The 57,671-nt window shown below is 45.9% G+C and carries 38 protein-coding genes and 1 rRNA gene (1 of these 39 running past the window's edge); 32 read left to right on the top strand and 7 right to left on the bottom strand.

Features of this window, described 5'->3' with window-relative positions; translation table 11 throughout:
- The 3 genes in view from ssuD to J2736_RS32220 are tightly spaced (at most 15 nt apart) and all read left to right on the top strand, a layout consistent with a single transcriptional unit that may run on beyond the window.
- Nucleotides 1-136: the 3' portion of an FMNH2-dependent alkanesulfonate monooxygenase gene (ssuD, locus tag J2736_RS32230; protein WP_310502649.1), read on the top strand. Its footprint begins 1,049 nt before the window's first position; 136 of the gene's 1,185 nt are visible here — the last part of the coding sequence; its start codon lies off the left edge, out of view; its stop codon occupies nucleotides 134-136.
- Nucleotides 105-887 (top strand): aliphatic sulfonate ABC transporter permease SsuC, encoded by a 783-nt coding sequence (gene ssuC / locus J2736_RS32225; protein WP_310502648.1) that lies wholly within the window; start codon nucleotides 105-107, stop codon nucleotides 885-887. Before ssuD ends, ssuC begins: the two co-directional genes overlap by 32 nt.
- 15 nt (nucleotides 888-902) lie before the next feature.
- Nucleotides 903-1,682, top strand: a complete 780-nt coding sequence (locus J2736_RS32220; RefSeq protein WP_310502647.1) for an ATP-binding cassette domain-containing protein — start codon at nucleotides 903-905, stop codon at nucleotides 1,680-1,682.
- Between the two features lie 60 nt (nucleotides 1,683-1,742).
- Here the strand turns inward: J2736_RS32220 and J2736_RS32215 are convergent, their stop codons facing one another.
- From J2736_RS32215 to J2736_RS32205, 3 genes are all read right to left on the bottom strand, one after another.
- Complete coding sequence (locus J2736_RS32215; RefSeq protein WP_310502646.1) at nucleotides 1,743-3,221, bottom strand: oligosaccharide flippase family protein; 1,479 nt, start codon at nucleotides 3,219-3,221, stop codon at nucleotides 1,743-1,745.
- Between the two features lie 230 nt (nucleotides 3,222-3,451).
- Nucleotides 3,452-9,004, bottom strand: a complete 5,553-nt coding sequence (locus J2736_RS32210) for a family 10 glycosylhydrolase (RefSeq protein WP_310502645.1) — start codon at nucleotides 9,002-9,004, stop codon at nucleotides 3,452-3,454.
- Between the two features lie 195 nt (nucleotides 9,005-9,199).
- Complete coding sequence (locus J2736_RS32205) at nucleotides 9,200-11,551, bottom strand: immune inhibitor A domain-containing protein (RefSeq protein WP_310502652.1); 2,352 nt, start codon at nucleotides 11,549-11,551, stop codon at nucleotides 9,200-9,202.
- A 327-nt stretch (nucleotides 11,552-11,878) separates the two neighbouring features.
- Between J2736_RS32205 and J2736_RS32200 the strand changes: the two genes are divergently transcribed.
- The 3 genes from J2736_RS32200 (at nucleotide 11,879) to J2736_RS32190 (ending at nucleotide 15,895) form a co-directional block, all read left to right on the top strand.
- The gene (locus J2736_RS32200; protein ID WP_310502644.1) at nucleotides 11,879-12,364 is read left to right on the top strand and encodes a GNAT family N-acetyltransferase; all 486 of its coding nucleotides are present in this window, start codon (nucleotides 11,879-11,881) and stop codon (nucleotides 12,362-12,364) included.
- A gap of 12 nt (nucleotides 12,365-12,376) precedes the next feature.
- Nucleotides 12,377-12,865, top strand: coding sequence for a dihydrofolate reductase (locus tag J2736_RS32195; RefSeq protein ID WP_310502643.1), 489 nt, complete (start codon nucleotides 12,377-12,379; stop codon nucleotides 12,863-12,865).
- 153 nt (nucleotides 12,866-13,018) lie between these two features.
- Entirely contained in the window at nucleotides 13,019-15,895 is a 2,877-nt protein-coding gene (locus J2736_RS32190; protein WP_310502642.1) for a golvesin C-terminal-like domain-containing protein, read from the top strand.
- Between the two features lie 51 nt (nucleotides 15,896-15,946).
- On the opposite strand, the gene J2736_RS32185 is transcribed toward J2736_RS32190, so the two are convergent.
- Both J2736_RS32185 and J2736_RS32180 read right to left on the bottom strand, forming a co-directional pair.
- Nucleotides 15,947-16,252: a hypothetical protein gene (locus J2736_RS32185; protein ID WP_310502641.1), complete on the bottom strand. Its 306-nt coding sequence runs from the start codon at nucleotides 16,250-16,252 to the stop codon at nucleotides 15,947-15,949.
- 165 nt (nucleotides 16,253-16,417) lie between these two features.
- On the bottom strand, nucleotides 16,418-17,392 hold the full coding sequence (locus J2736_RS32180) for an aldo/keto reductase family protein (RefSeq protein ID WP_310502640.1): 975 nt from the start codon (nucleotides 17,390-17,392) through the stop codon (nucleotides 16,418-16,420).
- Between the two features lie 197 nt (nucleotides 17,393-17,589).
- On the opposite strand from J2736_RS32180, the gene J2736_RS32175 reads away from it, so the two are divergent.
- Entirely contained in the window at nucleotides 17,590-18,468 is an 879-nt protein-coding gene (locus J2736_RS32175) for a TolB family protein (protein ID WP_310502639.1), read from the top strand.
- Between the two features lie 312 nt (nucleotides 18,469-18,780).
- A complete protein-coding gene (locus J2736_RS32170; protein WP_310502638.1) occupies nucleotides 18,781-19,464 on the top strand; it encodes a DUF559 domain-containing protein in 684 nt (227 codons plus the stop codon).
- Nucleotides 19,465-19,799: 335 nt separating this feature from the next.
- Here J2736_RS32170 and J2736_RS32165 read toward each other — a convergent pair whose 3' ends face one another.
- On the bottom strand, nucleotides 19,800-20,411 hold the full coding sequence (locus tag J2736_RS32165; protein WP_310502637.1) for an SGNH/GDSL hydrolase family protein: 612 nt from the start codon (nucleotides 20,409-20,411) through the stop codon (nucleotides 19,800-19,802).
- A gap of 21 nt (nucleotides 20,412-20,432) precedes the next feature.
- Nucleotides 20,433-21,845, bottom strand: coding sequence for an FAD-dependent oxidoreductase (locus J2736_RS32160; RefSeq protein WP_310502636.1), 1,413 nt, complete (start codon nucleotides 21,843-21,845; stop codon nucleotides 20,433-20,435).
- A gap of 169 nt (nucleotides 21,846-22,014) precedes the next feature.
- Between J2736_RS32160 and J2736_RS32155 the strand changes: the two genes are divergently transcribed.
- From J2736_RS32155 to J2736_RS32040, 24 genes are all read left to right on the top strand, one after another.
- Complete coding sequence (locus J2736_RS32155) at nucleotides 22,015-23,085, top strand: LacI family DNA-binding transcriptional regulator (protein WP_310502635.1); 1,071 nt, start codon at nucleotides 22,015-22,017, stop codon at nucleotides 23,083-23,085.
- A 71-nt stretch (nucleotides 23,086-23,156) separates the two neighbouring features.
- Entirely contained in the window at nucleotides 23,157-24,773 is a 1,617-nt protein-coding gene (locus J2736_RS32150; RefSeq protein ID WP_310502634.1) for a response regulator, read from the top strand.
- Nucleotides 24,774-24,790: 17 nt separating this feature from the next.
- Complete coding sequence (locus tag J2736_RS32145; RefSeq protein WP_310502633.1) at nucleotides 24,791-26,674, top strand: cache domain-containing sensor histidine kinase; 1,884 nt, start codon at nucleotides 24,791-24,793, stop codon at nucleotides 26,672-26,674.
- A 215-nt stretch (nucleotides 26,675-26,889) separates the two neighbouring features.
- Nucleotides 26,890-28,380 (top strand): alginate lyase family protein, encoded by a 1,491-nt coding sequence (locus J2736_RS32140; protein ID WP_310502632.1) that lies wholly within the window; start codon nucleotides 26,890-26,892, stop codon nucleotides 28,378-28,380.
- Between the two features lie 97 nt (nucleotides 28,381-28,477).
- Nucleotides 28,478-29,344, top strand: coding sequence for an AraC family transcriptional regulator (locus J2736_RS32135; RefSeq protein WP_310502631.1), 867 nt, complete (start codon nucleotides 28,478-28,480; stop codon nucleotides 29,342-29,344).
- A 111-nt stretch (nucleotides 29,345-29,455) separates the two neighbouring features.
- On the top strand, nucleotides 29,456-30,715 hold the full coding sequence (locus J2736_RS32130) for a hypothetical protein (RefSeq protein WP_310502630.1): 1,260 nt from the start codon (nucleotides 29,456-29,458) through the stop codon (nucleotides 30,713-30,715).
- Between the two features lie 57 nt (nucleotides 30,716-30,772).
- Nucleotides 30,773-32,053 carry an FAD-dependent oxidoreductase gene (locus J2736_RS32125; protein WP_310502629.1) on the top strand — a complete coding sequence of 427 codons (1,281 nt, stop codon included), beginning with the start codon at nucleotides 30,773-30,775 and terminating at the stop codon, nucleotides 32,051-32,053.
- 158 nt (nucleotides 32,054-32,211) lie between these two features.
- Entirely contained in the window at nucleotides 32,212-33,177 is a 966-nt protein-coding gene (locus tag J2736_RS32120; protein ID WP_310502628.1) for an ABC transporter permease, read from the top strand.
- 10 nt (nucleotides 33,178-33,187) lie between these two features.
- Nucleotides 33,188-34,063: a carbohydrate ABC transporter permease gene (locus J2736_RS32115; RefSeq protein ID WP_310502627.1), complete on the top strand. Its 876-nt coding sequence runs from the start codon at nucleotides 33,188-33,190 to the stop codon at nucleotides 34,061-34,063.
- Nucleotides 34,064-34,141: 78 nt separating this feature from the next.
- Nucleotides 34,142-35,698, top strand: a complete 1,557-nt coding sequence (locus tag J2736_RS32110; RefSeq protein ID WP_310502626.1) for an extracellular solute-binding protein — start codon at nucleotides 34,142-34,144, stop codon at nucleotides 35,696-35,698.
- A 135-nt stretch (nucleotides 35,699-35,833) separates the two neighbouring features.
- Nucleotides 35,834-37,618, top strand: a complete 1,785-nt coding sequence (locus tag J2736_RS32105) for a cache domain-containing sensor histidine kinase (RefSeq protein WP_310502625.1) — start codon at nucleotides 35,834-35,836, stop codon at nucleotides 37,616-37,618.
- Nucleotides 37,615-39,111 (top strand): response regulator transcription factor, encoded by a 1,497-nt coding sequence (locus J2736_RS32100; RefSeq protein ID WP_310502624.1) that lies wholly within the window; start codon nucleotides 37,615-37,617, stop codon nucleotides 39,109-39,111. The genes J2736_RS32105 and J2736_RS32100 overlap by 4 nt, the downstream gene beginning before the upstream one ends.
- 154 nt (nucleotides 39,112-39,265) lie before the next feature.
- On the top strand, nucleotides 39,266-40,225 hold the full coding sequence (locus J2736_RS32095; protein ID WP_397342109.1) for an ABC transporter permease: 960 nt from the start codon (nucleotides 39,266-39,268) through the stop codon (nucleotides 40,223-40,225).
- Nucleotides 40,226-40,246: 21 nt separating this feature from the next.
- On the top strand, nucleotides 40,247-41,116 hold the full coding sequence (locus J2736_RS32090; protein WP_310502623.1) for a carbohydrate ABC transporter permease: 870 nt from the start codon (nucleotides 40,247-40,249) through the stop codon (nucleotides 41,114-41,116).
- A gap of 64 nt (nucleotides 41,117-41,180) precedes the next feature.
- Entirely contained in the window at nucleotides 41,181-42,899 is a 1,719-nt protein-coding gene (locus J2736_RS32085; RefSeq protein ID WP_310502622.1) for an extracellular solute-binding protein, read from the top strand.
- Between the two features lie 53 nt (nucleotides 42,900-42,952).
- The gene (locus J2736_RS32080) at nucleotides 42,953-45,217 is read left to right on the top strand and encodes a glycoside hydrolase family 30 protein (RefSeq protein WP_310502621.1); all 2,265 of its coding nucleotides are present in this window, start codon (nucleotides 42,953-42,955) and stop codon (nucleotides 45,215-45,217) included.
- A 1,000-nt stretch (nucleotides 45,218-46,217) separates the two neighbouring features.
- A complete protein-coding gene (locus J2736_RS32075; RefSeq protein ID WP_310502620.1) occupies nucleotides 46,218-48,503 on the top strand; it encodes a helix-turn-helix domain-containing protein in 2,286 nt (761 codons plus the stop codon).
- A 267-nt stretch (nucleotides 48,504-48,770) separates the two neighbouring features.
- The gene (locus J2736_RS32070; protein ID WP_310502619.1) at nucleotides 48,771-49,739 is read left to right on the top strand and encodes an ABC transporter permease; all 969 of its coding nucleotides are present in this window, start codon (nucleotides 48,771-48,773) and stop codon (nucleotides 49,737-49,739) included.
- A gap of 13 nt (nucleotides 49,740-49,752) precedes the next feature.
- Nucleotides 49,753-50,640: a carbohydrate ABC transporter permease gene (locus J2736_RS32065; protein ID WP_310502618.1), complete on the top strand. Its 888-nt coding sequence runs from the start codon at nucleotides 49,753-49,755 to the stop codon at nucleotides 50,638-50,640.
- Nucleotides 50,641-50,697: 57 nt separating this feature from the next.
- Entirely contained in the window at nucleotides 50,698-52,335 is a 1,638-nt protein-coding gene (locus J2736_RS32060) for a type 2 periplasmic-binding domain-containing protein (protein WP_310502617.1), read from the top strand.
- A 105-nt stretch (nucleotides 52,336-52,440) separates the two neighbouring features.
- Complete coding sequence (locus J2736_RS32055) at nucleotides 52,441-54,330, top strand: heparinase II/III domain-containing protein (protein ID WP_310502616.1); 1,890 nt, start codon at nucleotides 52,441-52,443, stop codon at nucleotides 54,328-54,330.
- A gap of 31 nt (nucleotides 54,331-54,361) precedes the next feature.
- On the top strand, nucleotides 54,362-55,033 hold the full coding sequence (locus J2736_RS32050; protein ID WP_310502615.1) for a hypothetical protein: 672 nt from the start codon (nucleotides 54,362-54,364) through the stop codon (nucleotides 55,031-55,033).
- 15 nt (nucleotides 55,034-55,048) lie between these two features.
- Nucleotides 55,049-57,100, top strand: a complete 2,052-nt coding sequence (locus J2736_RS32045) for a CBM96 family carbohydrate-binding protein (protein ID WP_310502614.1) — start codon at nucleotides 55,049-55,051, stop codon at nucleotides 57,098-57,100.
- Between the two features lie 391 nt (nucleotides 57,101-57,491).
- Nucleotides 57,492-57,671 (top strand): 16S ribosomal RNA (locus J2736_RS32040); the annotation flags it as partial.

The raw sequence follows: 57,671 nt of genomic DNA, 5'->3' as shown, positions 1-57,671 counted from the left end.
GACGAATGGAAAAAAGGCGAGCACATCTGCGAATTACGTAAGTCCGTTCGGAGAGCTCATCGCTAATACGGAATTGCCGAAGCCAGCAAAGGGGGTTCGGTCCGATGACAACCAACCTGTCAAAGTCTCTGGTTAAAGGGCTGCTCCCTTGGGCACTTCCGATTCTACTTATTGCATTATGGCAGTTATTAGGGCAGCTAGGGGTCATTTCCACCAGAATCTTATCTACACCGTCAGCTGTCTTCGCAGCTGGCGTTCATTTGGCAGAGAAAGGGACCTTGTTCACGTATATTGGGTCCAGCTCCAAACGCGCCTTCATCGGCTTTGCCATTGGTGGTGGCATCGGATTTGCTTTGGGTTTAATTAATGGACTCTTTCCTATCCTTGAAAAACTAACTGACACATCTGTACAAATGCTGCGGAATATTCCTCATCTGGCGATGATTCCGTTAGTTATCCTTTGGTTTGGTATCGGTGAAGAAGGAAAGGTTTTCCTAGTTGCCCTAGGCGTATTTTTTCCGATTTATTTAAATACCTTCCATGGCATTCGATCTGTGGATCCAGGATTAATTGAAATGGGTCGTGTGTACGGTCTACGCCATTTTCATTTATTTCGTAAAATCATAATTCCTGGAGCATTACCTTCGATTTTGGTCGGAGTTCGTTTTTCACTAGGTATTATGTGGATAACTTTGATCGTAGCCGAAACGATTTCATCCAGCTCAGGCATCGGTTATATGGCGATGAATGCTCGAGAATTTCTGCAGATGGATGTCGTGATTTTAAGCATTATTGTGTATGCTTTGCTCGGAAAAATATCTGACTACATCGCGAAGGTGTTGGAACGGGCCTGGTTGCAGTGGCATCCTAATTTCTTGAAAACCTAAAGGAGAGTGGGCACGATGGCGGGAAATAAGGGGATTCATCTGCAAGTGAAGCAGGCTGCGAAGGTTTTTGGTCAAAAGCAAGTGCTGCAAGGGGTAGATCTGAATGCAGCCCCTGGTGAGTTCATTGCGATTGTCGGGCGCAGCGGCTGTGGCAAAAGTACCCTGCTGCGCTTAATTGCCGGGCTGGATAAGCCCTCGAGCGGGCATATCGAAGTCGACGGCCAGCAGCTGAAGGGCATCCACTCCGATACGCGTGTATTGTTTCAGGATGCTCGCTTACTTCCATGGAACCGCGTGCTCGCGAATGTTCAGGTTGGCGTGAAGGATGGCTCGCGTGTGAGAGCAGAGCAGGTTCTGGCACAGGTGGGACTATCCGACAGAACGAATGATTGGCCGGGGGTGCTGTCAGGAGGGCAACGCCAACGCGTTGCTTTGGCCCGCGCATTGGCTGGGCAGCCTCGATTGCTGCTGCTGGATGAGCCGCTTGGCGCGCTGGATGCACTGACACGCATCGAGATGCAGCAGCTGATTGAGCGGCTGTGGTATCTCCAGAAGTTTACGGCGTTGCTCGTTACGCATGATGTCTCGGAAGCCGTTCAATTGGCTGATCGCGTCATTTTGATCGAGGAAGGGCAGATTGCCCTTGATGTGAAAATCACATTGCCACGCCCTCGCGTGCGGGACAGCGGGTTTGCGTATTTCGAGCAATTGATACTGGATCGTATTTTGGTCAAAGAGCAGAATTCAGCTTTAGCGGAAATTGCAGCAACAGATAAATATGCGTATACGATATAAGTAGAAAAAGCACTTCAAGGCAGCGGGTTGCCTTCGAAGTGCTTTAGTTTTGTATGTCGTTTACAATTGGCGAGCATCCAGCTTATGCATATCTGTTGCGGCACGCTTTTCGATCACGATCGATAGTGCTAGTAGACAAAGTAGACCGCCAACGATGAAAAGGGGATACCATCCTGGTGCCAACGCCCCAATTTGCATAATGGCTATCATGCCTAGTGTCGGTAAGAGTGGCTCTCCATAAGCTTTCCACCAATTTAGAGGAAATTTTTCATAATAGAAAAATCCAATCATCGCGATCGCGGAGACAGCCCATCCTCCGGTGTAAATCCATACGGCTAAGACAGGGCTTTCAGCGGCAATAAAGGGAACGATCGCAACGACGAACACGCCGGCCACGATCATGACCCAGAAATTCGCTTTTGTTTTTCCAATACCAGCTAGAATGCTTCCGCCAAGCCGACCCACGGAGGAGAATAAGACGCCTAACGCCATTAATCGAATATATATAGCTGAGTCTCCCGTGTTGAAGCTCTCACCAAATAGAAAACCGTTAATTTGATCTGGATATAAGCAGATGACCGCTGTCATTGGATATAGAAAAATGTTGTTATACCGCACACAGCTTGTCCCACGGTGTTGGCTTTCCTTCTGATCTTGCGCGCTCTCCGCTACGAACGGAAAAGTGACGATCATGAACGCCCACGTAATAATGCCGATAAATCCTGTTATTCGAAACCCGTTGGATAAATAACCGACAGCGACAACCGAACTGGAACCGACCATCATGACCAAAAAAGGTTGTTGAAACGCTTTGGCAATGTTTCCGGCCCAGGAAGGAATGCCGTATGCCATCATAATCCGCACCTCTTGCAGGGGGATGTTCCCGAGCCATTTTGGATTATGCACACGTTCAACTTTCCATCCAATAAAAAGAGCAGTCAGGATCGCTCCCACGCTCATCCATATCGATATATTTTCAAGAAGGTTCAATTGGCCAAGGGGCCATATGACGCCAAGTACCATACCCGAGGTAGAGAGGGTCGTGGTGATGACCATGAAGAAGGCTTGAACGGCGAAATCACGATTCCCGGAGAAGGATGCGACGCCGATATTAATCATGGAGTTGAACATGAACATGATTGCACTTAGGGTCAGGGCACCTTTTAGCTCGGGCAGTTGATAATAATTGGCTAAGAATGGGGCTAGCAACGCTAGGATTAGTCCGAAAATAATCCCGAAAAGCGAGCTTCCAAAGAAGGCAACGCGAAAATTGGTCTGTACGGCTTGCAAGGGCTTTCTTGAAAAAGTGTAAATCAAGGAAGAGTTGAAGCCCACATTGAGAAATAAGGAAGCCATTCCGAAAATTTGCAGCAACAGATTCACTTGACCGAATTTGGTGGGATCGTCCAGCACACGAGCTAGAACAATGCTTCCCACGGTTTGCAGCATTTGGTTAATGAAGAGACCGAGCACGATGATGGAGACATTTCGAAGCAAAAAGCGCTGCGTTTCCGTGAGTGTGACACTCCGATTCAGCATGGGGTAGCCTTCTTCCATGTAGTTGTTATCCACAGAGTAGCAGACGACTCCGTTATTGACAACCAAGGAAATGGAAGATAGAGGGAGATAATGCGAGGTATTTAAAGGTTATATATTGCCCCTAAGGAGTCAAAGAGAAATACAGGGATTGCACAATTGTAAAAAACCACCCTTATGCACGTCGCTGGATTTCATATCCCATGACTGCGATAACGGTGGTTTTTATTTTGTTATTTTAGATGAAGTAAGTTAAATATAGCTTGTGCACTTTCGGCACGATTTAAGATGGCCGCAGGCGCAAATACGTTCTCTTCACGTCCCGTAACCAAACCTAGTCCAGCAGCTTGATTGACGAATATCTTAGCCCACTCTTGTACGCTCGAGATATCCGTGAATGTTGCCTCGCCCGTTTGTACGTTTGCATTGGGGTGCTGAAGGAGATAAGCTCTCACAAGCATCGCCGCCATCTGTTCACGACTCACCGTACCATTAGGATTAAACGTCGTATTTGTCATTCCTGTAACGATCCCTGCTTGAAGAGCAGCAGCAACTTCTTTAGCAAACCAATCGGAAGCTTGCACATCTTGAAAAGAAGTGGTTGAGGCTTCTTTTAAGCCTAGTGCTCTTACTAAAAGGGCAGCGAATTCAGCACGCGTGACACTGCGTTCTGGACCGAAGGAATGATCGTCCACTCCTTTTACAATCAGCTTGCGGCTCAACTCACCCACAGCTTTGTATGCCCAATGCGTATTGGCAACATCCTCATACGATTTGTTAAATTCGAAAACGCCATACGTACTAAAGTGGGAAATATCTGCTGTAAGCGTGCTTTTGTCGCTCGACAAGCGGCTATCTACATAGGTCAGTTCTCCATTGTCAGCTATATAGTAGACCTGTGCTTTGGCAGCATCGATTCCCTCTGGAATCGTAAAGGTGAAGCTCATTGGCTTGGCAAATTGTTTAATTTCCGTACGTGTGCCATCTGCATTTTGAACCGTTAATGTTAAGCGATAAACAGCTGCCCCTTTTAAATTCGCGCCATAAGCATCACCGCTCGTCCCCTCTAGGGCGGTCAATTGCTCTCCTGTAACAGGGACTACGGAGAAGATCAACTTAGCCTTGCTGTCATTGCTCGAAATGAGGCTTTCAGCTGATGCTAATACCGCGCTAGGTATGGTAATTGATAAGTTATTCAACTGAAGAACGAGATCTTTATTGCCGCCGATCAGGCTAGCAGTGTTAGCCGGTAATTGAATGGTTTCCACATTTGGTTTAACCGTGACAGTTACCTGTGTTTCGCTCGTATTTTGCATATCAGACAGTTGAATGTCTTGAACGTTACCCGTAGCTGTACCTGCGCCTGTGCCTGCTCCTGGACTCGGACTTGGTTGTTGATCTGCTTCCGGCTGAATATACGTAATGGTTTTACTCTCACTAGCTGGGCTTTCATTATGAAGTCGATCCACAGCCGTTACGATATACGTGTAGGTCACGGAAGCTGCTGCGGTTGTATCGACGAATGACTGAGCATCGCCTGACTGCTTTCTAACTTGCTTAAAGATGTATGCAGGATCATTGGTATCTGGTGCATTTTCGCCTTCTGCTCGATAGATGACATAGTATGCGGTGTCGGTTTGCGCATCGTTCCAGCTTACTTGTACGCCATTGCTTACCGATTGCGTGGCAACCGTCTGCAGCGCATTAGGAGCAACCGAATCTAGCCAGCTCAGTTGCGGCAATAAGGCAGGATATTGAAATAACGAATTTTGTAACGTGTCTTTTACGCCTAGCGGATTGCTGAGTAAGCTGGTTGCGCCAAAGAGCATCGTACCTTTTACATCAGCATAATTACGATTGTACTTAATCTGATTAGGAATCTGTTCAGGATCTAGCCAATTCGAATCGGCATCTACGCCGACTTTATAAATGCCATTCCCTGTGTACAGGTTAACATGTCTACCTTTTACTTGTTCTTGCCACCATTCAACCAACTTATCGTAGGCAGCACTGTTGCCAATACTCCAGTATAATTGCGGGGTAATATAGTCAATCCAGCCTTGCTGAACCCATTTAAGCGTATCCGCGTAAATGGCGTTGTAGCTTTCGGTTGCAGATGCAGATGTGTCGGAGCCATTCGGCACTTTATCCGACTTATTTCTCCATATACCGAAAGGACTGATACCAAATTGGACATAGGGTTTCTCTTGCTTAATTTCCTGTGAAATTTCTTGAATCAGGGAATCCACATTTTGTCTACGCCAGTCTCCTAAGTTGAGATTACCTCCGTACTGTACAAAGGTAGCACTATCCGGATAATTCAAGCCTGTAACCGGATATGGATAGAAGTAATCGTCGAAATGAACACCATCGATATCATAGTTTTTAACAACTTCCATCACACTGTCGATGACATATTGCTTTACGGCTGGAATGCCGGGGTTGTAACCCATCTTGCCATCATAGTGAACGACCCAATCTGGATGCAGTTTCGCAGGGCTGTTCGCTGCTAATTTGTTCATGTTTTCATCATTACTGATTCGATACGGATTGAACCAAGCATGGAATTCCATATTGCGCTTGCGAGCTTCTTCAATCATGAAAGCAAGTGGATCATAGCCTGGATCCTTACCTTGTGTGCCTGTTAACCATTCCGACCAAGGGTTAATCGTAGACGGGTATAACGCATCTGAAGTCGGTCTTACTTGCGTAATGATGGCATTGATGCCAGTCGCAGCTAAACGATCTAACAGGTTTTTAAAGTCTTGTTTCTGCTGCTCCACATTAACTATACCTTTCTTCGGCCAGTCAATATTCTCAACGGCTGCGACCCATGCAGCTCTCATCTCTCTTTTTGGAGCGGATTGAGCTTGATTGACGACCAGCGAATAGGTCGCTGATTTTTTCCCTAGTGTAGCTGTAATTAGCGTGACGCCGACATTAACAGCTGTTATAGCACCCGATGATGCATCGATCGTTGCGACATCTTCTTTACTGCTTTTGAAAGTAACTCCTTGCGTCACACTGACGGGTGCTTGTGGTAGATCTAGTAAGTTATAAATGGCATTTACGTTGGCCGTATGTGTATCGCCAATCGTTAGTGATTGCATATTTGCCAACTGAATTTTATAGAGGACGAGTACAGGTTCAATGACTGTTAGTAAGTAGGAGGTCGTTTGTCCTCCAAACGTAGCTGTAATCGTAGAAGTACCTACGCTAAGTGCTCTTAATTTACCGTTCTCCACAATCGCTACATCTGTGTTAGAGCTTGTAATCGTTGAAGCGCTATCCGTTGTAACGTTCAGTTTATCCGTTTGACCAGCGTAGGTGGCTCTCAGTAGCAGGGAATCCGTTCTACTAGCCTCAATCGTTGGTACGCCTAACAATTCAAGCGTATTCACGACAGGTGTCATGTCGCTGACTGTAAGTTCATACACAGCTGGCTGTGTATCGGCATAAAGAGCAATAATCGACGTTTTGCCTGATTTCAGCGCCGTTACTTGACCATTGCCATCGACAGTAGCGATATCTGGTCGGCTGCTCAAATAGGTGACTCCGCTAGTCGTTAACTCAGGAGCTGTACTATCTTTTTTTGTGATAAAAGCTTGTGCTGATCTAGTTTGACCGACTTGCATGGGGGTGAGTCCCTGAATGTCTAGGCCATATGTTGTCGTGTTCGTATAGAAGACACTCAAGTGGTCGTAGTAAACTACGCTTTCATTCTTTTTAGTATTATTGGGCTCAACCACATACATATTCATCAACCTATAGCTAATCTGTTTCTCGACTAACGGATTTTCTGATATCTTTTCATATTCTGTCGGAATATTAGCAGTTACATATCTCCAACCTTTCCAGTTTATCCCTGGAGTAGTAGGGACAAAATCAACTGTGACGAGTGTGTTGTTAAGAAGTGCGCCGTTAATAGGTTTGCCGTCTATAACTGTGTCGTTAGCAATCCTTTTAAGCTGTGCACGAAGATAGTGAGTTGACTCATCACCATAGACCCAGACGCCTATTTGTTTCGGGTATCCTATAAAAGGACGGCCCTCAGATCCTGTATCTAAATTATTCAAGCTAGCATAGACACCGAAAGTTCCAGAAGGACTTAATGTCATGTCATAAGAATGCTTGGCGGAACTATTGCCGTACATAACCGGAGCTGTCGGCCGAGTGGCAATATTTACGATAGAGGATTCTGGGCCAGCAGGAAGTGTGCCTGGAACTGTCACACTAGTTGTTCTACCAGCACTAATGGCAGTCGTTCCGTTCTTCGTCAAGCTCTCAAAATCCTCAAAAACCGTTGCGATGTTATTTCCTACAAGTACGAGTTGATCGGCGGTATGTCCGTTGTAGGTTGCATGCACATAACCCTGGACAAATTCGCTCGGTACCGCTGCTGCTGTTAATACCCCGCTGGAAGAAATAGTTCCAATGCTGCTATCCGCTTGCCAAGTCACTTGACTAGCTGGAGTTGGGACTGAATTACCGTTTGCATCGTAGCCAGTTAGCGTATATGCCTGTGTAGAACCTGGCTCAACTATCGGTGATGGAGATGTTAGCTCAAACTTCGTAGGAATAATTGGGGGAGCAGTAGATGGACTCACTGTTACCTCAGAGAAGGCAGGATCTGAATCTGACTTAAACGCTACGATGGATGTTTTCCCTGGATTGAGACCTGTTACTTTACCTGTGCTATCTACCATAGCAATATCAGGTTGGCTACTCAAATAGGTGATTCCGCTTGTTGTAAGTGTTGGTGCCGATCCACCGCTTCTCAATGCATATACAGATGCAGTTGTCGTCTGTCCTACTTCTATAGGGGCTAAACCTTGAATATCTAAACTAAAGGCAGTTGTGTCTGTATAAAACAAACTTAATTGGTCAAATATGAGGCTGCCTGCATCTTTTTCGTCAGTTTTATCTTCAACCAGATACACATCCAAAAATTTATATGACGTGCCTGATGGAATAGTTGCTGTTGCATATGTCCAACCATTCGTTTTAAATCCTGTTGTGGGAGTAAAATCTGCATATATGAGACCAGGAGCTTTTAATCTAGCGCGAAGCGTATGTTTACCTGGATCCCCATATACCCAAACTCCTATTTTCTTTGGTGTTCCCACAATCGGTCGCTCAGCCGCCCCTGAGGAATTAAGCAAACTCACGAAAACGCCGAAGGCTCCGGGAGTACCCAAATAGTTATAGTTTAGTTTGGCAGAAGCGTTCCCAAATCGTACGGGACTGCTTACGATATCAAGTGTACTGGTATATGCATAAACGGCATCGCTGACTGTTCTCCCCGCACTTAGAGCAGCTTTACCATTTTTAACTGCACTCTCAAAATCCTCCAATACAACACCCACCGGATTCCCCACAATCACCAGTGTCGATGTCGTAAGCCCCTCATAACTCGCATGCACGTACCCTTGCACATACCCGCTAGCCACCGCTGGCGCAGTTAGCACCCCGCTAGTCGAAATCGTACCGATGCTGCTGTCCGCCGTCCAAGTAACTTGATCCGCTGGTATCGGAGTCGATGCACCTCCCGAATCGTACGCAGTAAGCGTATAAGTTTGCGTGGTGCTAGGTGCAATCTTTAGCGAAGCTGCAGCAAGTTCAATTTTGCTGTACGCAGAGCTCATCACGCTTGCTGATTGGGCAGCAATGGAAGGAGATTCCATAAATTGGGAAGCGTTTACATGCGTCCCTGAAAAAGCGCTCAATAATACAGCAAGGGACATTACGCTAGAAACTTGCCTTCTAAAACTTGTTAATTTGAACATAAATTCGCCTCCTTTAAATATGAATATTTCGTAAACTTGTTATCATGATAATCAAAAGTATTGAATATTGCAATAAAATTTTAAATATTAAAATTATTATGAAATTTTATTTCAGAAATATTAAACACAGTGTTAAGTTCTTGTTAACACGCAAAAAAGCCCGCATAATCGCAGGCTTTTGCATTATTCATTTACTTATTTATGAATCCAAACCAATCCAGCCGAATTATCCTTCGCCTCACCAACAACTCTGAACTTCAATCCATAAGTCGGAACGAGACGTCCGGCATCCGGAATCAACGTATTCATATAGCGTTTGGCATCGGAAAACTCTTCAACACCTTGCAAAGATTTATACGTGTACTCACCACGCGTTGGGTTATTAATGTACCATGCTGGTGTTTTGTCCAAAGAGAATGCCGCATCCGCTACTTGATAACGTGTCGTCTGCGAGACAGAGTCTTGTCCATCTTTTTTGAAGACCATAGCTTCAGCATGAGAATCCACGACGCCAAGGAAGCCTTGTCCAGGGTGGATACCAACCCAGTTGTCCAAATAACTATCATCCGCGTACCAAACAACAAGTCCGGTATTGTATTTGACACCTCGGCTGAAAGCGAGAGCTTTATCGGATCCCGCATAGTTTCTCCATTCCAAGTAGTAATAGTGCTTCTTAAATTCCGTACCGTTCGAGATGACGAAGCCGTCTAGGTTAATTTTAGAAGCGCCTTCGGCATCGTCGGAGAATACGGTTTGACCATTTACGGTTAATTTGGCATTATCCATAGCAAAACCGTTCAAAGCCAGCCCGCCATCTGTGACATAGTCAAAGTGGAGGGTTACCTTTTTACCAGCAAATGCGCTTAAATCATAGGACTTATCGACCCAAGCTCCGTTGGATGTTTCTGCACGCGCGTCGCCGTTCGTGTCATTATCGCCAATGATATCGAGGACAACTTGTTGGTTGTAGGTTGAAGCTGTAACCGTTAAGTAATCATATTCAAATTCGACCTCATACAAGGTTTTAAAATCAAACGAAGCCGTTCGTGCTTGGGTTAAATCAAACTCAGGCGTGGAGAGCGTGGTGTGTAGGTTATCTCCTTTTGTGCTGTAATAATACTTAGTCCCGAACGCTGGTTGAATGCCTGCCACAGCTTTATCCGGCAAAGTTACTTTGACGATACCTGGATTTTTGGATTTCGTTACACTCTGGTCAATGATGGCAGCCTTGCCTAGCTTCGTAATGTCGGAGGCATCAATTTCAGTCACATTGGCCCAATTGCCGCCCATGGTTTTCTGGAAGAACTCTTTATTTTGAGGTGAAAAAGAACTAGGCGTTGCTCCCGCAATGTTGCCGTTCCAGCTGCCGCCGCTCATGATGGACCAAGAGGCAATAGGCTCACCTTGCCCGGAATACTGGGTATCATATTCATCCGGTAAACCTAAGTCATGACCGAACTCATGTGCGAATACCCCGACAGCGCCATCCTCAGGTTGAATCGTATAATCATAAGCAGCCATCTGGCCACCCCAATAATCTACTCCCGCCGTCGTGCCTGGAATTGCATATACACTGCTCAGCGTCCAACGATGAGACCAAATGGCGTTATCGCCTAATTGTCCACCGCCAGCTTCTTGGCCTGTACCCGCATGAATAATCATCAAGTGGTCAACGAGACCATCGGGTTCATTTTGATTACCGTCTCCATCCAAATCATATAGGTCAAACTTGTCATAATCAGCTAAGTTGAGGCCGGTTGCAACGGCTGCGTTCAGGGCATCTTTCACTAGATCACGAGGACCTTTGGGGTTTAGATTATCATGACCACCAGCAGGGCTATCATCACCGTATTCGACGGCTTTACCAGGAACAGTTAACCAATTGGAGACATATCCATCCACCGTATAGCTGCCGCCCGATTGCTCTTCGTAGTATTGTTTAAAGGTTTTGATCTTAGAACCGTCAAATAAGGTGAAATCTTTATTGCCAAACATTAGCTTCTGATAATGATCACGATTAAAATCCTTGGCGTACATGAAACCAGGCTCTTGTTTGACATTGTTATGTTTAAAATCGGAGAATTCGGTCAAAAGAACGAGGACTTTATCCTCGCGCACGGGACCGTTGTAGCCATCATCTTTGGCTGTTGGAATGGGGATGCCATTGGGGAGACCATTCTTCAAGTCGAGATGGCCTTTGTTCAACTGCGACATGAGCTTAGTCTTTTGCTTTGCAATGAACTCCTTCGATCTTCGGTCGATGTCATTATTTTGCTTGTCTACCTTGGATTGAACAGGTTTATTGTTTTTTCCAGCCACATACGATCTGACAGCTTTGGCGATCTGTTCTGGCGTAGCGCTTTTGCTTAACAGACCTCGGTCCATTAAGCCCTTTGCCAACCGGTCATCATCCACAATATTGAAATCGACCGGTGCTGCTTCAAGTGACTCTGCGTTGTCGGATCCTGCTGCGAATGCAGTTGTAGTGAATGCTGCTGTTGAAAATAGTCCTGCGGTTAAACTCGTTGCCAGTAAAACTCTAGTCATCTTCGAGGTGTAATTTTTCAATAGGAAACCTCCTGCAAAATAGAGTATGAAATCAACCTATGTATTTAACCAATGGTTATTTTAATTAAATACTAGATTCAGGAACTCTAGTAAGTGCTTATGGTCCTGCTCATATGGACCCATCCATATATCTCCTTATTCGACATGAGGTCTCTAATTTTGTCGTTTACTAGCGTCGTAGATGACAAAAAAGGAAACGCGGGCTATCTCTCGAAATTGTATGGCTATGCGCAAGCGGATCGGCTTGGGCGTGCTAGGCTGAAAGGTGTTTACGGCGAGAGCCATAGAAAACGAAGGAGGCTTACTATGTACACATGTAGACCAGCAAGTACAGAGGATCTCCACATCATCAGCACCTTTCCACGGAACGCGGAAGAGTTGTATTTCATGTCACCGGCATTCCAATTTCCGCTCACGCCTGAGCAACTCATAGCGTCTACCCAAAATAGGCTGAAGCAAACGGTCGTGGTAGATGAGAAGGGGCAGGTGCTCGGATATGCCAATATCTATGGCTATGAAGAGGGAAATCGCTGCTGGCTTGGCAATGTCATTGTATCTTCAGAGGCCAGAGGTAAGGGAGCGGCGGAATCCTTGATTCGAACGATGATGGCTCAAGCGAAGGATGAGCTCCAAGTAAAAGAATTGCATCTTGTTTGTCACAATGTGAACACAAGAGGGTTACTATTTTATGCCAAATTAGGATTCAAGCCCTATCAGGTTGAGAAGAAAAAGAATCATGTAGATCAAACCATAGCAGGCATTATGATGAAAATGGTATTTTCAGAGGGATAAGGGCGTGATTGTATGACGATTTCTTTTATCGTGGCCATGGACAAGAATCGTGTGATTGGTAAAAATAATGATTTACCATGGAGACTGCCCAAAGAGTGGCAGTACGTGAAGAAAACGACGATGGGACATTCGATTATTTTGGGGAGAAAGAATTTTGAATCTATCGGCAAAGCTCTTCCAGGTAGAAGAAATATTATTCTAACCCGAGATATCAGCTTTTCAGCGCAGGGGTGCGAGGTCGCACATTCCGTTACAGAGGTATTCGAGATGTGCCGTGGCGAGGAAGAGATCTTCATTTTTGGCGGAGAAGAGATATATCGTTTGTTTTTACCCTATGCGGACAAGCTTTACATGACCAAAATCGATCATGAATTTGATGGAGATACCTATTTTCCCGAGATTGACTATACGCAGTGGAATGAGGTTTCGGTGGAGCAAGGAGAGACAGATGAGGCCAATCCTTATATCTATTATTTTTATGTGTACACAAAGAAGGAATAGAGGGGCATATCCGATGATAAATAAGTCGTTCCGCAGGTCATATGACATGGCTGGGACGGCTTGTTTTTTATTTCGACAAACGTATTCAATCATGTATAACGAACATATGACTAGGTGAAGGAGGTATTACAAGGATATAGGAGGTGTAAGATTATGACAAAATGTAGCAGGAAGGTGACCGCTTATCTACTTATAATCAGTTTGTTTACATGCATGCTCGGGATCTTACCAGCTGGAAATGGGGCTTACGCGGCAACGATCTTCAACGACAATTTCGAGGATGCGAATGCCACAGGGTGGACGGCTGCGAGTGGGACATGGTCTGTTGTATCAGATGGGACGTACACGTACAAACAGTCGAATACGGGTTCAACGGCAGAAGGGGTTGTTTTTGCAGGAAGTGCGACTTGGGCCAATTATTCGGTTACAGCTAGTATGAAGCTCAATACGATGAATACAACAGCCGCTTCAGGCGTTATTGCGCGTTACACGGATGCAAACAATTATTATTTGCTCCGAATTCACGGAACGAACGGGCTGCAGCTTTATCGCAAAAGCAGTGGGACGTTTACACTCCTGGGTACATATAGTTTTGCGATGGATTTGAACACGTGGCACACGTTGAAGCTAGAAGTGAGTGGATCAGCGCTGAAAGGTTATTTGGACGATATGACAACAGCTAAAATTAGCACAACTGACACGACCATCACTCAAGGCGCAGTCGGTCTGCGTACGTATGGTCAGAGCGCTAGCTTCGACGCTATCGTCGTTGACGATGGAACGGCAGTTGCACCGATCATCATTACGAATGGAGATGCGGATTACGCGGAGACTGGAACGTGGCTGAATAGTTCACTTACGGGCTATAATGGAACCGCTTCCAGATATTCGACAGCTGCGAATAGCACGGCAACATGGAGCCAATACGCGCCAGCAACAGGCAATTACCATGTGTATGCGTGGTACCCGAGCAGTAATAACACGTCAGGTGCTGATTATACCGTCACCTCTTTGAACGGGGTGTGGGCGAAAACGGTAAATCAGACGCTGAATCCGAACACATGGAACAAAATTGCCACCGTCAGTGCAACTGCCGATGCGGCCCTCACGGTGTCGCTGAAAGTGAAGTCGGGGAATACGCGTGCTAATGCTGTGAAATTCGAGGCAACAGCGGACGCGGCAGAGCCTGTAACACCGCCGGGTTCGGGGTCAGATACTACGACGATTGCGGTATTTGTCAATCAGAGTGGGTATGATCTCGATAAACCGAAGCGGGCAACCGTCACGAATGTAGCGAATGGCACCCCTTTTTATGTGAAAAAGGCAACAGACAACTCCACTGTATTTACAGGTTCCGTCAACGGGCAAATCGCTGATTTCTCAAGCTTTAATCCTGCGACCATCGGTGAGTACTACGTGCAAAGCAGTGGGCAGAACTCTTACAATTTTGCGATAGGCAAGTATTGGATGCAGCGGGTTTCGATTCTTCCTGCTTTGCGTTTTATGGATCAATCCCGTCAAGATACCTTTGATGTAGGTGGCAACACAGGGTATGGATGGCGCGATAGTCATCAGTTTTCGTTCGAATTAAACTCCTTAGTGCTGCAATATATGGCGAACCCAAGTGCCTATGACCGGATGCCGTATGGTATTTCCAATTTATCGACCAGTCAGTATCCCGAACTTCGTGTGCAAAATGAACCCGATATTGTGTGGCACATGAAATTCGGTGCTCAACGTTATTACGATCTCAAGACGAATAATGCCAAAGATTTGCATGCGCTCATCAAAGGGCAGTTGGCTTATTTTCTCTACCTCTATCCGCAGATTAGCAACTATGTGAGCAGCAGTTTTTATACGCAGATTAGAGATTTTACGATTCAGCAGTGGTCGAATCCCAATTCGAATCTGCAATGGTATGATGTGGGTGGCTCCAGTGATAATAATTTATTTGCGACGCAGTCGGTCATCGGAACGGTGAAAGGGCAGCAGCCGCCAGGCTATGCCATTGTGCCGAATTTACTCATGTACGAAGTGGCAAAGCGCGATGGATTATCCAATTATCAAGCTTATTTTGATGCGGCGTATAACAATTGTTTGTGGTTAATTAACAATGTAGATCTGAACAATCCAGCTAACACCAAAGGACAGCGCATGAGTGAGCATATTACGATGGAAGCATTGGCCTATTTCCAAGAAGTCTATCCTACTCTGGCGCCACCTGGACTATCAGCCAAAATTAATGCGTGGTCTGATCTGATGATCAAACGCTCCAATAATTTGTGGGATCTAAGAAAGTATGCCGATCCTTCGGATGGGACGGGAACACTGGATCAATGGACGGGGGGATTAACCGCGTATAACGAACCGGGGAGTCCTGCAGGCTTCTTGGCATCAGCTTATGCTGCACGAAGAGTGCTCACGAATAGCACGATGAAAGATAGACTTGAGCAAATTGGTATTGCACAAATTGATGATGTGTTTGGACGCAATCCCTTTGGCAGGCACTTTAGTTATGATGCCGTTACGGAGATTGCAGGTGTTAATAGAGGTTGGTTTAACTTCTATAATGGTGGTTATGGTCATCTTATGAGTGTACCAGGCGTTCTAGATGGCGCACCAAAAGAAACGGCGTATCCATTCACGCCGACGGCGGATCATGGGTACACCGAGGGTTGGGTTGCTTTTAATACAGCATGGAATGATTCTCTCGCTTATTCTGCGGCGGATGATTTGGAAATCAAAGCATTCAATTCCGCATTTAGTACGGAGATTAGTTCAGCAGCAGCGGGATCGGCAATCGGAATTCGGCTGAAAGCACCGCTTAACTTCAACGAAAGTTCAGCCGAAACGGGGCAAGTCGTTATCACGACGAATACAGGAAGTCAGAGTAAGATTACGGTGACTGAGGCGAGCAGCAATGACTATTATTTGAGAGCGGCCTACACAATTCCAAGTGGTGTATCCTATCTAGATATCTCATACGGGATTGGATTTTTTAAGAAAACGGTGAGAGTGAACGTGAGCTAAAGCGTGTCATCCAGCGGACCGCCTGACACGAGGATGTGTCGGGTGGTCTCTTTAACGAGCCAACACCTTAATGCCCATCACAATATTCCAAATAAAGACGACCAAATAAGCAAGCCCGGTTAATATCAACGGAATAATGAACTGTGACATGTGACCGCCATTCACGATACTGTTTAAACCCAATAGCCAGGTAAGAATGAAGCCTGCAATGGGTAAGCAATGGGAGAGGAACGCCCATTTCGCATGATGTTTAACCTCATGGTCCGTAACAACGAAATAAATAACAATAGGCAATAGAAATGGAGCAAAAAATACACTGAAATAGCTTAAAGCGGATAATATTTGCCGGTTATCCATAAAAGCCTCCCATTTTCTGATTTGTTAGATATGAAGTAATACGCCTCTTATTGGTTATTTATTACAAGACTTCTACTGGGAAATAACACCTATTCTATCATAAAAAGCCGTTCCTATGGTCATTTGACCTTAGAAACGGCATCTTTTGCTTTGCTTATTTGGGTATTATCGTGCTGGAGAGAAGTCGGCAACTTTTTTCAAAATAGTCTCAATCTGCTCCAATGTCTCTGCTCCGAGTGTAACGTTCACAGCCTTCACGTTTTCCTCGATCTGCTCAGGTTTGGTTGCACCAATCAGCGCGGTACTAATGCCTGGTTGGCGAAGAACCCATGCTATTGCAAGCTGCGCTAGGGACATGTCTAGCTTTTGTGCAAGTTCCTCCAGCTCATGAACGGTCTGGAGAATATGGTCGTTGAGATAGCTGTTAATGATGCTATTTACGGAGTTGTTCGCAGCACGACTATCGGCTGGTAGTGGCTGTCCCAGCTTATATTTGCCAGTCAGAATCCCTTGTGCAAGCGGTGAAAAAACAACTTGTCCGAGTCCTTTTTGCTCGGAGACAGGAAGTACCTCGCGCTCAATATAGCGCTCGAACATATTATAGATCGGCTGATTCGAAATCAGCGGACGAAGACGAAGACGCTCAGCGATGCTTGCGGCTTCCGTAATTTGAGCGCCGTTCCATTCGCTGACGGCGGGGTAAAGAATTTTGCCTTGCGCGACCAAATCGTCCAGCGCACGAAGCGTTTCCTCCAGCGGTGTGTGAACGTCGTACCGATGGCAGAAATAGATATCGACGTAGTCCACGCCAAGTCGTTTCAAGCTGGCATCGCATTGCTCGAAGATGTGCTTGCGGGATAAACCGCGATCATTCGGGCCATCGCCCATCGGGAAATACACCTTCGTCGAGAGCACATAGCTCGAGCGATCGTACCCTTTTAGGGCGGCTCCCATGGCTTTCTCGCCTTCACCACGATTATAAGCATTCGCGGTATCGAAGAAATTAATGCCGCTTTCAAAAGCTTTCGCGATGCAAGCATCTGCGGCTTTTTGCTCGGCGGCTGTTCCATATGTAAGCCAGCTTCCTAAGGCGATTTCACTTACTTTTAACCCGCTGCGTCCCATATTTCTATACTTCATCTGCTAGAATCATCCTCTCATCATCCTATTGTTGCTGTAAGTATAAAGGAGGTAGGGTTGGCCGACAAGAACGCACTATTAGTTCACTTAGTTACGTGGAGTTAAGTAGTGGGATTGGGCCCTGAGCCCGCCGGCAATAAGATTTGACATCATTCTGAGCGAACTCTTATGATGGTCTTAAAAGGACGGTGAGCCCAATGAATACGCTGCAGCAGCCTCGCAAGCGTGAAGAACGGAATGTGATCAGCTTTCTTGAAATTGTGCATGTGGAGACAGGAGAACGGCAAGTACTGGCCGAGTTCGATGACTTGATTGAGGCGCCGAATTGGACGCAGGATGGCGAGAGACTCATCTACAATCAGCGAGGCCTGCTCTACGCCTATGAAATCGCTACTGGAGAGAGTAAAGTGATAGACTCTGGCTATGCGAACTGGTGCAATAATGACCATGTGCTATCACCAGATAATAAGCAGATTGCCGTTAGTCATCACACGGAGGAAGATGGGCAGTCACGTATTTATGTTCTTCCTTTGGCAGGTGGACCACCTGTTCTGATTACGCCGATGGCCCCTAGCTATCTGCATGGGTGGTCGCCGGATGGGCGTCAACTCGCCTATTGTGCTGAGCGCAATGGCGTGTACAATGTGTACACCATTTCCGTCGTTGGCGGTGTGGAGCGGCAGCTTACGGATGTGCCAGGGCTGGATGATGGCCCCGAGTATTCGCCCGATGGTCAGCATATCTGGTTTAACTCGACGCGATCCGGTCTCATGCAAGTATGGCGGATGAAGGTGGATGGCAGTGAGCAGTTGCAGATGACCTTCGATGAGAGCAATAATTGGTTCCCGCACGTAGCCCCGGACGGGAATACGGTTGCTTTTATCGCCTATCGCAAGGGAGATGTGGAACCTGCTGCGCATCCACCGAATAAAGAGGTGGAAATTCGTATCATGGCCAGCGCGGGAGGTCCTTCACGGCTGTTGGTCTCACTGTTTGGCGGACAGGGAACGATCAACGTGAACTCGTGGTCGCCGGATAGTCGGCGATTGGCGTTCGTGAGCTATAAATTGAAGTAGCTGTAAGGGCTGCTAGAGACGGTAAGTCCTTCGATAGGTCGAGGGGCTTATTTTTATTTTGCTTCTTGTAGTCCTTGGCGTCTACTCCCCGCACCCACTCGCGACTTTCCATCCCGCCAAATTAACTGCAGGAAATCCAGTTAAAAAGTATATTGTTAACTGCTCGTTAAATCGCTGTGGATTCTAGATTATCAGGGCCGAGGGCTAGTCATTCATCGCAAATTCCCTTATAATGACAATTGAGTGACGAAGAACGTCCCGTTCCATTCAATTGAGTGGCTGCGGGGCGTTTTTCTATTTTTCTAGAGAGGAATGAGCAAAATGAATGTTGAGGAAGAACATGACATATTTATTCGAAAACATTTGGACAATCGTAGTGGGGAGCGTCGCGGAAGATTGGATAGAGGACATGGGCATGGGGAGGCGCTATTTGCGAAACAAATTTGGTGGATCCTACGTGGGGACTTCGAAAATCTTCACCCTGAATATGAGGTACTTGATTGGCGCGGACGTTCTTACTTTGCGGATTTTGCGTGGTTGCCAGGTTTTGTGAAACTGATTATAGAAATAAAAGGCTATGCCTCGCATGTTCGTGATTTGGACAGGCAAAAATTTTGCAATGAATTAAATCGTGAAACGTTTCTTCATGCGATGGGGTATCAAGTCATTTCTTTCAGTTATGATGATGTTGAGCAAAGGCCAGAGCTGTGCATAACCTTGCTTCGAATGGTGATAGCGAGATATCAAGCGAGTTCAACGCCTGTTCCACGGGCTCACATGGCAGAAAAAGAAGTCCTTCGTCTCGCCTTTCAGCGTGCAAAGCCGATTCGGCCGAAGGATGTGGAGCAGCATTTTGATATTGATCATCGGACAGCAGTCATGATGCTGAAGAAGCTTTGCTCGAGAGGCTTGCTCACGCCAGCTTATAGTGGGAAGGGGCAGCGTATCGTTAAGTACGCGTTAGTTGGAAGTGGCTTGCTCGCAAATATAGATTAATGGAAAATATACAGTTAATTTATCGAGAAACCATCGATTTATTCAATTAAATGGAAAGTATGCAGTTAATTTCGAGGGAAACAACGAATAGTGCCTAAAGGGCTAAGAATAGATGGACTTTATCCATTTATTCGCAAATAACAGGCTAAAGTCGCTGAAATAGCTGGATAAAATCCAGCTATTTCGCATCTTTACCTGATCTAGTATCACCCCTCCCCGCCGCCACACATTTCCACCATTCACCTGCCTGCAACTGCTCTCCCACACTAGTCACTCACTCACGAAAAAACAGCCGCCGCAGGTAGCTAACCCCACGACGGCTGTTTCCTTATCTTTTATAATCGCAACAAAAAAGGCACAATCATATCGGCAATCCGCCGATGCCCAGCCTCATTCGGATGCAAGCCATCCGATGTGAAGTGCGGTAGCGTCAGCTTATTCATTCCGCTCTCCGCGTATAGATTCAACACAGGCAGCGCATATAGCTGGCCAATCTGCTGAATCGCGTCCACATAATCAACAAGTCGATGCCCAGCGGCATTGACATAGAAAATGTCATACTGATCTTTGTCACGCTGCAGCGGCGTCCACAGGCTTAACCTGCACGTCGGATTTCTCGTCAGTATGTCCTCAACCAACGTGGCATACGCACCGTGGAACGTATACACGTCTGTACTGCCAAGCTCGCCTATCGGCTTATCCAGCCGAAAATCATTCACGCCTGCGAAGATGCTAACGCAATCCAGCGCAGGGTCAATCGTCCGGCCAACATGCGTCGTAGCACCATAGTCACGATCGCCGCCGGCGGTCATCGGACAGCCGCTTTTACCATAATTAAAAACGCTCGCAAAGCTTAGCGCTTCCTGAACAATCGGCTGGTAGCCGCCTGCTTCCGTAATGCTGTCACCGAGTGTTCCCCAGGTTTTTCCTGCCCATTTGGTTACCATACTGGCCAGTCACTCCTTCAATTAACACTCATCCTCGAACTTAACAGCACCCGCAGCGACTTCCTGTACCGCATCCGCCACACCAGGGTTTTCGCCCAGATAAGCGCCTTGCTCAATCAACTTGCGTTGCAACGCAGGGATGGATACTTCGCGGAAGCCAACTCCATCAACGCTTGCCATTGAAGCAGCAACGCCTGCGGCTTCTCCCATCGCAAAGCAGTTCGGCATAACGCGAAGCGAACCTTGCACGGGACGATCGGATGAAACGGAGCGTCCAGCGACGATCAGGTTCGATTTACCTTGTGGAAGCATACAGCGATAAGGCACGCCGTGAGATTTTCCTTTTGGCAAATGTTTAATCGTCATCGTAGAGCCAGCGTTGGCCAAATGGATATCAATGAAATAGGAATTGCGCGCGATATCGTCCTCGAAACTACGCATCGTAAGGAAATCTTCCACAACCAACGTATAGTCACCTTGAATGCGGCGTGTTTCACGAATGCCGATCTGGTCGCCGGAGTGGACGAGGAAAATATTTTCGAAGCCAGGCACGTACTTTTTCAGAAAACGAATCTGGGTTTCGATCAACTGACGGCCTTCAATCGCCGCGCGAGTCAAATCTTCGGCTTTCGTGCCATCAATGTTGAAAACATGACCAAAGTTAAAGCCTACAACGGAGTTGGAAATCCAGGCCATGCCAGAGATCCGTTTGCGGCCTTCAGGCAATTCTCCTTTTTGCTGGGCCAATGTCACGAGCTCTTCAAGTTGCTTATGCTGACCACTTTCAGCAATATACTTTTCAAATCGTTCCTGATCCGCACCAGTCACGACATAACACATCGTACCTGGCTGCAGTTCACCATTTTCCCCGCCAACTTGGAAAGGAACACCAGCTAATGCAGCAAGATCGGCATCGCCAGACGCATCGATGTACAGCTTTGCTTGCACAACCGAACGTCCGGATTTATTGCTAATGACCAACCCGCTAATGCGATCGCCATCGAGCAGCACTTGATCCGCAACGGTATGGAATAGCACTTGTGCACCACTAGCTAAAACTTCGGCATCATAGACGCGTTTGAGCGTTTCTACATCAATAGGTACCCAGTCCAATTGCTTTTCATAACGGTTCAGAAAGTCTGAACCTGCGGCATGCTTCATTTTCTCAAGTAGATCTAGTCCAATCCCGCGAATAACAGGTTTCTCACCATCTGTATAGGGACAAAATGCAGGTACTAAAGCAGCAGTTCCCATGCCGCCGAGATAGCCGCGTTGCTCAATTAATAGTGTACTAGCACCATTACGAGCGGCAGCGATAGCAGCTGCGATACCTGTAGCACCGCCGCCAATGACGACGACATCAGGTGTGTGACTTACGCTAAGTTTTTGAGCAGGTATCGTAACGGTTAAGTTGTTAGTTGTTGTATTTGTCATTCGAATAGGCCTCCTAGTGTCTTTGCTTTCATTATAGATCGCTGCTTGTTAGGAGATAGTTTAATTTTTGTTTCATCTAAAAAGTAAGCATGATATAGTGAGTTTGAATCCTGTCATATCCGTAACGTTCTAACCTTTCTCGTCATACTCAGGAGGTGAACCCTTTCCTATGCCAACCCGTAAAGCAGTCACCTTGAAAACCATCGCGATAGAGCTTGGCTTAACGGTGCAAACTGTGAATAAAGCATTGAAAGGCAAACAAGGCATGTCGGAAGCAACCCGTCAGCTCATTGTTCAGACTGCCGAGAAGCTCGGCTATTATACGATGGATCAAATTCGCAGCTTAAGACTCGACCATATCGCACCTTATCCGAATGAACGGCTGCGGTTCCTCCTCATACAGACAGCGGAATCCGTGTCATATAACCGCCTGCTGCTACAAGGACTGCAAGAACGTTTCTTCTCCTTTGGTCATCGGATTGAGCTACTCATGTTGCCGCAGCGTGTCAAGCAAGAGAAGATGGGCAAATGGCTGGAGGAAGCAGGCGTCCAATATGCGGATGGTGTTTTTATTGCACCGAGCATTTTGCCTCAGGCGTGGGAAGCAGCACTTTTTAACCTGCCTATCCCTCGAATTTTACTGAGTTTTCCACCAACTGGTGTGAAAATAGATAGTGTGATCTGGGATGTTTATGAAGCGACTTGTCAAGCGGTCGCCTATATGCGAGGTCAAGGACATGAGCGCATCATGTATGTTGGCGATATTCAGATGCAGCGAGGATCGATTCTACGTTGGCAGGCTTTCAACTATGCGATGCATGCATCCGGTATTACGATCATACCTACTGAGCACAGCATCGGACTGCGCGATGTAGATATGCAGTGGTGTAAGCAACTCGCCAGTCAAATCGCACACCATAAACCCAGCGCCATTATTTGTGGAATTGATCATGAAGTAGCTATCGTGCATGATATTTGCAAGGAGCTCAACTTACGAGTCCCCGACGATATTTCCTTAGTTGGATTATTAAATGAGCAGCTCGATACGCTGCCGGAATTCACACGACCGCTTCTACCGATTGCACAAACGGGATATCGTGCAGCGGATCGCATGCTGTGGCGGATTGCGAATCCGACATTACCTTTTGAACATATTCGTATTCAAGGTGAGTTTCATGTAGGTCTTACAACAGCTCCTGTCCTTCGCAAGGGTCCCATAATATCTCACCAGAAATCATAAGATCTTCCTATGTCCTATGGCTTAGTCCAAGTTATAATGTAGAGAACTGCTAGTAGGGAGGCCGACATCAGATGTATAAACTTGTCATTGTAGACGATGAACCGACCGTTCGTTTCGGATTGAGTAATTATGTTGACTGGAAGGCTTACGGAATTGAGGTTGTAGGCGAAGCAGATGACGGTGACGTTGCGCTAGAAGTGATCGAGCGTGAGAAGCCGGATATCGTGCTCACGGATGTGCGAATGCCTAATATGGATGGGATTCAGATGTCCAACCAGTTAAGTGGCAAGTTTCCTCATATCAAAATTGTGTTTGTCAGCGGCCACGATGATGCTGAATATTTGAAATCCGCGCTAAAGGTTAAAGCGGTTGATTATATGTTTAAGCCCGTCAATTTGGGTGAGTTAGAGATTGTGATCGAACGATTAGTAAGCGCTCTTAATGCGGAGCATCACGAGCGTAAGCTCATTGAGGACATGCAGGTCAAACTGATTCAAAGCATGCCCTTGCTGAGGGAAAAATTTCTCATGTCCCTGATACGTGAAGGGGTTATTTATCCTAGCCGTGTGCAAGACCGTATCGATTTTCTTGGATTAAACTTGCCAATGGAGGGAGCCTATTGGGTCATCGCCATTCGAATTGATGATGCAAGCGAGGTAGCGCAAACCCGCTCCGAGAGAGATCAACAGTTGCTTTCGTATTCCGTTTTGAATATTGTGCAGGAGCTGATAGAACGAGATATTGGCGGCTATGTGTTTGAAAATCAGATCGGTGAATTCGTAGGCATTCTACGCTTGACGCAGGAAGATGATCAGGAAAGCCAGCTGTTCACCTTAGCGGAGGAAGTGCGTGAGAGCCTTCATAATTATTTGAAAATCAGCGTGACGATTGGTGTAGGGGAACGGATTTACAAGCTTGCGAGCTTGCCACAATCGTACTTACAAGCGAAGGAAGCTTCTGACCAGCGTTGGTTTCTTGGCAAAAATCAGATTATTTCCATGGATAATTTGGAACAAGATCAAGAAAGCGTCTATCGATTCGATGCTGCGCAGCAAGAGCGGATTGTGTCTTCCCTGAGGTCAGCCGATAACCTAAAAGTACAGGAGGATTTGTACGAAATCTACATTGCGCTTTCACGGAATCGGACAGATGGCATTGCTTACGGACGCAACATCAGTCTACAACTGCTGCTTCTAGCCAGCCGGATCCTGTTGGAGCTGCATGTCCAGAAAGGGGATCTCGAAAGCAAAGAGAACGAACTGCTGTCTAAAGTATTTCAACAAGAAACGTTAGGCGCATTACGCAGCCTTGTGGAAGCGTATTTGCTTGAGGTCTGTGAGCGAATTAGTGAGAAGCGTAATGGCAAATCTAAGAATGTGATCGAGCGTACACGATCCATTATTGACAAACGGTATGCAGAGAACCTGCAAGTGGGGGATATTGCGACGGAAGTGTTCTTATCTACGACATATTTGTGCCTGCTTTTTAAACAAGAGACTGGGGAAACGATTAATGAATATATGACGAAGGTTCGCATCGAGCAGGCGAAAGCACTCTTGAAGGATCCCGCCAATAAGTTCTATGAAGTATGCTATGCGGTAGGGTATTCGGATCCTAGTTATTTTAGCAAGATTTTCAAAAAATATACGGGATACACGCCGAGCACCTTCCGCGATCAAGTTATGTAAAGAGAGTAGGGGCAAGCATGCACTTCAAGAACAGAAGCTGGGCGTTTATTACGATGATTTTCAAAAGTGTTCTTGCAGCGAGGCTGTGGCTGATAGCTTATGTAGTGTTGATTATAATTCCAGCTTCGATTTTTCTATATGCCTATTCGCAGCGATATTCGCACATTCTGGAAGAAGAAGTGACGCGTTCGATGCTGCAAACGTTGAAACAGGCTGAAATTAATTTGGATCATCAGTTCGATAACTTGCGGGATACGTCCAATTCGTTGTTTACGAATGTTAAGCTGGTGGAGTATTTAAATAACTCATCCTCTTACAGCGAACAAATTGATGCTTTAAAAGAAATGCGATTATTAATTGATAATATCCAGATCAATACGAATGTGTTTCGTGTTCGACTGTATGTAGATGAGCAAAAGCTATTCTCACATGAGAAAGTAAATTTTTTCACAATCGAAACGCTTATGACACGTCCTTGGTATGAGAAAGTCAAATCAGCTAGCGGTCGTCTCGTTTGGACAGGTGTTTATGATGAGAAATTTATTGAAAATCCAGAGGATACCAAATTTATTTTTTCGGGCATTCGCCTTCTAAGAGACCCGAATCATTATGACAATGTATCAGGTTTCTTATCCCTAGACGTAGAAGCGAAGACGCTTGAAAATATTGTGGCAGGTATCTCGCTGAACAATGACCAGCGTGTCTTTATCGTAGCTCCGGATGGTTCCATTGTGTTTCACAGCGATAAATCCTTATTAGGGACAAAGCTAGAATCGAAAGCGGTTTTACAAGCTATTGAAGCAAATAAGGAAGGTGTATCGCCAATTGTTGAAAATGATACGCAACAATATGTCGTTTACACCACGATCGATGCTACAGGTTGGAAACTGGTTGCCGAGGTCCCCAAGAAGGGGATTAACTCAAGGGCTGCCTCATTAAATCAATTTTCGAGTGTTGCTACGTTAACAGGGGTGACGATACTATTCCTGATCCTCGTTTTCATTTTATTAGCCTTTATCGTTCGTGGCATGAATCGCCGCGTCCAGACGGTGATAAGAGCCATTAAACGTGAGGGTGTGGCTGGCCTGGAGGAAAGGACGGTCACATCGGATGGCGATTTTAATCTACTAGAAAAAAGTGTGGATCATCTCATCCATCGTGTGAAGGATTTAATGGAGGAAACCTACAGATCGAAGGTACAAGAGCGAGAAGCGCAACTGCGTGCCCTGCAAGCGCAAATTAATCCGCATTTTCTCTACAATACATTAGATACGATTAATTGGATTGCCATCGGACATAAAGTGCACGATATTAGTCATATGATTGACGGGCTTGCTCGTTATTTTAGGTTGAGCTTAAATAAAGGGAAAGATGTCGTAACCGTTACGGATGAGTTGGAGCTTGCAAAGGTATACCTAGAAATTCAACAGTCGCGTTTTCCCAAAAGCTTCGAATTCGTCTTTGAGCTAGCAGGGAAAGATGAAGCTGAGGAAGAAACAAGAGGAGGACATACATTAGAAACATGTCTCATTCCTAAACTCACTTTGCAGCCAATTGTAGAAAATGCCTTACTTCATGGCATACGTAAATCCAAAGGGAAGACAGGTAAAATTACGATTCGTGCTTACATCGAAGAGGATAATTTATTCTTATCTGTTACCGATGATGGTATTGGTATGGATCCTGATTTTGCCCAAACCTTGCTTACAGAACCTAGGCCGGCTATGCGAACAGATGGTTCTGGCAGCTCGTATGGTTTATACAATGTCAATGAGCGAATTCGTTTGTTCTCCGGGGAAGCCTATGGGCTAAGCATTCAATCTCAGCTAGGAGAAGGAACCACGATTACAGCGAGATTTCAATTACAGCAGCAAATTATCGAACCTAATAGCAACAGCTAGCACCAAGAGCATTCCTAGAGCATTCCTCAATTGATGGAGAATGCTCTTTTGGTTTAGTGATATACTCACGAAAACCTTAGGATTGCACCAGAAACAGGAATATTACCTTCTACCTAACATTTTACGACCTCGATATAATTGTTCTCAAAGAGGTGGTGTAAGCGGTTTCTACTTAGATTTACGCTTGAATGAATGAAAATTAGGAGGTAGGGTTGATGATGAAAATACGAAAGTTTACGATCGGCTTAGCGGTGGCGTTATCCTCTATGATGGTTTTCTCAAGTGCTGCGATGGCATACACACATACTGGAGGTATTACGACCGAATATGATATCGCTTTCACGAGTAGTAAAGTGACAGCGAATCAATCGCCTTGGAATAGTGCTTATACGAGTATGTTGGCGGACGCCAATGCGGGGCTACTCGTTACTAGTCATGCCACAGCAACCTGGAATATACCTAATGCCTATTCCGATCCAACGGGACACCAGGCTGGCAAGCTGCCAATGGAAATTGACGCCAAAGCAGCGTACTCGACGGCACTTGCTTACCGCTACACAGGTAACACAGCTTATGCCAATAAAGCTAGAGATTTAATTAATAGCTGGGCAACGACCAATACCAACATTACGGGATCAGATGCTCCATTGGTAACAGCTTACTTGGCTGTTGGCTTAATTAAAGCCGCTGAAATAATCAAGGGCTACTCCGGCTGGAGCAGCACAGACCAGAATCAATTTATTGCCTGGGTAACCAATGAATGCTTGAACAAATGGGATGCGATTGGTCAGCGAAACAACTGGTGGGACTGGAGTCTGTATGCGCAGTTGTCATTTTATCATTTCACAGATAACAGCACAGCCTTTGCAGCAGAAGTTGCTAACCTGAAAACCCAGATCGATACGTCAATAGATTCACAAGGCTTTATTACGGATGAAACAACAAGAGGCGCTAATGCCATGTGGTATCACTATTTCGCACTTGCCCCAATAACTGCGGCAGCCGAAATTGTGTACAATGATACCGGTGAAGATTTGTATAACTGGACCTCACCAAACGGCAAAAGCATCAAGCTGGCATTAGACAAATATTTCTATTATGTCAATGGACATGTGGCAGAATGGCCATATGGCGGAACGCAAAATTTTGCGAATCCGATGGTAGCCAATAAATGGCCAGTGGATCTTTTTGAAGCAATGGCTGAAGTGTATCAAGATCCGAATTACGAAAGCTACGTTGCTCCTTATCGTCCCATTACAGCCAATGTTAACAGCAACAGCGGTTATTACTTGTCCTACTCGTGGATGTATCCGACTTTGCTGAAGTCCACGACCAAAGTGGAAGCAGAAAACTATAGCGGACAGTCTGGTATCGTCGTAGCTGCGACTGCAGATGTTGGTGGAGGCAGCAAAGTCGGTCAAACCGCGAATAACGATTACGTGTACTACAATAACGTCAATTTCGGAAGCGGTGTCTCCAATATTCGTTTCAGATACGCAACGGCGAATACGAATGCTACTTTGGAACTGCGCAGTGGAAGTACGACGGGGACATTATTGGGCTCAGTCTCCTTAGCAGGTACGGGGAGCTGGACATCCTACAAGACAGCGACAGTACCTGTAACAGGAGCGAGTGGAATGAAGAACCTGTACATTGTATTCAAGGGCGGAACTTCCGTCGCTGATTTAAATTGGTTTACCTATTAAATATCCTTCTAGGTATGGAAAACCTTATTCTCTGTTTTTTAACAGTGGTTAAGGTTTTTCCGTCTCATACTGGGCGGGTTGAAAGGAAGCAAAGGAATTGGCAGCTGAATCCATTCTAAATCAAGATGTAATACCACACATTCGATACGCTGATCAGTTGTATTTTAAACAGTGGAATACGCACGCGAGAATCATTACAGATTATTTGCTGCTTTACGTACAAGAAGGTTCAGCAGAATTAACTATTGATGCGAATACACATATTCTGAAGCCGGGGTATTTCAGTTTTATTCAACCTGGTATTCTGCATCAGCTCGAATCGGAGTCGCCTCTGACTGTTTTGGCGCTCCACTTTGGGCTGCTTCCGTCCGGAGGTGGGGAGCGGCCGCCAATGATTGTACCCGTCGAGCTTGTCACTCCCCCTGTTATGACGAATATGCAACCCAACCTCACGACTTTTGCAGACATTGCTGTGCCTGTCGTATTTAAGTCAACCAGAAACGAGTGGATGGCAGATGTCTTTCAGCAAATCATTGAGCATTGGAACCGAAAAAATGTCCTCGATCTCCTTCAAGCACATGTACATGCTGCAGAAATCATCTTGGAATTATTTAAAGAATATACGCCAGTAGACAGCTCAGAACACAAAAGCTCATCCTCTTTACATTGGGTACCTGCTTACATGCAGTATCGGTTGTCTGAGCCCCTTTCTGTGGAGGAAATGGCCCGAAAAGCGCTTATGTCCCGTTCTTATTTCTCTCTGATATTTCGAAATCAATTCGGAGTTGCTCCTCATCAATATTTGTTGAAGCTGAGGCTTAATTATGCGACTGACTTGTTGCGTGGCACCTCCATGTCGCTGCAAAGCATCGCTGACAGTTGTGGATTTTCGAGCGTGCATCATTTTTCAAAAATGTATAAACTTCGATTTGGATGTCCGCCAAGCCAATTGAGACGCGAATAAACGAAAAAGACGTTTTGATAAATCAAAAGCGTGTTTTGATAAAGCCAAATGAGGCTTTCTCCACCTATAATGGTGCCATACACCCTATACTTCAAACTCAGGGAGGCCAATATGATCTCGTATGCAGGTATTACAAATCCTTTCGGTACTGGCGCTTATAGTGTAGAGCAGAACTCGAAGGTGTTGCGAAGATACAGGTATATCCATGAGCAATTGTTCCGCTTAGGAGCGGGGCAGCTTCCAGCGAGAGCCCATTGGCATTTGAAGGCAGCGCTAGGCAAGCATCTTTATGAGGACGCAGAGGCGGCAGGTTCACTCCGTTGGCGCATTCTAGAGCTTAGAACTTCTCCAATGCTGTTGCAAAAAGATCCAAATGTAACACTTACCTTGCTTTTTGAAGAGTTAATTCATGCGGAAAGCGATATAGAACTGCTTGTCGGCGTGTATAGGGTAATGAAACCGGCCTTACTGAAAGCATATACACAACATATGACAGATACCCAGCCCCTTGTCGATTATCCGACGGTACGTCTGCTAAAGTCACTTTCCTCCGATTTACGAGAACAGATCGAGTGGGGAGAGGGCATGATTGAGGCCTTACAGCGAGAAGGGGAATCGTTAGAGCTATCTGCGGAATTCGAAACCAGAATTCTAGGCTATTTAGAAGCAGCCGGAGGCATTAGCGGCGAGCACGGTACTTCCACGCATGTTCCTGCCAGATGGCGGTCGGGCAACGTGTATGAAATGCCGAAACAGGCTGTACGGGATGCGAAAAGAATGGGGTCACCCGCAATGGGACGTACGGCTATACCGAATCTGCCGGATGATCCAGTGCAAATCCGATTGATCCAAATGATGAAGGCCAGACAAGAGGAAATGTCCGCAGTAGAGAATCTGGCTAGCGTCATTTATGACCTGAAGCTTATGCCTTGGGAGTTTTATCAGGATTTGGCACGGCATCTGTGGGATGAAGTAAGACATGCGTTGTTTGGTCAGGCGGCGCTTGAGGCAGAAGGAATCGATTGGATGGCGTTGCGGCAATACGTCGGCGGCTATGATCCAATTATCGGAAAGCTTCCCGCTCAGCGATATGCGCTCTTGAGCATTGGTTTTGAGGAGAAGGCGATGAGGCGTCCTGGCAAAATTGCCGAGTACGAATTCTGCCGTGACGATGCCAAACACCCGTTGATGGAGCGGTTCCAAGATTACGACTGGGCCGACGAAGTGACGCATGCTGCTTTCGGCCGCAAGTGGACGCCGGAGATGTTCGGCGAGGACCTGGATTACGTTAGACAGGTTGCGGAAGTGGATATGGCGGAACGGGAAAAGTTTTTCCAAGCCTGGGCGAAGCTGCAAGAGGCTGAAGGCTAACCACACAGGGACTTTCCAAACTAATAACTAACTTCATTTAATGAAAGAAGGATGACGATGAGCAACCAACCAACTCAAACTTATGATTTTCAAAGAAAGATTGAAACGTACGATTCAGCTGATGTCGTTGTTATTGGCGGTGGACCTGCTGGAACAGCAGCTGCCATTAGTGCAGCGAGACTAGGAAAGAAAGTTACTTTGTTGGAAAAATCGGGCCAATTGGGCGGTATGGGGACGCTCGGGAACGTCAGTGTTTTTATGCCGATTGGTAATGTAACTGGTATTTACCGTGAGATGATTGCCGAAGCACTGGCCGACCATTTGCCTAAGGATCACGATGTGTCGATTGCTCCGCAATATTCACCTTTCATTCTGAGACAATACTTAAATGAGAAAATGAAGAAGGAAGGCGTTCAAGTCATCTATCATGCTGAGTTCATCGGCACGGTGAAGGAAGATCGAAGCGTGAAGGCTGTCATTGTATCGACGCGTGAGGGACTGAAAGCTTTTGAAGGCAAGCAGTTCATCGATTGTACGGGAGATGCAAGAGCAGCATTAGATGCAGGTGTACCTTACACGTCCGGACGAGATGAAGATGGCATGACCCAACCCATGACATTGATGTTTATGATGCAAAACACAGGTAAGCCAGTAGCGCAAGTTTTGCCTGAAGGCTGCTATCTATATAATGAAATATCGGATCTACCTCAGGGCCGCCGCTTATACTGGGAACGAAACAATGACGGAACATTGCTGGTGAATATGACGCGTGTCAAAGGCAATGGGGCGAAAATTGAAGATGTCAATTACGCGGAAACTGAGGCATTGAGACAAGTGTTTTCTGTCGTCAATTACTTACAACGCAATGGATTTGAAACCTACACACTCTCGCATATCGCGAATCAAGTGGGAGTCCGGGAAACTAACCAGATTCAAGGTCTATACACATTAACGGAGCAAGATGTTGTCCGCGGGACACGCTTTGCGGATGTGGTCGCACAAACGAACTACGAGATCGATATCCATAGCCCTGATGGTAAAAAAACGACAGATGAGCGAAAGGTTGATGGTTACGACATCCCTTACCGTTGTATGGTGACAGAACAGTTGGATAACCTACTGGTAGCGGGACGGTCAATATCAGCTACGCATGTAGCGATGTCCTCCATGAGGGTACAGGCTACTTGTTACGCGCTAGGGCAAGCCGCAGGGATTGCGGCATCCATCGCGACGGACGATTCCTGCCCCGTTCAGGATGTATCGATCGACACGCTTCACAATGCGCTGAGCAGTCAGAATGTAATCTTTTATAAGCAAGGGCAAGTGTCGCATCAATAAATAATAAACGTTATGAGAAAAGCCGCCTCTTCGGTAAAGAGGTCGGCTTTTTTTGCGAAATACCATAAGATTGCACCAGAAACAAAAATATTACCTTCTACAAGTCCACTCTGGCGACCTATATAATTGACCTATAAGAACACGGAGGTGAGCCATTCATGAGTGTTACCCTAACAGAGATTGAACAAAAAACAGCTCACGCCAAGCCGAAAACTAAAGGCAGTGGACGTTGGAAGCTTATTGTAACTAATTATGATTTATACCTATTATTAGTGCCAGGGTTACTATTTCTTTTTCTATTCAAGTATGCGCCTATGTATGGGATTATCATTGCTTTTCAAGACTTTAATATTTTCGATGGCTTTGCCGGAAGTAAATGGGTAGGGCTGGATCAATTCGAGAAGCTCATTCATTCCGAAGAGTTTTATCAGGTTTTCATCAATACCTTGTTAATCAGTCTCTACAAAATCGTACTTCTATTTCCGTTACCGATCATCATTGCACTTTTCCTGAATGAGGTTCGGAAAGCTTTCTTCAAGAAGACGATTCAAACGATTATATTCCTTCCGCATTTCTTATCATGGGTTATCATATCAGGGCTATTTATTAATATCCTGTCCCCGTCAGGCGGTCTAGTAAACAATGTTATTGCTTGGTTCGGAGGGACACCGATCTCCTTCTTCCTGGACAACCACTTCTTCCGAAGTGTGGTCGTATTTACAGCAGGTTGGAAGGAATCGGGCTGGAACGCCATTATTTTTATCGCAGCTATTGCAGGTATTGAGCAAGAACAGTATGAGGCTGCTTCCATTGATGGTGCAGGCCGCATCAGACAAATGATCCACATTACGTTACCAGGTATTGTTCCAACGATCATTCTGATCTTAATTTTACGCATGGGGTATCTGCTTGAAGCAGGTACGGAACAGATTCTGACCATGTATAACTCTGTCGTCTATCAATCCGGAGATGTCATCGGTACTTTCGTTTATCGACAAGGGCTTGGACAACAGGATTATAGCTTTAGTACAGCAGTAGGGTTATTCAACTCTCTTGTTGGTTTTATCCTGATTATAGCAGGGAATGAACTCAGCAAAAAACTAATCAAACGAAGTATATGGTAGGGGGGAAAGTATGCATAAGAAAACGCTTGGTGATTGGATTTTTGACTGCTGTATTTATCTAGTGTTACTGCTGTGCGGCTTAGCTACTTTGCTGCCACTAGCCAATATTTTGTCCAAAGCGATCAGTGATGAATCGGCTGTTGTATCGGGTAAAGTAGGGATTTTCCCAGTCGGCTTCCAGCTGGATACGATGAAGTATGTTGTGTCCTCCAGCCAGTTCCTTAGCTCGATTTGGATTTCACTCTTGATCACGGTTGTAGGTACAGTGCTTGCGATTGTGGTGACGGCACTAACAGCTTATCCTTTGTCCAAAAGACATCTTCCCGGTATTTCCATCATTATGGTGTTGTTTATATTCACGATGATGTTTAACGGCGGTATTATTCCAAATTACTTGCTGATGAAACAGTTGCATCTCATCGACAGCTTATGGTCACTGATGCTTCCAGCACTGATTAGTGTATTCAATATGCTAGTTATCAAAAGTTATTATGAATCCTTACCAGAAGCACTTGAAGAATCAGCCAAAATGGATGGCGCTCGAAATTTCACGATTTTATGGCGGATTATTATTCCTTTAAGCGTACCGGTAATCGCAACAATTGCACTTTTCTATGCGGTTTATTTCTGGAATGACTATTTCCATCCTATGCTTTACATCAATGACTCAAGTATTAAGCCACTGCAACTCTACTTGCGTGATATCGTCATGGATGCTGACAGCTCCAGTGCGGCGCTCAAAAGTGTCGACGATATGATGAACGTATCACCGGAAGGCATTCGAGCTGCAACCGTAATCGCTTCGATTATCCCGATGTTGCTCGTGTATCCATATTTGCAAAAGCATTTTGTCAAAGGTGTACTTATTGGGTCCGTAAAAGGGTGAATTTGCATTAACGCCCTTGATGTTATCATCAAGGGTTTAATGATATATTAAACACAAGACTAGGGAGGGTTTACACACATGTTAAAAAACAAAAAGAAAATGATGCTTCTAGCTGTAGCAGCGAGCTTATCTGTAACATCTCTTGTCGGTTGTGCTTCCAAAAGCACGGATACAGGTAGCAGCACACCAGCACCTGCTGGCACAGCAGCCGCAAGTACTGCTCCAGCTGGACCAAAGCCAGAATTGAAATCGCTTCAAATTTGGCAAAAGGATGATTATAACACATATCCAGTAGCTAAATACCTAGAACAAGCAACAGGTTATAAAGTGCAATATGATATGTTGCCACAAGATAAGCCACAAGACAAACTTAACATTTTGATTGCTTCTGGTGAGCCGTATGATGCAATTACAACGGTCGGATCAACTGACTTCAAAGCCCTATATGCGGATTATGCTAAAAAAGGCGCTTTAACAGACTTAGGACCGCTAATCGACAAATTTGGTCCGAACATTAAAGCAGCTATTGACCCTACCGCTTTAGAAGCTGCCAAAATAGATGGGAAATTGTATGCGGTCCCAACAAAAACAACGCCATTTGCAGGTGAAAGTTTGTACATTCGTCAAGACTGGCTTGACAAAGTAGGTATGAAAGCGCCTACAACAACAGACGAACTTGTTGCTGTTCTTAAAGCGTTCAAAGAAAAAGATCCTGGCGGAAACGGTGATAAAAATATCCCTTTAACCGTCAAAGGTGAAGCTCCTATTATCCCTAACATTGCTGGTGCATTTGGCATCGCGAACTTCTGGAATGATGTGAACGGCAAGCTAACACCGCGTGTGTTGGATCCTGCTTATAAAGATTACGTGAACTTTGTTGGTGATCTGTTCAAACAAGGCTTGCTCGACAAAGAGTTCGCAGCTAATAAAGATGCAACAGCCAAAGAGAAATTCTCAAGCGGTAAAGCAGGTGTTATCATGCTTCACTGGGCTGATGTACCTACCATTAATGATGCATTGATCAAAAATATCCCTACAGCCAAAGCAACGTATATTCCAACGCTAAAAGGTAAAGATGGAAAAATGGGTTTAAGTGCTTCTGCAGGATTCGATCGTATTACTTATATTCCTAAATCTTCGAAACATGCGGAAGATGCGATCAAGTGGATGAACGCTAAGCTTGAAAAAGATACGTTCAGAACAATGGCGATTGGTGAAGAAAATAAACATTTCACGTTAAAAGATGGCGCTTATACACCAATTCTTCCAATCTTTACGGATGAGCGAAATCAAGCTAACAACTTCTTGACGGGCACAGACGATAAAATCTATCCGACTTATTGGCAAGCACGTGTTCGTAAAGATATGCGTTTGTTCGATGCATGGAACTTCATGAACACAATTCAACCAGCAAATACGAGAATCATCGATCCATTAGGCTTTGCTCCTTACCTGCCTGAATTCTCTAAGAATTTCCAACAGCTGAACACAATGGTTAACGACTACACAACGAAGCTAATCTTTGGTGCTGAAGCGATTACAGGTCTTGAAGCATTCCAAGCGAAATTCAAAACTTCAGGCGGAGATGCAAGCTTCAAAGAAGTGAACGATTGGTACGCAACTGCGAAGAAATAAGTCATGCTTGGTAATATACGCAAACCTCTGGTACTTGTACCAGAGGTTTTTCTATATAATTTTCGAGAGAAAACGTATAATTTTCGAGGCGTTAGAATCTCCTGTAAGCTATAATACGTGTACGGGGGTGTGCACATGTTCAAGAAGAATTTATCGTTTAAACTCATCGCCTCGTTATCCGTGTTGATTATGGTGATCTTCCTCATTTCTGGGTATGCCACCTATACCGTTTATCTCAAACTTTTTACGACGGAAATTAGCAAACAGTTCGCTAAGGCCAATGAGCAAGCAACTGCTCGTGTCGAAACACAAATTCAGAATCTATATAAAGCGACGAATTATATCGTATTCCATCCCTACATTGAAGATATTCTTAGGCGCTCAGCAGAGCGTGCCGATGATACTTTCTACAACCGATTACTCGATCAGGACGAGCTTACGAAGCTGCTGAATCAGATCTCGATTGATGAACCCAAGCTTTCCAGCATGTATGTGTACAATACGAAAGGCTCCGGCTATTTTTTTGAAAATAATGCAGGTACCGTCATCCCCCTCAGTGATGCCAACTATGCAGCAGTTCTTCGCTCCTTAGAGGGATCTAACGGTGAGCTGGTGTGGCAGCCTTTGAAAATATCGAGCATCGAAAGCTCCGGCTATCGCAACGTGATCTCGGCGGCACGCTATATGAAGAACAAGAAGCAAGAGCTCTACGGCAATCTGATTTTATTTTACGATCAATCCATCTTTGGTTCGATTCTCGATGAATTAGCCAGAGGTGAGAATGCGCAGGTGATCTTGCTCGATAGTAATGATAAAGTCGTGTATACAAATGTGAAGCCTAATAGCAACTTTACGTTAGAGGACCTGTTACACGTACCAAACTCCCAAATAGTGAAGTCGAATGGGGAGTCGATCCTCGTTAGCCGCAATAAGACGCAAGACTCCGGGATGACACTCATCAGCACCTTATCACTGAAGTCCATTAACGAGAAGAGTCAGGTTATTTTCCAAATCGCCCTCTATTCAGGTCTTGTCAGTATATTACTAGCTTCTTTACTCATTTTCTTCACGGGCAAAAGATTGCTCAAACCCCTGCACACATTAGTTACGGGGATGAAAAAGCTCCGCAGTGGCCGCTTCGATACGCGGATTCGCATCTCCACTCAAGACGAGCTCGCGTTTCTAGGCCATAGCTTTAATGAAATGGCAGCGAATATTGAGTCGCTTGTTGAGGAAGTGTATGAACGTAAGTTGAATGAGCGGGAAGCTGAGCTTACAGCGCTGCAAGCCCAATTGAATCCTCATTTCCTTTATAACACTTTGGATACGATTCATATGAAGCTGTACCTGGGTGAGAATGACGAACAGGCGGCTCAGTTGGTGCTTTCCTTGTCTGGGCTGCTGCGCTATGCGCTGCAGAATCCGAATGCCTATACGACCGTAAAAGATGAGATTGAACATATTACGAAATATATCCATATTCAAAGTGTACGGATTGGCGGCAGACTCGAGACGTTCATTCAAGTAGACGAGGAAGCGGAGCAGCTTCCAGTTATTCGGCTCATTTTGCAGCCGCTGGTGGAGAACGCTTTCGTGCACGCTTTTGCTCAAATGTCCAAAATCTGCATTCTGCGCATCAAGGTGTACATTGATCAATCCTTATTATGTATTGAAATTAGTGATAATGGTCGAGGTATGACACAGGAGAAGATGGATACAATCATGCAGCTGCAGCATCGCAGGCTAGAGGAGCCAAAATGTGCCACTGGTGGAATTGGACTGAAAACCGTGATCAGACGTGTCAGTCTTATGTATGGTTCTCCGTATGGATTAGTTATCCACAGTGAACCTAATGCGGGCACGACGATGAAACTAATACTCCCCGTTCAAACCCAGATGGAAGGAAGTCGGCAGCGATGAAAGGGAAACTGTTACTTGTAGACGATGAGCATCTCATACGCAGGGGCTTGTCTAAAATGATCGAAGCAAGCCATGCCGGTTGGACTGTCATTGGTGAGGCTGAGAACGGTGTACAAGCTTTATCTCTCATCGAAGAGCTTGAGCCGGATCTGGTCATTACAGATATTCGCATGCCCGAAATGGACGGCGTCGAGCTTTGCCAGCGCATTTCTGAGTTAGGCCGCTCAATCGACGTGATGGTGCTAACAGCGCATAAGGATTTTGAATTTGCACAAGCGGCGCTACGCTATGGGGCCATTGATTTCCTGCTGAAGCCAATCTCCGCTCAAGAATTGGTACCTCCACTGGAGAAAGCTTATCGTTTGTATGCGGAGCGACAAGAGCAGGCTGAACGCAGTCAACTAGAGCAAAATCGCTTGTTCGAGCATCAAATTCAGTCATGGCTGGTGGGCCTCCCGATGGATGAAGATGCAGTGGCACGTCTGCAAATGACCTGTGAGGGTAGACAGCTATTGGTATTTGCAGTCGACACTTACACACCGACATCCAAAAGCTATCGGCGCGAAGACGCGAGACTGCTGCAATTTGCCTTACTGAATATGATGAAGGAATGGCTTACCATCTCGCAGTTATCTGGCAGCATTACGAATGTGAAGCACGATGTTTTCGCTGTGCTGACCGATAAATCTTACTCGCTCACCTCCTTCGAGCTTGGGTTGGTGGCATCCACACAAAGCCTGCTCGGCTTAACACTCCGGTCAGAAGCTTATGAGAGCGTACGCCCTTTATATGGTCATTTCGCTTCTTATGAGGGGAGCGGCAAAGCGGAACTGCAGATCCCTGATCATGCTGCTCGGAGCAAAAGCATCCAAACCGAAGTGATGTCCTTCATCGTACAGGGAAAAACAGAACAGCTGCGTGAATACTTGGAGATGCATCTCCGGCAAGTGACCGAGATGAATGTGAACGATGCTAAAATCGAGGGACTCAGCACGGCCTTGGCACTTGCCGCAGCAAGTAAGCGGGCCTTGGATGGAGAGGACGCCGAAGAGAAGGGGCTCGGGGAGTGGATTGAGGCGCTGCAGCCCATTCGATTATCCATCGAAGTCGCGGAGTGGCTATCCAAACAGATACAGGCCTTTATGTGGCTGTTAAATTCGTGGCTTGCCGGTAAAAATGTCAACTTACTGGATAAAGCCATCGCCTATATGGAGCGAAATTACGAGGGAGCTTGCTCCATTCATGATGTCGCCCAGCATGTACATCTCAGTGTGAGCTACTTTAGCAACCTTTTCAAAAAAGAAACGGGCGAAAGCTATACCAACTACTTAACGAAGTTCCGTTTGGAGAAGGCGAAAATTCTGTTAAGCAATACGAATATGAAAATATCCGAAATCGCCGAATCGGTCGGCTACGAGGATCCGAACTATTTCACTACGGTTTTTCGTACTTGGGTGCATTGCTCGCCGAGTGAATATCGGAAGATGGGGTAGTTTGGCTATAAGATTAAAAGGCATGTAGCGAGTTCGCTGCGTGCCTTCTCTTTTTACTCCTTAATCTCCGTATAATTTTCGAGGTATTGCTTATCAGATTCAAGGTAGGTTTGAAACTTTCCTTCTATAATAAGAAGTAGAAAGGAGAGATACAATGAACCCAAATTCGGAGATACATACCACAGTCATGCCGAGTCAGCTGCGTAAAGTGAAAGCCAAATCTAGGCTTCGCTGGAAGGAAAGTTTACCGCTTATTCTCATGTTGATTCCCGGCATATTGTTCTATGTGCTGTTTAAATATTTGCCGATGGGAGGGCTCGTCATTGCCTTCAAAGACTACAATTTCACGGACGGTATTCTTCATAGCCCTTGGGTCGGGACGAAGAATTTCGAAACCTTGTTTAAACAAGACCAGACGTTGGATATTATCCGCAACACTCTTGTACTAAGCGGTTTAACGATTATTTGTGGGTTTCCCATTCCAATCGCGCTTGCGATCATGTTGAATGAAGCTCGTCGGATGTGGTTCAAACGGATCGTGCAGACGATTCTCTATTTGCCTCACTTTTTCTCATGGGTTATTGTGGGCGGCTTGATTATCTCCATCCTGTCGATTGAATCAGGCACCGTGAACAACTGGATCAAGCTTTCGGGCGGAGAGCCCTTCGCATTCTTATACAATACGAAGAGTTGGATCGCTGTGTTTATCTCTTCAGGCATATGGAAGGAAATGGGTTTTAATGCCATCATCTACTTAGCTGCATTAACGGCTATTGATCCTTCTCTGTATGAGTCAGCCAATATCGACGGAGCGAACAAATGGCAGCAGATTCGTTATGTGACGATTCCGGGGATTAGCACAACGATCGTCCTTCTGCTCATTTTACAGTTAGGTAAGGTAATGGAGATTGGTTTCGATCATGTGTATGTGTTGCAAAATTCATTAAACGCCAGTGTCTCCGAGGTCATCTCGACCTACATGTATCGCGTGGGGCTTCAAGGCGGGCAATTTAGCCTGACGGCAGCAATGGGGTTTTTCGAATCCGTTGTAGGCTTTGTACTTGTCTATTCTGCTAATGCGCTGGCTCGCCGTTTCGGACATGGATTATTTTAAAAGTGGAGGTGACATAAAAACATGAGAACGTCCTTCGGAGACCGCCTCTTTTTCGGACTTAATTATGGTTTACTGGCGCTGATCGCCTTGACCTGTTTGCTGCCTTTGCTGCATATTGCCTCGTTATCGCTGAGTCATACGCAGGAAATTCTTTCAGGCAGAGTCACGTTCTGGCCAGTTGGCTGGAATACGGATGCCTTTACGTCGATGATTGATGGGACACGGATGCTATCTGCTTTCAGAAATAGTGTTGTGATTACTGTCGTGGGTGTAGCGCTGAGCATGCTAGTTACGATACTGACCGCTTACCCACTGTCGCGCAAATTATTTCCCGGCAGACGCTATGTGACCTTGGCTTTGATTTTTACCATGATGTTTACTGGTGGAATGATTCCCACGTATCTCATTGTGAAAACATTCGGACTTGTGAACAGTTACTGGGCACTATGGATTCCCGCTCTCGTGAATACATACAATATGCTCGTCATGAAAACGTACTTCGAGAACATCCCAGATGAGCTGGAAGAAGCGGGTAAAATGGATGGGTGCGGGCAATGGCGTCAGCTGCTGCAAATCATTTTGCCATTATCAAAGCCTGTACTGGCGACGATCACGCTATTTTATGCGGTCAGCTATTGGAACTCATTTTTCAATGTGATGCTTTATATCAATGAATCCGCGAAATATAATTTGGCGGTCCTTGTCCAAAATATGATTCAAAATCAGCAGCTTCTGCAGGAGATTGTTTTAACAGGCGCCCAAGTTGAAGTTGTGCCGGAATCCTTGAAGGCGGCAAGTGTCATGATTATGATGCTGCCGATGATCGTGATCTATCCTTTTTTGCAAAAGTATTTCGTGAAAGGTGTTATGCTCGGCGCTGTAAAAGGTTAGATTCATCCAGTATCGGATTCACCATGCTTATCAAGCGTTTCATATATGAAAGGGGTACGTAGACATGAGAAATATGAAAGTGAAGCTTGCTTTAGCGGGAACGGCTGTACTTGCTTTAACGGTTATCGGCTGTTCCAAGGATGAGGGAAGCACTTCTACTGCATCACCAGCGGCATCGTCATCAGTGTCAGCGGCACCAACCAAAGCGCCAGAGGTTCGCAAAGACATTACCGTAACCGCTTACGACACAGGACGTGTTTCCCAAGATGAAGGAACCAATGAGTCCAATCGCTGGACCAAATGGATCAACGAAAAAGGGCCTGAGAATGTGAAATTCACAGCGGTTTCTTTTGCCCAAATTAAAGAAAAAACGAATGTCATGTTCGCCTCTGGTTCTGCTCCAGACCTCTTAATGGTGTTTGATCCAACGATCAGAAACCCCTTGTACGAGCAGAAGCAACTGCTGCCTCTGGATGATTTGATTGCAAAGAGCTCCACAGATTACAAAAAGCTGCTTGAGCAAAATCCACTGCTCCGTAAAGCTGGCACCAAGCCAGATGGCAAGCTCTATGAAGTTGGCCATATTCAATGGGTGAATCCGCTTCGTGGCGTCATTATCCGTACAGACTGGTTGAAGAAGCTCGGTCTCGACATGCCGAAAACAACGGATGATTTATATAAGGTTGCGAAGGCTTTTGCGGAACAGGATCCAGATGGCAATGGTAAAAAGGATACGTTTGGTATCGCCTTGGCTGGCTCCATGGAATACACAATCAACCAAATGTTCTATGCGATTAAGCCTTGGGTTGTCAAAGACGGCAAGTTGACGTACAGCTGGGAAAACATTAAGGTTGCAACCGATTTTAAGAAAAAGCTGTACAGTGAAGGCATTGTAGATAAGGACTTTTTCAATGATAAAAATATGGCGAAGGCCAAACAAGACTTTATCACAGGTAAAGTTGGCATCATTTCACCGAACTTTAATACACCGCAGGATATCGTGTCACAGTTTCTAGATCCGCTTCAAAAGAACGTACCTACTGCAACGATGACGCTGATGCCGTTCCCGACAAGTCCATTCGGACGCTATACGCCTTCGTTGGAAAATCCGGTGCAAATGACAGGTGCCGTTGCGGCCTCCACGAAAAATGCAGACGCTGTGATGAAATATATTGATTTCATGGCGAAAGACTCCACGGCCGATGTGTTGGATAATGGGACGGAAGGCGTTCATACGAAAACGGTTGACGGTTGTGCACAAATTATCGATGCCGACAAATTTAAGAAAGAAGTTAGCGACATCACGGTTTATATGAAAATGCTGACGAATACAGGCTTGCGCTTTAATAAATGTTCCACAGCAGCGGTTCAGTATAAGAGTGACCCACGTGTGCAGGATTACTACCAATTGCTGCGTGATACTTACCTAACATTCGATTTACCTTACGCAGAATTGACGCACTCGGAACATATGCCGCAGCTGCCGAAAGATCTTGCAACGATTGTGACGAACACAGACAAACAAGTGAATAGCATGGTTGGTGCTGGGAATGGGACGGTTTGGGCCAAATCCATCGTGGAAGGCGATAAATACTCCACCGAAGATGCGATGAAAGAAGCGATCAGCATTTGGGAAAAAGCAGATGGTAAGAAAGTCGAAGAGTGGATGACCAACTGGTACGCAACGCAGAAAGATAGTGCTTTCTTAGCGAAGGACATGTATGAAATCGCGAAGCAGCAGGATCAGAAGTATAAACAAATTATGAGTGAAATTAAAAAATAATCCTTAGGGGGGCAGACGCATCAGAGCGATCTGCCCAGTAAAGGGGAACTACGATGGAAAATCAGACGCGAGTCATTAAGTGCGTGGATGCCAAGCAGGGCCGAGTGTTTGAAGGCATTGGCGGCATTACGAGCAACGGCATGTCAAAGCTGCTTATGGATTATCCGGAGCAGCAGCGTAACGAAATTATGGATTTATTGTTTAAGCCGATGTATGGGGTTAGCTTACAGCATTTGAAGGTGGAACTTGGTTCCGATGTGAACACTTCGGCGGGTACCGAGCCTTCGCATATGCGGAGTCGAACGGACTTTGACATTACGCGAGGCTACGGGCTGCCGATCGCTAAGCTGGCTAAGGCGATTAACCCAGCGCTGCTGCTAGACGCGTTGCGCTGGGGGACGCCGCTCTGGATTCAGAACGATGAGGATAAGCTGGCGTATTACTTGAACTTTTTGCGCGGAGCAAGGGACGAATACGGACTCGAATTCGATTTCCTCGGTCCGGATATCAATGAGGGCGCATTCAGTCGCGACTGGACGGTGAATACGCTGGTGCCTGGCCTCAGGCGGGAAGGCTTCGGCCATATCAAGCTGGTCGCTGACGATAGCGACCATGGCTGGGATATCGCCGACCATGCGGCCGAGGATCCGGAGCTGTTCGAGGCTGTGCACGCCTATGGCGTGCATTATCGCCAAGACAGCACGGAGACGGCCAAGGTCAGCGGGAAATCGCTATGGCTAAGCGAGGACCTCGCGCCATTCCGACACAGCTTTAGCCGAGGTGCTTTGCATATCGGCAAACGCATCATCGACATGTATGTCGATGGCAAGATGGTGAAATACGAGCTGCATCCATTATTGGAGGCCGAGTACGAGAACACGCCATTCAATTACAAAGGCATCTTAGTTGCCACTTGGCCATGGTCGGGGCATTACCGGATCGATCCTGGTTTTTGGGTAATCGCTCATTTTACACAATTTATGCAGCCAGGCTGGATCTATCTCGATGACGCATGTGGACAATTGGAGACAGGCGGCTATGTGACGCTGACCGATCCCAACACGAAGGATATCTCTATCGTCGTGCTTAACAATGGACCAGCGTCATGTAGTTACCAATTCAACACGGGGAATGCCGATCGGAAGCTGTATATCTGGAAGACAACCGAATATGCTCATTTTCAACTGGTTGCTACACATCTGGAGTCAGATGGCCCGTACCAATTCACAGCCGAGCCATATGCCATCTATACGATCACAACGACAACTGGGCAGCGTAAAGGCGATGAAGAACTCAGTATAACAGCGGAATCGGTATTCCCACTTCCGTATAGAGATGATTTCACGGACGGTCGTCCCAGTGGCAATCCGAAGTATTTGTCCGATCAAGGAGGCGCATTTGAATTCGAGTCGAATTCTGATGACGGGGGCCTAATCCTTCGGCAGCAAGTGAAGGAAGAGCAAATCCCGATTGACTGGACGTATCGTCGAACACCCGAACCCTATACGCTCTTCGGCAGCCTGGAATGGACCAACTATCGTTTGTCGGTAGAAGTCCAGTTGGAACAGCAGGCAGGCTATATCGGATTAGGCGGCCGCATCAGCTATACATCCAAAAGCAATGAGCCGCCGGAAGGCTACTGGCTGCGCATGCGACATACGGGGCGGTATGAGCTGATGAAAGGGAAATATCCCCTTTTGCAGGGAGACACAACCGCCTTGGATCCGCAAGCGTGGTACGCCTTGGAGCTGGCATTCGAAGGCAGAACCATCAAAGCCTATTGGAACGGTGAGCAATTGTTTGAGTATACAGATAGCGAGATTCCGAGCGGCCATGCTGCGCTCTTAAGCAGCTATCATCGTCACGCCTTCCGTGGATTGCGGATCGAACCCATCCGGGAATCTTCTCCTGTGTCGTGTACGCGCTACCTAAACACAAATCCAGCCATTCATTATTCAGGTGAGTGGGATCGTGCTGATGGTGATTGGAACGTCTACGCTCGAACACTGGCCAAATCAGGTACAGCTGGAGCTGAATTATCATTCCGATTCAAGGGTGAAGCTGCCAGCGTTATTGGGAAGAAATGCGCAGACGGTGGATTCTTCGATGTTTACCTGAATGGTACATATCAAGGGACAGTTGATACGTATAAACAGCAAACTGGATTCCGCAAATCAGTTTATAGTGTGTCTAGTTTAGATCCTGAGACAGAGACGGAGATTCGATTAATTGTCAAAGGGATGAAGCATCCAGAATCCGTAAATACGCATGTGTACATTAACGCCGTGGAAGTAGTTGCAGGACAGCTACTGTCTTAAATGTGTATTAAATATTGAGGGCCAAGAGTCATTCTTGGCTCTTTTTTTGCGTGGCAGTCTTCAAAAGCTCCCCCCATAAATTAGAAAGCTGTATTCTAGGCTGGACTTTGCTCAGATTACTCCTTTTCGAGACTCATTAGTCCGACATTAGAGACTGTCGATTAAATATTTCAGGGGTGCAAAATTTAGCTGTAGAGTAGAGAAACGTTCTGTCAGGTCATTCTAAATCGATTTTATATTTTTTGCTTTGAGCCCACTCATTAAAATCGATTGTAGGGCAAACGCTTGGGAATTAATCGACAGTCTCCATTATCGAATTAATTTCACTGTCTGCGCCAACATATCTTCATTAGTCCTAAATAGCCTAACTAAATAGACCGAAACGCACTCTTCTTACAAACTGGGTAAATAGTTCAGCAGATTCTGACTATTTGTGCTTTTGTGAGAGGTATCCTCGTTTTAATTCGGAAATATCGGACTAACACTTACTCCGATGCTCAAAGCACAGCACATCGCTGACCCAGCGCCGCATTCGCCCCAATAAGACCCTAAAAGGGTCTTATTGCCCATCAAATCGCTGACCCAGCGCCGGCTTGGCCCCAATAAGACCCTAAAAGGGTCTTATTGCCCATCAAATCGCCGCCCCAGCCCTGCATTCGCCCCAATAAGACCCCAAAAGGGTCTTATATCCCATCAAATCGCCGCTCCAGCCTCAGATTCGCCCCAATAAGACCCCAATAGGGTCTTATTACACCGCCCATGGCTAACCCAGCCCCAGATTCGCCTCAATAAGACCCCAAAAGGGTCTTATATCCCAACATTTCTCGAAGCCCTCCATCAACTCCACGCTCTAACACACCAGTAACTCCCCGTATGACTATTAATCACTCATGACAAGCCTCAAATTTATGATATAGTAGAATTAATGCTTGAAAACGCTTTATCACGCTCCCGATCTGCCATCATTCATCCCACCTTGCAAGGAGGTGCTCCATCTTACATGTTTAACATCCGAGCTAGGATGAGCACTATCTACTCACGAATCCTCTTGTTCAACATTTTGCTTGTGATCATACTTTCGTTAGCGCCTCAGCTCTTTTATATCCACTATTTCTCTACCGCCTATAATCAAGAAATCAATAGACAAAGTACACAAGATGTCAGCAAGCTGAAATACGCTGTGGACGAAACAATCTTAGATCGTGTCATCCGGTTGGTGAATATTTATTTCTCCGATATTCCAAGTAATGAAGTACTCGCTTATCCGCTCACACACGATATTAGCGGCAATGGCTACAAGATTGCTGAGGTTAGCAACTTTTTGACGGACATCCCTTACAAGTTGAACTTCTTGCAATCCGTTGAAGTGTGGTATACAGCGGGAAACGTGTACATTAATGATAAATATAGTTCGTACTTGGATTCGGCAGGCTCGCTCAAAAGCTTAGATGAAACATGGATTAATTTCCTGCGTACGATGAATACTCCCAATCGGTGGTTGCCCCCTCGTGTAACCACGCCATCGAATACGACAGTGATCACCTATCTATCCAATATTCCGTTGATCGATAGCCTCGCGAATCGGCAAGCTGTCGTTGCCATTAACATCAAAGAGAGTGCGATTCACAATCTCATTCAATCCTCTCCGACAGATGGAGAAGTATTATTTATTGTAGATGAAACAGGAAAAGTACTCGTCCATAGCGACAGCCAACTCGTTGGTCAGAATTTGAATCAGAAGGATTACATGACGACGCTTCTGCAACAATCGCAATCAGGTACATTCGAAGCTTCCGTCGACGGCGTCCAAAGTGTCGTTTCCTTCGCCAAATCCAAGTATAACAATTGGAAATACGTATCCGTCATTTCGATAGATACCCTGTATCAGAAATCCAAGCAGCTCAAGAACTATTTGCTGATCACAACGATCGGCCTGCTCACGGTAAGCTTGCTTTTCTCGATATACATGACCCACTGGGCGAATAAACCACTGCGTAGCATCATTCAAACCATTCGCAATTTAGGAAGTTCAGATGGCGAAGAAAAGCATGCGAAGAACGAGTACACGATGCTTCATCAGGTGATCGACCGCGTATCCCATACGATTACTGATTTGAATCATCAAATGGAGACGAATAAACCAATTATTCGCGACAAGTTCATCATGCGGCTGCTGCAAGGGGACCTCAATCAGACCGATCCACAAGTAGCGAATATGGAGAAAACGCTCCAGCTTCATTTTGACGGTGAGAAAACAGCCTGTATGGCTCTTAAGGTTTTCGGTACAGAGGGAATTGGCCTGAAGAACGAGATGATGATTCAATACAGTATGCTGCAGCATGTTGAAGAACTTGGTAACTATAAACTAAATTCGACCATGGATAACGCCGGGCATATTATTGTGATACTCAATTATTCGCACCAATTGGATAAGGAGCAAATTCACAGCAGTATCAGCCAGCAGATGAAAGGGAGATTCGTAATCGGCTTCGGACGTGAGTACGACCATGCCTACGCCAACATCGCACAATCCTACACAGAAGCATGCGAGTGTTTAAACTACGCCTTCATCATGCCAACGGAATCATGCATCGCTTATGAAGACCTCGCCATCGCTCAACGCAAAGAGCACGGAAGCGGCCTGCAAATTATCGAGCAGCTGTCTGTCGCTGTACGTAATCGGAATCAGGAGATGGTGACTTCGATTCTGGATATATTACGGAAAGCGCTAGTTTCGGGCAGGTATCATATTGATTATTGCCGCAATACGGTTTTTGATGCGATTTCAATTATCCGGACAACCGCGATTTCAATGGATATTGATTTAGAGCGATTCCTTGGTTATGACATTCGGGATTATGGCAGGAAAATGGACAATGTTGCTGATTTAACGGACTGGCTCACTGGTGTAGCTGTGCAAATTATGGAGTACAACACCACCACTGCGACCAATGATGACCCAGGTACCGCGCTAGAACGTCAGATCCTTGCCTACATTGAGCAGAACATTTATAACGAGATCTCCCTTTCTTCATTAAGCGAAGGCATTAATATGAACTCGAGCTATGTGAGTCGGATCTATAAATCCGTTATGGGGTCGAATTTCTCCGAGCATGTGGCTGGGATCAAAATGAAACACGCAGAAAGCCTCCTCAGAGAAACGGACTTATCGATTAAAGAGATCGCAGCGAAGCTCGGTTATACGAGTCCTCGTTATTTTGCAAATGTGTTTAAAGAGAACTTCGGGTGTACGCCCAAAAGCTATCGAGATAGCCTCGAAAGCTAGTCCTCCCTACGAGAGCTGCGATGCACTATGCATGGCAGTTTTTTCTTTGCCCTAGAAAGCAAAAAAACAACACAGGTAAAAATATCTGTCATCCCACAGCAGAAACACGCCACGAATCCATGATTCTCACGAAGACGTAAAAAAAACAGCACTTCCGTAAAGTTATTGGGCGTTGTCGATCTCCCTGCATAGGCCGTACGATAAGGGCATTAAAACAAAACAAATCAAATTGCACAGCACACAAGACTTCGGAACAGGAGGCATGGCATGGAAAGCAACGCAATCATCGCAGCACGGGAAGCAAAGCAGCGCGTGCAACCGCAGATCAATAAAGAACGTGCTATCAAGCTGTATTGGAAACAAAAATATTTTTTCTTCATGTTAATACCGGTCATTGCCTACTACCTCATCTTCCACTACGCCCCCTTATATGGAATTGTTATTGCCTTTCAGAATTACTATCCACTTAAGGGCGTCGCAGGGAGCGAATGGGTAGGGTTAGATCATTTTAAGGAGCTATTCACGGGTCTGTATTTCTTACCGGTACTGAAGAATACCCTTATTATCTCTACGTATAAATTGATTTTTGGCTTTCCAGCACCGATTATTCTCTGTCTCATATTGAATGAGGTACGCCTAGTTTTCTTCAAGAAAGCCGTTCAGACCATCACCTATTTACCGCATTTCATTTCCTGGGTAATTCTTGGTGGTATTGTGATCGAATTTCTGTCACCGACACGAGGTTTGATCAATGCGATCATCATGGAATTTGGCCATAAACCGATCCTCTTCGTGACGAGTGAGACCTACTTTCGGTCCATCCTAGTCCTCTCCTCCATATGGAAAGAAGTCGGTTGGTCAACGATCATCTACCTAGCAGCAATCACAAGTGTTGATCCAGAGCTATATGATGCAGCGGATATGGATGGGGCGGGACGTCTCCGGAAAATATGGAACATCACGATGCCATCCATCATGCCAGTCGTAACCATCATGTTCATTTTTGCGGTAGGCGGCATCATTAATGATGACTTTGATCAAATTTACAACTTGCTCAATGCCTCCGTTCTCTCCGTTGGTGATGTAATTTCTACCTATACGTATCAGATAGGACTTGTGAAAGGCGATTACAGTTTCGCAACGACTGTCGGTTTATTCAAAAACATCATTGCCTTTTTCCTCATCTTGCTAACCAATTATGTCGCAAAGAAAACCAATGACTATTCCTTATGGTAGGTGATTTCAAAAAATGGTAACGACACGCAAGAAAAAGAAACGAACCTTTGAAGATCTCTTAATTGATACGATTGTCTATACAACGCTCATTCTGCTCAGTGTGCTGACCATTATCCCCTTCATGCAGGTCGTCACAGTGTCGATGAGTCCGCCAGAAGTGGTGAGCAGTTACGGTATTCATCTGATTCCACTCAAATTTGATTGGGATGGCTATCGCAAAATTCTAGCGTATCAGCAAATCTGGACCGGGTACCAGAATACGTTCGTTCGCGTGATTCTAGGTATTATCGTCTCCATGACCCTAATGATTCTAGCAGCGTATCCCTTGTCCAAAAAGAATTTGGTGCATCGCAAGTTTTGGACGATTTTCATGGTGTTTACGATGTTTTTCAGCGGTGGCTTGATCCCGACCTATTTGATTGTCAAAGGCGTCGGTCTCTATAACAGCGTATGGGCGCTTGTGCTGCCTGTCGCAATTAATACCTTTACCATGCTGATTATCCGCAATTACTTTATGTCCCTACCCGAGGAGATTCAAGAGTCAGCCCGTATCGATGGGGCGAATGAGTTCCTTATTCTAACGCGCATCATCTTGCCGATTTCCATCCCGATCCTCGCTACAGTGGGCCTGTGGACGATGGTCTACCATTGGAATGAATGGTTTAACGCCATGATTTATCTCAAGGATTCGAAGAAAGCGGTCCTGCAGCTTGTGTTGCGCAAAATTATGTTTGAAGGCTCTGAGCCACAGGCTGTTGAGGCTGCGAATACGATTTATGCGAACACCGACACGATGAAAATGGCTGCACTCATGGTATCCCTGATTCCACTGCTTGTTGTTTACCCTTTCCTGCAAAAATATTTCGTCAAAGGCGTCATGATTGGCTCATTAAAAGGTTAATCCCAGCCCCCTCACAGGGGATGGTTCACTAACATACATGTCTAGGAGGGTCTAAAAATGAAGCGTAAAGCAATTCGTCATGTAGGCAGCTTGGTGAGCGCAGCTTTATTAGTAGGGAGTTTGGCAGCATGCAGCAGCGGCACAGAGAGCAGTACGACAAGTACCCCAGCACCCGCAGCAACAGGTACAACAGCAACAGCAGCAGCGAAGAATGAAGCACCAGTAACAATTGAATGGGCAGGCTATAACATCAACGATGTAGCACCAGATGCGAATTCAGAGATCATACAGGAAGTGTCCAAACGTTTTAATGCGAAAATCAATGTCTGGACAGCGGATTCGCAGAAATACAGTGAAGTGTTCAACGTCCGCATGGCATCGGGAGAAATTCCGGATATTTTGAGGCTGAAAGGCTTTGAATTATCCAAACTCGTGGACAGTGGGGTAGCCGCTGAAATTCCAGTAGATACGATCAAGCAGAAAGCACCGAACTACTACAAATTAATCATGGACAATGACACTTCAGGGTCAGCTTTCCGCTCCAGCATGTACAAAGGCAAAAACTATGGCTTGTCCGCTTTCCAACTTGACGGCACCTATCCAACCAGCCTTGTATGGCGCACCGATTGGCTCAAGAATGTCGGTATTACCAAAGTACCTGAAACGTTAGCTGAGTTTGAGGATGCGATTTACAAGTTTACGAACAATGATCCTGATAAAAATGGCAAAAAAGACACGTACGGCCTCTCCAGTACGGCTATGCAAACAGTGCTAGGCGCCTTCGGACCGATCCCGACGGATGTCATCAAAGGAACAACGCCTTACTCGGCCCTCTGGTATACCGTGAAGGATAACAAAGTGACGATGGATGCCATTCAACCAGAAATGAAAGAAGGCCTCAAGTTGCTGGCCAAATGGTACAAAGACGGCGTCATCGATCCTGAATTCGTAACGGGTGAAAATAAGGGCGGCTATTGGGCGACTTCGCATGCCTTCATTAACAATCGCGTTGGTGTAACAGGTAACGTGATGTACTACCACTGGACACCGCCGCTTACAGAGGGAGATAAAGGTGGGGCCGTTTATCAAGAATTTATCAAAGTGAAGCCAGATGCCAAATATGAGGAAACCTGGTCACTCGGCAAAGCCATTAAAGGACCGGATGGCAAAGCCTATGGTGCAAACATTTGGGGTTATAATAACGAAACACTCGTGATTACCAAGAATGCAGCGAAAGATCCGAGAAAGCTGGATACAATTTTGAAAATGCTGGATACACTCGTCACTGACAAAGACTATTACATGCTGGCTAACTACGGTGTCAAAGACAAGGATTATGCGATTAACGCAGACGGCTCTGTCGCTTCCAAGCTCAAAAATCCAACTGAAACCGCACAACGCGGTGTCTCCACATTCGGTATGTACACGAACAATCCGGATGTAGTGAAGCAGATATTCAAAGCGAAGTATGTCGTCGCGGATAAAGTGAAAGGAACAGGCACACCGCCATCTTATCTGCCAAGCGTAGAAGCTTCCGGCAAGTACACAGCGGATTTGCAGAAGCTGACGACGGAAAACTACATCAAAATCATTACAGGTGAGCAAACCGTTGACTCCTTTGATGATTATGTCAAAAAGGCACGATCAGCCGGAGCGAACGAGATTGAAAAGCAGTACACCGAGGTCATTAAATAGTTAGCAAATGAATTCATTTCTCTAAATTAGAAGACTGTCACATTCGTAGCCAAACTGCAGATGAGGCGGTCTTTTCTTTACCCCAACAAGGAGGAGCTTAGCGATATGAAGCTGACAGATTTCATAACCAATTCCGATGTGAGAACTTATATTTTAGGCAAAAGCATGGCGGGACGCATTTTTCCAGCACGCGATGATCGCGAGGCTTGGGCTGGCGTACCCATCGACTTACAGCAAGCTTGGGTGACACAAGCAGAGTCGTACCTGGACTATGAATGGCCATCTTTGCGTGCGACCGCCTTCATGGCCTACTTCGAAGAGGGAAGCCGTAAGCCTTACGATTCGGTTGAAACAGAGAGACGCAATGCGCTTTGCACACTCCTAATCGCGGAATGCATCGAAGCCAAAGGGCGGTTCTTGCGGGAAATTATGAACGTCGTTTGGCTCCTTTGTGAGCAGACGACGTGGTGTGCGCCAGCTCATCATTATTTATCCCTGAAGCCAGAGGAGTTTCTTTCGAATGTCGAGGAGCCCTTATTTGATCTGTCGGCGGGTGAAACCGCAGCGCTACTCGCTTGGACATTTCACTTGCTGAAGTCGCCTCTAGATGAGATCTCTCCCCTCATTAGAGCACGCATCCGTGTGGAACTAGAACGCCGCATTATTGCTCCCTACATGGCTCGAAATGATTTCTGGTGGATGGGCTTTGGGGAACGAGAGGTAAACAACTGGAACCCGTGGTGCAATGCGAATATGTTAACAGTCTTGCTATTGCTGGATATGGAGCCAGAGCGGAAAGCAGCGCTCTACGATAAGGTGCTCCGCAGCTTGGATCGGTACGTAGAGGTGCAGTTCGATGATGGCGGCTGTGATGAAGGTTCAACCTACTGGGCTAGAGCGGCCGGGATGCTGTTAGTCAATCTTGAACTATTGTATCGTGCTTCGGACGGTGCGCTGTCGGTCTACGACCAACCTTTGATTAAAAAGCTAGGACAATTCGTCTACAACATGAATATTGACGGTCACTACTATGTTAATTTCGCAGATGGCTCGGCGATCGCTTCACAGGACTACGGCATGATCCATTTATATGGTTCGCGTATTCAGGATGATCAGCTGCGTGCATTGGGGCAGATTGGGTTCCGCACCTATCGAGTTCCTGATCGCAGAGGGAAGGGGATTTCTTTTTTTCAAGAAATGATCAGCTTGCATAGCTTTGCCAATATTCAGCAGGAGGCAGCGCTGGCTCCCCCTCTTAAACAAGATGTATGGCTTCCGAATCTGCAAGTGATGGCCGCCAGGGAATTAGAAGGTTCGTCTCAAGGCCTATTTGCGGCAATCAAAGGCGGTCACAATGATGAGAGCCATAACCATAATGACATCGGTCATTTTGTGATTTATGTGAACGGGAAGCCGTTCTTAATTGATATCGGGGTAGAGATGTATACCCAGAAGACGTTTAGCCCACAGCGATATGAGATCTGGACGATGCAGTCTGGCTATCATAGTGTTCCGGTCATCAACGGTTTTGAGCAAAAGGAAGGCCGTACCTTCCGCGCGGAGGACGTCACTTATGAGAACAGTGTGGACACTGTTCGTTTCGGGGTAGAGCTAGCCAGCGCTTATCCTGCTGAAGCGGGTGTGCAGAGTTGGCACCGTAGTCTAACGTTGCGTAGAGGGCTGAACCCAATCATTGAGCTGCAGGAGTCATGCTTGTTTACAGAGCCTACTGATCAATTGCTTCTCCACATGATGTCGAGCCAACCTCCCCAGCATCTTAAGCAGGGCCAGATACGTTTGCAAGATCAGGCGAACAATCAGCTCATCCTTTTTTATGAGCACGAACAATGGGAGGCCGTAATTGAGCACATCACCGTAACAGACGAAAGCCTGACGCGCGTGTGGGGCGACAGCCTGTATCGCATCCAATTTCAACTTCGTCATGCCGTGCAACAAGGCAATTGGGTGTTTCAAATGGCTGAAAAACTAAAATAAACGACAAACCTGTCTATGGAGGAGGGGAATTATGAAGCCAATCGTGATCTTATTTCTTCTTTCTATATTTGCGACTACAGGTTGTACGGAATGGCAGAAATCATCATTGGCAGGTCCTTCTTATGCCACAGTCGCCTATATCAATGATGTAGCGATAGATGAGCGCGAGTTTCAGCTGTTCTTGAATGATGTGAAGGCGCAGACGGCGGGTTATTTCAAGAAAACCTATAACGCGGATGATTCAGACTCCTTCTGGACGAAGAGCTTTCAGGGGGAAGTGCCTATCGAGAAAGCTAAGCAACTTGCCCTAGAGCGATTGAAAGAGGTTAAGGTTCAACAGCTTTTGGCCCAGCAATACGACCTTGTGAATGATCTTAGCTATACAACCTTTCTTGCGAATTGGTCTCAGGAAAATCAGCGCAGGGAGAAAGCGATTAAGAATAACCAAGTCATCTACGGTCCTAGACAATATGAGGAACGCGGCTATTACACGTATCTCTTTTCTAACTTAGTCTTGAAAGTAAAAGCCGTGTTTAAAGAAAAGACTGTACCGAAGGGAGGTGATTGCGCCAGTAGTGGCCTAACGGAAGATCAACAGCAACGTGCGCTGGACGCTAGTTACGCAGAGCAAGTGAAGCAATTAGTAGAAGCTGCACAAGTGAGGATTGTGGACCACGTTTTTCACGCAATGAAGGTACAGTAGAGAGGAGAATGATTGATGAGAGTGTCAAAAGCATTTCAACTATGCCTGTCAGTAGGGCTAATTTTCACACTTCTGATGACAGTCGTCGTATCCATGCCAGGGCTAACGATCACGACGTATGCGAATAATACGACCTACTATGTGGATTCGGCTGCAGGCAATGATAGCAATAATGGCTTAAGTACAGGGACTGCCTGGCAATCGTTGACCAAAGTCAACAGCACGACATTTTTACCTGGGGATAAAATCCTTTTTAAATCGGGCTCCGTTTGGACGGGGCAATTGCACCCGCTGGGGTCTGGATCATCGGGGTCACCCATCATCATAGATAAATACGGCACAGGCAATAAACCGATTATTAATGGGAATGGGCTCACCGGAGGAACGGTCTATTTTTACAATCAGCAGTATTGGGAATTGAATAACTTGGAGGTCACGAATACATCAGCTTCGGCAGGTGACCGTTACGGGGTCAAGGTTGAGGCGCACGATGTGGGAACCTACAACCATTTCTATATTCGAAATATGTATATCCACGATGTTACGGGAACGAATACCGATGCGTTGAAAGTTACCGGAGGTATCTATGTCCTTGTATCTGGTACCGCGGTAAGAACCAAATGGAACGACGTACTCATTGATGGTAATACAATTGAACGGACAGATCGTACGGGAATAAGTAATGGCAGCTCTTGGGGGAACAACGACGGGGCGGGCAACTTCGAGCCCTACACGAATCTTGTGATTAGCAACAACACGCTGAATGATATTGGCGGAGACGGTATTGTCATGAGGGCATCCATTAATGGATTAATTCAATATAATGTTGTGAATACAGCGCATGCGCGGGATACCCATTACAATGTAGCGATCTGGGCGATCAATAGCACGAGTCCTGTGATGCAATATAATGAAGCCTACAATACCAAAACAACGAATGACGGCCAAGGGTTTGACTGCGATTTTAATTTGACTGGCTGTACGGTTCAGTACAATTATAGTCATGATAATGAGGGTGGCTTTCTGCTAGTTATGGGAAGTGGAGCAAAACGGAATGACAATATGATTGTCCGCTATAATATCAGTCAGAATGATCGCGCGCGTATTTTCCAATTTGATAGCAGCTACACGCCGTTAAATAACCAAATTTATAATAATACGTTCTATATTGGTTCTGGATTGAGCACAAGCTTCACAACCGGGATTGGTGGAAGTAATCCGCTCTCTGTTAAAAACAACATCATCTATAACGCGGGCAGCGGTGGCTACTTGGTAAAAGCCAATGACGTGTATGATTACAACGTTTTCTATGGTAACCATCCTGCCAGTGAGCCAAGCGATGCTCATAAATTAACGAGTGATCCACTATTGGCTGGAGCGGGCAGCGGTGGTATTGGTTTAAGCACAGTCAATGGCTATAAGCTGGGAACAGGTTCCCCAGCCTTATCCTCTGGTGTCCTTATCAGTAATAATGGAGGGAAAGATTACTGGGGCAACACCGTTTCATCGTCGACTGCACCGAATCGCGGCGCTTACAATGGAGCGGGTATCGTCCTTACGACGCCGAATACATGGATAGCCGTGGATGATGCGAATGTAAGAGACGGCACTTACGCTACAGCGAATCAAGCTGGAACAACGGCTGTTACCGTTGATACGAAGAACGATTTAACTAGCTACAAACGTGATGGTTATTTTAAATGGGATTGGAATAGCTATAGCGGGACTGTCTCTAACGCAACGATCACATTGAAGCCAATCACAGTTGCAATGAGCGGCATCCAAAATGAGGTCGCACTCGTTAGCGACAACACCTGGACAGAAGGCGCCATCACATGGGATACGAAGCCTTCTTCCAGCACTGTGCTTGGCACCTATACAATTGTAGCGGGTACGCCGATTACGATTAATGTAACTTCTCAAGTACAAGCGGCGATGTCCACCGGCAAGAAGCTTTCCATTCGGGTGTACAGCACGTCACCTGTGCATTCTAATGGGAATGTGTCTTATGCTTCAAGTGAGAGTATCACCACCACGGATCGGCCCAAGTTAACTATTACACCATAAGCAATGTAAAAGAGTTGAATGCTCCGACATAGATATCGACATTTCGTGTCGTGATGTCTGGGCATTTAGCTCTTTTTTTTGAGTGAATATTTTTTTGTGAATTGGAAAAATAAAACATTGCTATCTGATTGTCATCCATGCTATATTACAAATCCGGCCAAGAGATAGACAAGAAATAGACAGGCTGGTAACGAAAAAAAGAATTCAAAAAAAAGCTTGCAATTAAAAAATGAACATGGTATATTACTTCTCGCTGCTTCGGTAACACGGCAGTGAGCGAAAGAAATTGATCTTTGAAAACTGAACAACGAGTGAGTAAGCACAGTCGAGTAATCGACTATAAAAGAGATTGCAAAATCTCGCTAGCTTCAAATGAGCAAGTCATCTTTCTATTATGGAGAGTTTGATCCTGGCTCAGGACGAACGCTGGCGGCGTGCCTAATACATGCAAGTCGAGCGGGTTTGTCCTTCGGGACAAGCTAGCGGCGGACGGGTGAGTAACACGTAGGCAACCTGCCTTTAAGACTGGGATAACTATCGGAAACGATAGCTAAGACCGGATAACTGGTTT

Origin of the sequence: Paenibacillus qinlingensis (genome assembly GCF_031455095.1) — a bacterium.
Lineage (GTDB): Bacteria > Bacillota > Bacilli > Paenibacillales > NBRC-103111 > Paenibacillus_E > Paenibacillus_E qinlingensis_A.
Note: the sequence above shows the minus strand (reverse complement) of the source record. Positions and strands in the feature narration are given on the sequence as shown.

What these genes read in the sequence shown, in the direction of transcription:
- J2736_RS32110 (WP_310502626.1), top strand. Translation starts at nt 34,142, where the DNA reads ATGTTAAAAAACAAAAAGAAAATGATGCTTCTAGCTGTAGCAGCGAGC.
- J2736_RS32190 (WP_310502642.1), top strand. Translation starts at nt 13,019, where the DNA reads ATGACAAAATGTAGCAGGAAGGTGACCGCTTATCTACTTATAATCAGT.
- J2736_RS32205 (WP_310502652.1), bottom strand. Translation starts at nt 11,551, where the DNA reads ATGACTAGAGTTTTACTGGCAACGAGTTTAACCGCAGGACTATTTTCA.
- J2736_RS32160 (WP_310502636.1), bottom strand. Translation starts at nt 21,845, where the DNA reads ATGACAAATACAACAACTAACAACTTAACCGTTACGATACCTGCTCAA.
- J2736_RS32185 (WP_310502641.1), bottom strand. Translation starts at nt 16,252, where the DNA reads ATGGATAACCGGCAAATATTATCCGCTTTAAGCTATTTCAGTGTATTT.
- J2736_RS32065 (WP_310502618.1), top strand. Translation starts at nt 49,753, where the DNA reads ATGGTAACGACACGCAAGAAAAAGAAACGAACCTTTGAAGATCTCTTA.
- J2736_RS32155 (WP_310502635.1), top strand. Translation starts at nt 22,015, where the DNA reads ATGCCAACCCGTAAAGCAGTCACCTTGAAAACCATCGCGATAGAGCTT.
- J2736_RS32075 (WP_310502620.1), top strand. Translation starts at nt 46,218, where the DNA reads ATGTTTAACATCCGAGCTAGGATGAGCACTATCTACTCACGAATCCTC.
- J2736_RS32120 (WP_310502628.1), top strand. Translation starts at nt 32,212, where the DNA reads ATGAGTGTTACCCTAACAGAGATTGAACAAAAAACAGCTCACGCCAAG.
- J2736_RS32195 (WP_310502643.1), top strand. Translation starts at nt 12,377, where the DNA reads ATGACGATTTCTTTTATCGTGGCCATGGACAAGAATCGTGTGATTGGT.
- J2736_RS32175 (WP_310502639.1), top strand. Translation starts at nt 17,590, where the DNA reads ATGAATACGCTGCAGCAGCCTCGCAAGCGTGAAGAACGGAATGTGATC.
- J2736_RS32200 (WP_310502644.1), top strand. Translation starts at nt 11,879, where the DNA reads ATGTACACATGTAGACCAGCAAGTACAGAGGATCTCCACATCATCAGC.
- ssuC (WP_310502648.1), top strand. Translation starts at nt 105, where the DNA reads ATGACAACCAACCTGTCAAAGTCTCTGGTTAAAGGGCTGCTCCCTTGG.
- J2736_RS32100 (WP_310502624.1), top strand. Translation starts at nt 37,615, where the DNA reads ATGAAAGGGAAACTGTTACTTGTAGACGATGAGCATCTCATACGCAGG.
- J2736_RS32060 (WP_310502617.1), top strand. Translation starts at nt 50,698, where the DNA reads ATGAAGCGTAAAGCAATTCGTCATGTAGGCAGCTTGGTGAGCGCAGCT.
- J2736_RS32210 (WP_310502645.1), bottom strand. Translation starts at nt 9,004, where the DNA reads ATGTTCAAATTAACAAGTTTTAGAAGGCAAGTTTCTAGCGTAATGTCC.
- J2736_RS32050 (WP_310502615.1), top strand. Translation starts at nt 54,362, where the DNA reads ATGAAGCCAATCGTGATCTTATTTCTTCTTTCTATATTTGCGACTACA.
- J2736_RS32170 (WP_310502638.1), top strand. Translation starts at nt 18,781, where the DNA reads ATGAGCAAAATGAATGTTGAGGAAGAACATGACATATTTATTCGAAAA.
- J2736_RS32125 (WP_310502629.1), top strand. Translation starts at nt 30,773, where the DNA reads ATGAGCAACCAACCAACTCAAACTTATGATTTTCAAAGAAAGATTGAA.
- J2736_RS32090 (WP_310502623.1), top strand. Translation starts at nt 40,247, where the DNA reads ATGAGAACGTCCTTCGGAGACCGCCTCTTTTTCGGACTTAATTATGGT.
- J2736_RS32115 (WP_310502627.1), top strand. Translation starts at nt 33,188, where the DNA reads ATGCATAAGAAAACGCTTGGTGATTGGATTTTTGACTGCTGTATTTAT.
- J2736_RS32215 (WP_310502646.1), bottom strand. Translation starts at nt 3,221, where the DNA reads ATGCTGAATCGGAGTGTCACACTCACGGAAACGCAGCGCTTTTTGCTT.
- J2736_RS32105 (WP_310502625.1), top strand. Translation starts at nt 35,834, where the DNA reads ATGTTCAAGAAGAATTTATCGTTTAAACTCATCGCCTCGTTATCCGTG.
- J2736_RS32180 (WP_310502640.1), bottom strand. Translation starts at nt 17,392, where the DNA reads ATGAAGTATAGAAATATGGGACGCAGCGGGTTAAAAGTAAGTGAAATC.
- J2736_RS32145 (WP_310502633.1), top strand. Translation starts at nt 24,791, where the DNA reads ATGCACTTCAAGAACAGAAGCTGGGCGTTTATTACGATGATTTTCAAA.
- J2736_RS32045 (WP_310502614.1), top strand. Translation starts at nt 55,049, where the DNA reads ATGAGAGTGTCAAAAGCATTTCAACTATGCCTGTCAGTAGGGCTAATT.
- J2736_RS32220 (WP_310502647.1), top strand. Translation starts at nt 903, where the DNA reads ATGGCGGGAAATAAGGGGATTCATCTGCAAGTGAAGCAGGCTGCGAAG.
- J2736_RS32095 (WP_397342109.1), top strand. Translation starts at nt 39,266, where the DNA reads ATGAACCCAAATTCGGAGATACATACCACAGTCATGCCGAGTCAGCTG.
- J2736_RS32055 (WP_310502616.1), top strand. Translation starts at nt 52,441, where the DNA reads ATGAAGCTGACAGATTTCATAACCAATTCCGATGTGAGAACTTATATT.
- J2736_RS32080 (WP_310502621.1), top strand. Translation starts at nt 42,953, where the DNA reads ATGGAAAATCAGACGCGAGTCATTAAGTGCGTGGATGCCAAGCAGGGC.
- J2736_RS32085 (WP_310502622.1), top strand. Translation starts at nt 41,181, where the DNA reads ATGAGAAATATGAAAGTGAAGCTTGCTTTAGCGGGAACGGCTGTACTT.
- J2736_RS32165 (WP_310502637.1), bottom strand. Translation starts at nt 20,411, where the DNA reads ATGGTAACCAAATGGGCAGGAAAAACCTGGGGAACACTCGGTGACAGC.
- J2736_RS32130 (WP_310502630.1), top strand. Translation starts at nt 29,456, where the DNA reads ATGATCTCGTATGCAGGTATTACAAATCCTTTCGGTACTGGCGCTTAT.
- J2736_RS32140 (WP_310502632.1), top strand. Translation starts at nt 26,890, where the DNA reads ATGATGAAAATACGAAAGTTTACGATCGGCTTAGCGGTGGCGTTATCC.
- J2736_RS32070 (WP_310502619.1), top strand. Translation starts at nt 48,771, where the DNA reads ATGGAAAGCAACGCAATCATCGCAGCACGGGAAGCAAAGCAGCGCGTG.
- J2736_RS32150 (WP_310502634.1), top strand. Translation starts at nt 23,157, where the DNA reads ATGTATAAACTTGTCATTGTAGACGATGAACCGACCGTTCGTTTCGGA.